We start from the raw sequence: 56,752 nt of genomic DNA on the forward strand, positions 1-56,752 counted from the left end.
TGCCGATAACCCATATTGATACAACTCGCCAATGGCTCGAAAGTACGAGCCACCGAGAAACGCAAGCCAGTCGTTCTGTTGCCACTTCAACGTGGCCTGGGATTTCAGGCGGCTTTCCTGGAAGCGGAAACCGGCAAAGCCGCTGCCTGATGGCAGGGCGCGGGCGGGGCTGTCGTTCGGCATGTCGAAGTAGGAGGTGTCGTAGAGGATTTCCTCGGCCATGGCTTGCTTGACCACATACATTCTGACCGGCACCCGAAAGTACTGTCCCAGGTGGAAAAAGGTCACCGGAAACTGTCCGGGGCCTTGGGCAAACAGTGCCTGGGCCGCATCGAATTTTATTTTTCCGTGGGCGTCGTAGTCTATTTTCGCGAGGATGTCGGCGGGCCCTTCGGTTGGGAAAACATAGGGCTTCAATGCGGTGGCTTCGGCGCGGGCAATGAGTTGATCAAACGAAAAAGGTTCGGGTTCTCCTCGTTTCAACCCATGCCCTTCATCAGCCTCGGTGGAGAAGGGCAGTCCCAGTGCTGAAAATGCGCTGGAGAGTGAAACCGCCGCGAGAAAAGTGCGACGGCTCAACATGTTTGCAGGCCTTTGAAGTGGCCGGAAGTAATGGTTCGTGTCCCTGTGGTTTTTATAATCCGCATCATGCCGATCCCTCGGTTTATATTCGTCGAGCGTGGCGCTCGCGAATAAATGGACGATCAAAGTCCCAGTCACTGGATGTGACTGAAAACTGGATAAACACGATGGGTATGGAGAATGCTGGCTTCGACACTTGTCGCGCAGTCATGATCTTTGAGGAAAATCAAACGGCGGGCTACTGTCAGAAATGACAGGTCTTGCTGTTTTCCGATGAGTGGTTGGCAACGAAAACACGTGTTATCCCATCAGGTTTTCTGCGCCTGGAGGAAAATCGAGAACAGCTCGGACTGGGATTTGATTCCCAACTTGCTGTACATGTGCTTCTTGTGGACCTTCACCGTCTCGATGGAAATCTCCAGCTTGCGGGCGATTTCCTTGCTCGAGCAACCGCTGAGCATCAGCCGTCCGACATCCAGTTCGCGGGCCGTCAACTGCGCGCCCTTGAGTTGTTGCACCGAAGCTTCCAGTTGCGTGCGCCAGTCGCCTTGCCCCGCGCTGTTGGGCTGGGTCACGGCTTCGTCGACTTCATACGGCAGGCGTTGGCGTAGCAGTGCCAGGACCCAGGGCTGGATCAACGAGAGCAGGGCGATCTGTTCGGCGCTGAACGGCGTGGTCGAACCCAGCGACAAACACAGGGTGCGGTCGCCATCGAGCTGGCAGTTGAACTGGATTTCATCGGCCACCACGTTCAGGCGGAAGTAACGCTGGTAGTACTCGGTCAGCTCGAAATGCTCCGGTGCTACCTCCGGCAGGCGGTACAGGCCGGTGCGTTGTTGCTCGCGGCTGGCGATGTAGAAAGGGTCGAGCAGGTACAGGCCGCGCAGGTAATCCTGGAACAAAGTGTCGGGGCCGCCGTCCTCGCCCGGGCATTCGGCGAACACTTGCGGGTGCTGGCCGTTGCTGAACAGCAGGACCACCCAGCTGTCGAAGGTCACGTACTGGTTGAGCAGGCGCACCAGTTGCGTCCAGAAATTCGGCCGGTCGAGGGCCTCGATCATTTGCCCCATCGCCCGGTGCCAGGCGATGTCGTCCAGGATGAGTGTCATTCGTCTACCCCTATCAGGTTACCCCGGCCGCGTAATTCCCACGGCCTGCCCCCGGTGCGCATACTGAACCCACACACAATGGCCGGGCACTCATTCTGCCAGCTCGGCGCCGTCATTGAGCCTGGCCGGCTATCGAAAACAAGGAAAAACCCATGAAGGTCGAATTTGCCCAGCTTGCGGGCCGGGACAACGATACCGCCTACAACCTCGAACGCGCACTGGCGGCGATCGCGGCCTGCGCCGCCGATACGCAGCTGATCGTGTTCCCGGAAACCCACTTGATGGGTTTTCCGTCCGCCGAGACCGTAGCCGCTGTCGCCGAGCCGCTGGATGGCCCGACCGTCCAGGCCGTGCAACGGGCTGCCCGGGAACGCAACCTGGCGGTGGTGATCGGCGTGGCCGAGAACGACGCCGGGCAGTTCTACAACACCACGCTGCTGATCACCGCCGAAGGCATTGCTCTGCGTTATCGCAAGACCCACCTGTGGGCTTCGGATCGTGGTGTGTTCAGCGCTGGCGACCGTTATGTCACCACCGAGTGGAACGGCATCCGCGTCGGCCTGCTGATCTGCTACGACATCGAGTTCCCGGAAACCGCCCGGGCCCTGGCGCAGCTGGGTGCCGAGTTGTTGATCGTCACCAACGGCAACATGGACCCCTATGGACCGACCCATCGCACCGCGATCATGGCCCGCGCCCAGGAAAACCAGGCGTTCGCGCTGATGGTCAACCGGGTGGAAGAGGGTGATGGCGGCTTGCTGTTCGCCGGGGGTAGCGCGCTGGTAGATCCGTTCGGCAGCCTGCTGTTCGAAGCCGGGCGCGAGGAAGGCCAGTTCACGGTGCAGATGGACCTGGGCCAGCTGGCGGCGGCGCGGCGTGACTATCGCTACCTGGATGACCAGCGCCTGCGTCTGCCGGGCGAGGTGATCGAGCATGCCAACGGCGTAAGGGAGTTGTTGATTCCCCAAGGCTGACACACAGATCGCGGCCCTACCTTGTAGGAGCCGGCTTGCTGGCGATGGCATCCACTCGGTTCATCTGAAACACCGCGTCGTCGCCATCGCCAGCAAGCCGGCTCCTACAGGGGCGCGGCCTGTTTTGAACCCATAAGAATGACGCACCACCGCTGTACCTTCGCCGAACTCGGCTCTGCCATAAATCCAATAACATTCGGAGTAGTCGCCTCATGGCTCGTTTGCAACGTACCCTTTCGCTGGGGTCGGTGGTGCTGTTCGGCATCGCCTATATGACGCCGATCATTGTCCTCGGCACTTTCGGCATTCTTGCCCAGTCCACGGCCGGCATGGTTCCAGCCGCTTATCTCGCCGCGCTGGTGGCGATGTTCTTTACCGCCATGAGCTACGGGCGCATGGCCGCGGCCTTCCCGGTGGCCGGCTCGGCCTACAGCTATGTGCGCAAGGCCATCAGCCCCAAACTGGGCTTTATTGCCGGTTGGGCGGTGCTGCTCGATTACCTGTTCCTGCCCATGGCCATCTGGCTGATCGGCGCGGCGTACCTCAATTCGGCGTTTCCTTCAGTGCCGCAGTCGGTCTGGGTGCTGGCCTTTATCGGCATCACCAGCGTGATCAATATCGTCGGCCTGCGCCTGGCCAACGGCATCAACGCCTTGCTGATGCTGGTGCAGTTCCTGGTGCTGGTGGCCTTCGTCGCCCTGGCGATCCACTACATCGGCGGTGACGCCAGCAAGCCACTGTGGACCTTGTCGCCGTTTTTCAGCGGCGATATGCAGATGCCCCTGATCATGAGCGGCGCAGCGATTGCCTGTTATTCGTTCCTGGGCTTCGATGCGGTGAGTACCCTGACCGAAGAAACCCGTGATCCACGTCGGACCATTCCCCGGGCAATCATGCTGATCACCTTGATCGGCGGCCTGATCTTCGTCGGGGTGTCGTACTTCGTGCAGTTGGCCCATCCGTCGTTCGTGTTCGATAACGTCGACTCGGCCGCCTATGAAATTGCCCGCAATATCGGCGGCGACCTGTTTGTGACGATCTTCCTGATCGGCCTGATCGTCGGCCAATTCGCTTCGGGCCTGTCGGCCCAGGCCAGTGGTTCGCGCCTGCTGTATGCGATGGGTCGCGACGGTGTCTTGCCGAAGTCGTTCTTCGGCACCTTGCACGAGCGTTTCGGCACGCCGGTCAACAGTATCCTGCTCTGCGCGGTGGTGGCCTTGCTGGCACTGAAGCTGGACGTGACCACCTCCACCTCGTTCATCAACTTCGGCGCGTTCCTGGCCTTCAGCCTGGTGAACCTGTCGGTGATTTTCCACTACTGGATCGGTGGCGAGAAACGTGGGCCCCGTGAGCTGCTGCTGTTCCTGGTGTGCCCGCTGATCGGCCTGGTGGCGGATCTGTGGCTGATGATCAGCCTCGATCACCTGGCAATTTACCTGGGTCTGAGCTGGCTGGCGGTCGGCCTGGTGTACCTGGGCTTCCTCACGGGCGGTTTCCGCAAGCAACCGCCGGAGATGGATTTCCAGGAGGCGGCCTGAGGTCCTGCGGGAGCCGGCCAGCCGGCTCCCGCGTGGCTCAAGCGGCTTTGTTCTGACGGATCGGCAACTCGATCCTGAACGTGGTCCCCAGTCCCAACTCGCTACGGACCGTGATCTGTCCGGCATGCTTCTGCACGATGCCGTAGGACAGCGACAAGCCCAGGCCCGTGCCCTGGCCGATGGGTTTGGTGGTGAAGAACGGGTCGAAGATCTTCTGCACGGTCTCGGGCGCCATGCCCGAGCCCGTGTCGGCCACTTCCAGCCAGATCCGTTCACCCAGGGTGCCGCCACGCAGGGTGATGGTACCGCGCGCCGGCCCCATGGCCTGGGCGGCGTTGACCACCAGGTTCATGATCACCTGGTTGATCTGCGACGGCAGGCACTCGATCTCCGGCAGTTCGGCGTAATCCTTGACCACATCGGCTTTGTATTTGAGTTCGTTGGCGACAATGTTCAGGGTCGAGTCGATGCCGTGTTGCAGGTTGCTCCATTGCCATTCCAGGGTTGAATCGACCCGGGAGAAGTTCTTCAGGTCCTTGACGATTTTTCCGACCCGGCCGATGCCTTCCTTGGATTCCTTGATCAGCAGCGGAATATCCTCCTCCAGGAAGTCCAGCTCGACCCGTTCGCGCAGGCCCTTCAAACGTGCCAGCAACTCGGCGGAGGCGATGCCTTCCTCGGCGTCCTGATAGGCCTGGAGCATTTCCAGCAGTTTGCTGAAATAGCCTTCCAGGGTCCCCAGGTTCGAGGAAATGAAGCCGATGGGGTTGTTGATCTCATGGGCGACACCGGCGGCCAGTTGGCCGAGGGAGGCGAGCTTTTCCGATTGCACAAGCTGCCCTTCCAGTTGCTTGCGTTCGTCGATCTCATGTTGCAAGGCCAGGCTGGTCTGCTTGAGCGCCAGGGTCCGTTGCTCGACCAATTCCTCCAGCCGATGCATCTGCAGGTTGGCGCGCTCGGTCATGTCCCATTTGTTGGTCAGGGTGTTGGCCAATTGCTGGACTTCGATATTGTCGAAAGGCTTTTTCAGGATCACCAGCCGGTCGTGACCATCCAGGCGCTCCAGCAGCTCGTCCCAGGAATAGTCGGTGTAGGCGGTGCAGACCACCACTTGCAGGTTGGGGTCGACCTGCCACAGGTGCTCGATGGTTTCGGCACCGTCCCAGCCCTGGGGCATGCGCATGTCGACGAAGGCCAGGGCATAGGGCTGTCCGCGGGCCACCGCCTGTTCGATTTTTTGCAGGCCTTCCTGGCCCTGATAGGCGGAGTCGAGTTCGAACGGCAGGATGCTGCTGGTCTTGACCTCCTGGCCGAACAGCGCGGCTTCCATCAGGTCCAGGTCCGGCGAGGTGTCGGCCATGGGGGTGAGAATCTTGCGAAAGTCCTCGTGGATCGACGGCGTGTCATCGACCAGCAGGATACGGCGGTTGGCGAGTGTGCTCATGAAACCCCCACGGCGGTTTTCAGCGGTAATTCGAGGGTAAAGACGGCGCCTTTCCCAGGGCCGTCGCTGTGGGCGGTCAGGTGCCCTTTCATTTCGATCGCGGCCAGCGCGCAGCTGTGCAGGCCGAAGCCATGGCCATCCTTGCGGGTGGTGAAGCCATGGGCAAAGATGCGGGTCATGTTTTCCGGGAGGATACCTTCACCGGCGTCCTTGACGCTGATGCGCAAGGTGCTGTCCTCGATTGTCTGAACTTGCAGGGTGATCGCCCGCGGGCGGTCGGAGAGGCTGGCCATGGCCTGCTTGGCGTTGCTGATCAGATTGATCAGGATCAGCAGCAGGCGGTGCTTGTCGGCCATCACCTGGGGCACCTCGTCGTATTCGCGGATCACCGTGACGTTGTGCCGACTCAGGGCCCCGGAGTTCATGCGCAGGGCGTCTTCGAGCAAGTCCCGGATGTGCAGCGGCTCTTCGATACTCGAGACACCGGCATAGGACTGCTGGGTCGAGACGATGTCCTTGATATGGTCGACGCTCTTGCTCAACTGGGTCAGTTCGTCGCTCATGCTCTGTTGTTCCGCGGCAATGGCCTCGACCAGTTGGTTGAGATACCCGGGCAACAGCTTGCCACGTTCGTCGCCGGTAATGAACTCGCCGAGATCGTGCTTGTGCTCGTTGATCATCGTCACCGCCTTGGCCAGGCCCTGGGCCTTGCTGCTGCGCAATTTGCGCGCCACCAGGTCGGCGGAGATATTCACGCTATTGAGCACATTGCCGACGTTGTGCAGCACGTTGGTGGCGATCTCGGCCATGCCGGCCAGGCGCGCGCTTTCCATCAGTTCGCTCTGCGCCTCGCGCAGGCTTTGGGTCCGTCGCTCGACGCGTTGTTCAAGGTCGCTGTTGGCGGCTTGCAGGGCGTGGTTGACCCGGTTGATTTCGGCATAACTGCGGATCAGGCGGCTGGCGAGATACAGCAGCAGGACGAGCAGCGCGCCGGAGAAAACCAGTAGGTATAAATGGTGGCGCTGGTTGAGCTGGTCGGCTTGTTGCTGCTCCTGGTTCAGTTGGTCGGTGATGGCGTCCAGGCTTTCGGAGACCGGTACGGCGTCGATCTCTTCAATCAATCTGTTGACCTGAGGTTGTTCGCGCAGGATCAGGTTGACGTGGTTGAGCATGAGCTCGACCGGCTCCTTGAACGAGGGCGGCAGGCGTTGCGTGTCGATCATCACCTGATTGAGCCCCAGCTCGATGCTGTGGGCGCGCTCGTCGGTAGTGGTCTGGGCAAATTCCAGGGCGCTGAGCAGCAGGTCGTAGATGTCGTTGGATGTGTCCTGGAGCATCAGTTTGTCCTGGTCCTTAAGCTCGCCGAGCTGGTGTTGGATATCATCTTCGGCGGTCGGCAGGAAGGCCAGGGAGTTGCGCAGTATCGCATTGCGGGATTTGAACTGTTCGACCAGTCGGACTTTTTCGTCGAGCGCCTGGTTCAGGGTTTCCCGGCGGTCCTTCCAGGCAGCGGTGGCCTGTTGGGCCTGGCCGGGATCGATAGGGGTGAACGTCTGCAAGAGCTGGTGCATTTCCTGAGGGGGCTTGACCAACGGGTCGTAATTGCGCGCCACGGCGATCCTGGCCTTGAGGATTTCGGTGTCCCACTGTGCATCCAGCTGTTTGGCCGTGTTGATCAGGTCACGGGCGCGGGCATAGTCCAGGGTCGCGTCGGTGCCGGCCATGAGGTACAGAAACCCTAGCACCGAGGCGAGCAGGATGGCCAAGCGCGGCAGGACGACTCGGTTCAGGACGCTGGTTTTCTCCGTCATAGCGGTTTTCCTCCCAGTTCACCGGTCAGGGTCCTGAGAAACAGCACGATCAGGCGGATGTCCTCGGCGGAAGGGACCCGTCCCAGTTGGTAGGTGAACATGACGTGGACGGCGTCCTCCAGGGTCTTGGCCGAACCATCGTGAAAATACGGGGCGGTGAGCGCGACGTTGCGCAGGCTCGGAACCTTGAACACATTGCGGTCCTCTTCGGCTCCGGTCGCCAGGTAGCGCCCCAGGTCGGCCTCTGTGGGGTTGCCCCGGACCTTGAAGTAGTCGCCCATCACGCCGAACTTCTGGAACATGTTGCCGCCGATATTGACCCCCTGGTGGCAGGCGATACAGCCGTAGTCCTTGAAGCGTTGGTAGCCGTATTTTTCGTCGATGCTGAGGATATCGGTGTTGCCTTTGAGGTACTGGTCGAAGCGCGAGTTGGGTGTCAGCAGGCTGCGTTCGTAGCTGGCCAGGGCATTCTGCACGTTGGCGATGGTCACGCCGTCGGTATAGGCTTCACGGAAGGCCGCCTGGTAGGTCGGGGCCTGGTTGAGGGTGTCGACGACGTGGGGCCAGGTGTTGCCCATTTCGATCGGGCTTTTCACCACGTCGTCGATCTGCTCCTCCAGGGTTTCGACGCGACCGTTCCAGAATTGCCTGAAGTTCAGCGCGGCGTTGAATACGGTCGGGGTGTTGATGCCCAGGGTGCCGCCCTGGAAACCGATGGAGAAGGGCTTGCCGTCCGCCCCGCCTAGCTCCAGGTGATGGCAACTGGCGCAGGACGTGGTGTTATTGATCGACAGTTGTTTTTCATTGAACAACTGGCGACCCAGCTCGACTTTCCGTGGATCCTGCACCGGGACATCCGGCAATGGTTTGAGCGGTTCGTCCAGCGGCGCGGCGTTCAGCTGGGCGCTGAGCAACATCGCGCAACAGGCGAGCGATCTCGCCAGCAACGACAGCGGTGCGCGAGGCATCATGGGCGTGTCCTTGGCAAAAAGAGGCGGGTTCAGGGGTCAGCCCTGTGCCGGGTGTTCGAACCGCTTGTCCTGCAACAAACTCAGGAATGTCTCGGCCTCGACGGCCTTGCTGAAGTAATAACCCTGGCCTTCTTCGCACTCATGGGCCTTGAGAAAGGCCAACTGATCGGGGGTTTCCACACCTTCGGCGATGATGTTCAGGTTCAGGCTCTTGCCCAGGCTGATGATCGCGCTCACCAGCGCGGCGTCGTTGCTGTCGCCATTGAGGTCGCGCACGAATGATTGGTCGATCTTCAGCACATCGATGGGAAACCGTTGCAGGTAGCTGAGGCTCGAATAGCCGGTGCCGAAGTCATCGATGGCCAGGCGGATGCCCAGGGCCTTGATGGCTTTCAGGGTTTCAACGGTGTTCTCGACATTCTGCATCAAGACGCTTTCGGTGATTTCCAACTCCAGCCGGGTCGGGTCCATGCCGGTTTCTTCCAGCACCTGCCGGATGCCGTCGAGGAAATCGCCCTGGCGAAAGTCCATCGCCGAGATATTCAGCGACAGGGTCAGCGCCATGGGCGTCTGATCCTGCCAGGCCCGACCTTGCCGACAGACCTGGCGCAACACCCAACGGCTCAGTGGGATGATCAGGCCGCTGTCCTCGGCCACGGGGATGAAGTCGGCGGGGTAGAGTAGGCCACGTTCGGGATGCCGCCAGCGGATCAGGGCCTCGGCACCGACCACCGTGCCGGTCTTGAGATCGAGCTTGGGTTGGTAATGCAGCACGAACTCGTCACGCTCAAGAGCCAGGCGAATGCCGGATTCGATGGATTGCTGTTCGCGGGCCCGCCGGTTCAAGTCCTCGATGAAAAAACCAAAGCCGTTGGCGCCCTGTTCCTTGACGTTGCGCATGGCGGCTTCGGCTTTCTTGATCAGCACCAGCGGGTCCTCGCCATCCCCGGGGTAGAGGCTGATACCCAGGCTCGCGGTCACCCGCAGGCCATGCCCGGCGACTTCATGGGGGGCATTGATGGCCGCGAGGATTTTCTCGGCGGTGCTGTGGGTGTGTTGCGGGTGGATGAACTCGGGCAGCACCAGGACAAACTCATCGGAGCGGTAGCGAAACACCGAGTCCGATTGGCGCAAGGCCGCCACCAGGGAGTCGGCCACGTGTTTGAGCATTTCATCGCCCGCCGGATACCCCAGGGCATTGTTGATGCGTTTGAAACGGTCCAGCCCGATAAACATCACCGCGACCTGTTCGCCGTGACGTTTGGCCAGGGCGATGGCCTGTCCCAGACGGTCGCCGAGCAGGGTGCTGTTGGGCAGTTCGGTGAGCACATCGAATTGCAGCAGGCGGGAAACCTGCAGCAGTTCCTGGACGCGCTCCTCGATGGTCTGTTCCAGATTGGCCATCTTGGAGGCGATGTCCCGCGCCAGTTGCCACTTCCAGGTCAGGGCGCTGGCCATCTGGCGGATCTCGAGGGCATCGAAGGGCTTTTTCAGGATCAGCATCTGATCACCGAAGGCGATGCGTTCGTCCATGGATTCCCAGGAGTAATCCGAGTAGGCGGTGCACAGGGCGATTTGCAGTTCCGGGTCGACCGCCCACAGTTGCTCGATGGTTTCCAGACCATCCCAGCCTGGCGGCATGCGCATGTCGAGGAAGGCCATGGCATAGGGATTTTCGGCGGCCAGGGCCAGCTTTACCAGCTCCAGCGCCTCTTGCCCCTGGTAGGCAGAGTCGATCTCGAAGCACTGGCGCTCCGGGCGAGTGGTGCCGAACAGCAGGTGCTCGGTGGAGTCCAGGCTCAGTTCCTCGTCCTGTTCGGGGCCGAGGATCTTGCGAAAGTCCTGATGAATCGAGGCGGTGTCGTCGATGACCAAAATACGCTTGTTGGCGGCGCCGGCTGCTCGATTCATGGTCTGATCTCTGGCGTTGGGCTGGGGGCGATATGGCCGGCGTGCAGCAGCTCGCTGGCGCGCTGGCTGTCGACGGCTTTGCTGAAGTAATAACCTTGTGCGGCCATCGGCGAGCCGGTGGAGATCAATGACTGGCGTTGTTCCTGGGTTTCCACGCCTTCGGCGATGATACCGATCCCCACTTCCCGGGCAAAGTTGATGATCGCCCGCAAGGTGGTGGCGCTTTCCGGGTCCTGGGTCGCGTGGTTGATCAACGACTGGGCCAGCTTCAGGTGATTGACGCGGTAGGTCTTGAGGTAGTCGAAGGACGAGTAGTCGGTGCCGAAATCGTCGATGGCGATTTTCACACCGAGTTCGCGCAGTTTGGGCAGTACGTCGTTCTGGGTCCATTTGGTCTGGGCCAGGGTCGCTTCGGTGACGTCGAACTGCAGGTCCGAGGGCGACAGCCCCCATTTGCCGGTGGTCTCGAGCACATCGCGAATCAGTTCGCCGCCACTTTTGAGCTGGGCCAGGGACAGGTTGATGGCAATCACCGGCGGTGCCATATCGTCCTTGCGCCATTGGTGCATCTGCCGGCAGGCCTGTTCCAGCACCCAGCGGCCGAGGGCGACGATGGTCCCGGTCTTTTCCGCGGCGGGGATGAACAGATCGGCGCCGAGTGTGCCGCGCTCGGGGTGGTTCCAGCGCACCAGGGCTTCCATGCCGAGGATCCTGCCGGTGCCGAGGTCGACTTCCGGCAGGTAATGCAACTCCAGTTCGTTCTGTTCGATGGCCTTTTTCAGGTCTTGGGTAATCGAGACCCGGTCGATGACTTCCTGGTTGATCTCTTCGGAATGGAAGTGGTATTGGTTGCGCCCGCTGTCCTTGGAGCGATACAGCGCCATGTCGGCCTGGACCAACATGCTGTCGGCGCTTTCGCTGTCCAGGGCATAGGTGCTGATGCCGACGCTGGCTGAAATCCGTACCTCATTGCCGTCCAGATCGTAGGGCTGCACCAGCACCTCAAGAATCTTGCTCGCCAGGGCGCCGGATTGCGTCGGGTCGAGCATCTCGGTCTGCAACACCGCGAACTCATCGCCGCCCAGGCGCGCCACCACGTCGTTTTCCCGGGTGCAGCTCTTGATGCGCCGGGAGACTTCCTGCAACAGCAGATCGCCCACCGGGTGCCCGAGGGTGTCGTTGATGCGCTTGAAGTGATCCAGGTCCAGGTAGAACACCGCGAAGGGCGAGGCACCGCGTCGGGCGCCGGCAAAGCTCTGATGCAGGCGCTCGATCAGGGTCGAGCGGTTGGCCAGCCCGGTGAGGCCGTCGGTACGGGCGAGCAGGGCGATTTTCTCTTCGGCGAGCTTGTGTTCGGTGATGTCGATGATGATGCCTTCGACTTCCAGCAGGCGGCCTTCCGGGTCGCGGACCGGTACGTAGCGGTTTTCCACCCAGCGCCAGTGGCCGTCACCGGTGCGCAGGCGAAACTCGATCGAGGCGCCCTCGGCATCCTTGTCCAGGACCTTGGCCATGGCCGCGTCGACCTTGTCTTGGTCGTCGGCGTGGACCAGCTCCGCGGCCCAGTCGGCCGACGCCAGCAGGTCCTCGGCGACATGCCCGAACTTGGTGATGTTGTGGGAGATGTACATCAACGGGAACGACGGCTCGCCGCGCAAGCGGTAGAGCAGGGTCGGGCTGTTCTGCACGATGATGTTGGCGTCGGACAGCTCACGGGTGCGCTCTTCGACGGCCTGTTCGAGTTGCTCCATTTTCAGCGCGGCGTCTTCGGTCATCTGCCATTTGACGGTCAGGGCGCTGGCCAGTTGGCGAATCTCGATGGCATCGAAAGGTTTCTTCAGGATCAGCAGGCGGTCGCCCATCTCGACCCGTTCGTTCATCTCTTCCAGGGAATAGTCGGAATAGGCGGTGCACAGCGCGACTTGCAGCTTGGGGTCGGCTTGCCAGAGCCGTTCGAGGGTTTGCAGGCCATCCCAGCCCGGCGGCATGCGCATGTCGATAAAGGCCATGGCGTAGGGTTGCCCTTGCAACAGGGCCTGCTCGACCTTGGCCAGGCCTTCGTGGCCCTGGAACGCCGAATGGAGTTCGAAATGCTCTACCCGGCGGCTGATGACGTCGCCGAACAAGGCCTGTTCGGCCGCTTGCAAGTGGTCTTCGACGTCTTCCGGGCAAAGGGTCTTGCGAAAGTCCTCGTGGATCGAGGGGGTGTCGTCAATGATCAGGACTCGGCGATTGGCGCGGGCTACCGGGCGGCTCATGGCAGGGTTCCGGTCATATTGACAGCGAGGTGGACCAAGCTCATGTGGAGTTCCTTTCCTGATAACCACGCTGCTACGCGCCAGATTGCTTGGAGCATAGATCGGCTTGTACCGATTTGCTGATAAACATGGTGTCAATTGATGGTCGAACATCTACCCTTAGCGCAAAAGAGAGGGACCGTCGGCGATTCAAAGGTCCCTGGATCTGAGCCTGACGCAGACATGAGGTGCTCCATGGATGAATCCACAGTTGATGTCGTGATCAAACCCCGTGTCCTGCTGGTCGACGATGAAGAGTCGATCCTCAACAGCCTGCGCCGTTTGCTGCGTAGCCAGGGTTATGAGCTGTTCCTCGCCGACAGTGGCGCACGGGCCCTGGAAATCATGGCCACGCAACCCATCGACCTGGTGATCAGCGATGCGCGTATGCCGAACATGGACGGTGCCAGCCTGCTGACGCGGATTCATGAACTGTATCCGGCCTGCCTGCGGATCCTGCTGACCGGCTACGCCGACCTCGACATGATCGCCAAGGCGATCAACGAAGGGCGGATCTACCGTTACCTCAGCAAACCCTGGAATGATGAAGAGCTGCTGCTGACCATCACCCAGGGCCTCGCTTTCCAGCATTCGGACCGTGAGCGCCAACGCCTGCAAGCCTTGGTTCACGAGCAGAACCGGCAGTTGCAGTCGCTCAACTCGACCCTGGAAAAGCGCGTGATCGCGCGTACCAGTGAAGTCCAGCAGACCGCCGACATGCTTGACCTGGCCTATGAAGAACTCAAGCGCAGCTATGCCGTCACGGCCGAGGTGTTCTCGCGGATGGTCGAGTGGCGCCTGCCCAAGGACAAGCAGACCAACCGGGCGATCATTGATTTGGTCAAGATCTACTGCAAGGTCCATGTCATGAATGAAGCGGCCAGTCGCGATCTGGCCATGGCCGCCGCCCTGCACAACATCGGCAAGATGAGCTGGACCGACAGCATGATGGGCGCGCCGGCCGATCTGTTGCACCACACCGATCGCGACCGTTATCGCGGTTATCCGAAGCAGAGCGAGTCGCTGTTGATGACCCTGGAGCCGATGCAGGATGCGGCCCGGCTGATTCTGCATCATCAGGAGCGCTGGGACGGCACGGGCTTTCCCGATCACCTCAAGGGCGAGGGGATTCCCCTCGGCTCACGGGTGCTGAAACTGGCGGTGGACTTTATCGAGTTGCAACGTGGGTTGATTCTCGAGCGGCAGATGAACAGCGATGAAGCGCTGATCTTTATTCGCAAGTATGCCGGTAAGCTTTACGATCCGGGCCTGGTCGAGGACTTCATCAAGGTCTGCGCCGAGTACCTGAGCGATGTGACCCTGGGCGATCCGACGGTCAAGGTCCTGAGTACCCGGGAGCTGGCGGCCGGGATGATCCTGGCGCGCAACCTCAACGCCGACAACGGCATGCTACTGCTCAACGCCGGCAAGGTGCTCAGCGCGCCGCTGGTGGACAAGCTGATTGCCTTCGAGTCGATGGAAGGCGCCAAATACAGTGTGTTCGTCAAGGTGCCTGAGGAAGTCCAGGCGTTGCTGGAGCAGGGCGAATAACCCCCATGACCTGCAAAACTATCCGTATCGCCGCTGCCCTGTTGATCGGCCCCGACGGTCGTACCTTGTTGGTACGCAAACGCGGGACCCAGGCTTTCATGCAACCGGGTGGCAAGATCGAAGCCCACGAGCAACCGGTCCATGCCCTGGCCCGTGAGCTTGAAGAGGAACTGGGGTTGGTCATCGACACGGCCGCCGCCGACTACCTCGGCCAGTTCTCGGCCGTGGCAGTCAATGAGCCGGGTTATCAGGTTGTAGCCGAACTGTTCCGGGTGCACACAGCCGAACCGCTGGTGCCCGCCGCCGAGATCGAAGAGGTGGTCTGGATCGATCCCGCCGGCAATGGAGGCCTGGTGCTCGCGCCATTGACACGGGACCTGATCCTGCCGTTCCATCGCGCTTCGCTGGCCGCCATGGCTGATGGCATCCGAGGTGACGCCTGAGGGGCTTCAGCGCACCACGCTGACCCCATCGAGGGTGGAGAACGAAGTGTCCTTGGCCGTCAGCAGGAAGTCGCGCATGTAGGGCGCATCCAGCATGTCGGTGCGGACCGCTGCATACAAGGTGGCGAACAGGCCTTTCTCGCCCAGCCGCTTGGCCTTGACGTAACCCCGCGAGCTGTACTCGTGCAGCGCCCAGTGCGGCATGCCGCAGACGCCACGACCGCTGGCCACCAGTTGCATCATCATCACCGTCAGTTCGGAGGTGCGTACCTGCGCTGGTTCGACGTCCGCCGGTTCCAGGAAGCGGGTGAAAATATCCAGACGATCGCGTTCCACCGGGTAGGTGATCAGGGTTTCCTTGAGCAGGTCCTCGGGCACGATATAGGGCTTGTTGGCCAGTGCATGCTGATTGGCGACTGCCAGCATGGCTTCATAGGTGAACAGCGGCACATAGGTGATGCCGCCCAGCTCGAGCGGGTCGGAGGTGACGACCAGGTCCAGGTCGCCACGGGCCAGTGCCGGCAGCGGGGCGAAGGAAAACCCCGAGGCCAGGTCCAGTTCCACTTCCGGCCAGGCATCGCGGAACTGGTCGATGGTCGGCATCAGCCACTGAAAGCAACTGTGGCATTCGATCGCCATGTGCAGGCGGCCGGCGGTGCCACCGGCCAGGCGCGAGATATCCCGTTCCGCCGCGCGCAGCAGCGGCAAGGTGGCGTCCGCCAGTTGCAGCAGACGCAGCCCGGCGCTGGTGAAGCGTACTGGTTTGGTCTTGCGCACGAACAACGGCATGCCCATGCGCTCTTCCAGTTCCTTGAACTGGTGGGACAGGGCCGACTGGGTCAGGTGCAGGCGTTCGGCGGCTTCTACCAGGCTGTCGGCCTCGCGCAGTGCGTGAAGGGTTTTCAAATGACGAATTTCCAGCACCTGGGGCTCCATGAGTAGATTTTGTGAGTGGCGGGCAGGGCATGAGTTTGTCTCATGTTGCCGTGGCTGTCGACAGGAGCGCCATCGCCGGTAGGGCAGCCCCCATCTGCCACTCGGCAATCTTCATCAAACTGTCACTGAACTGTGGCAGCGCGGTTGAACAAATAACATCAAACTCGCGCCTCAATGGGGTTCTGCGTTTCGGTGTTTTCATGCGTGTAGTAATTTTCCTGGCCGCACTCTTGTTCGGCCTGCCGTCTTTTGCGGCGTCAAGATGTGATGTCAATGTTCCGACCCAGCGGGTCGATCTGGAAAACGTCAGCCTGGCTTACCAGAGCATCGGACGTGCCTCGGATCCGGCGCTGCTGCTGGTCATGGGCCTGGGTGGGCAACTGATCCACTGGCCGGATGAGGTGGTGGTCGCGCTCTGTCAGCAGGGGTTCCGGGTGATTCGCTATGACAATCGCGATGTCGGCCTGTCCACCTGGCGCCAGGCGCCGGCCAGCGCCAACCTGACCTTCGAGGTGCTGCGCTACAAGCTCGGCCTGCCGGTGGCGGCGCCTTATACCCTGACCGATATGGCCGGCGATGCCTTGGGGCTTATGGATGCGTTGCAGGTCCGCCAGTTCCATGTGCTCGGTGCGAGTATGGGCGGGATGATCGCCCAGCACGTGGCGGCGATGGCGCCGGAGCGGGTCGAGAGCCTGACCCTGGTGATGAGCAGTTCCGGTGCCGAGGGCTTGCCGGCCCCGAGTGCGGCTCTGGTGCAGTTGCTGTCGCGCCGCAGTGCGCCGAATCGTGAGGTGGCGATCGAGCAGCAGGCCGATCTGTTGGCGGCCCTGGGGAGCCCCGAGGTGCGCGACGACCGCAACAAGCTGTTGCAACAGGCGGCAGCGTCCTATGACCGTGCTTTCAATCCGGAAGGGGTGAAGCGTCAGATCATGGCGATTCTCGCCGAGCCGAGCCGCGTGCCGTTGCTCAATCAGCTGCGGGTGCCGACCCTGGTGGTCCATGGCACGGCCGATCCGTTGTTGCCGGTGATGCATGGCGTGCACCTGGCCGCGCATATCCAGGGTAGCCAGTTGGTGCTGATCCCGGGACTGGCCCATCGGTTCCAGGAGGCCTTCAAGGCGCCGTTGCTGGCGGCGGTGTTGCCGTACCTGCGCTTGCACCAGGGGGATGTCAGTCGCTGGGCGCAGCTCTGACGCTCAGCGGATGATCTTGTCGACGTGGATCGCCAGCTTCTTCAGGCGATACCAGAAGCTGCGTTCGGAAATCCCGATCAACTGGGCCGCTGCCGCCTGCACGCCATTGCTTTCCTGCAGGGCCGCGAGGATATAGGCCTTCTCCACGTCCGCCAGGGCCGCGTCGAGGTCTTTGGGCAAGCCGGGGGCGATACCGGGCACGGGGGCGAGGCTGCTCTGGGGCGGGGTTGATTCGAACAGGTAAGCCGGAAGGTCGGTCTCTTCAATAGAATGCCCGGCCGCGACGATGGTCGCCCGTTCCACACAGTTCTGCAGTTCGCGGATATTCCCCGGCCACGGGTAGTTGAGCATCGCCTGCAATGCCTCCGGGCTGAAACCGTCGATGCGCTTGCCGGCCGTGGCGCCCAGGGTATGGGCGAAGTGCCGGGCCAGCGGGGCGATGTCCTCGACCCGGTCACGCAAGGCGGGCAGGGGAATCGGGAAGACGTTCAGACGGTAATACAGGTCTTCGCGAAACTCCTTGTCGGCCACCGCTTGCAGCAGGTTCTTGTTGGTCGCGGCAATCACCCGCACGTCGACCTTGCGCTCGCGCGGATCGCCCACCGGCTCGATGATCCGCTCCTGCAGCGCACGCAGGATCTTGGCCTGCAACGCCAGCGGCATGTCGCCGATCTCATCGAGAAACAGCGTGCCCTTGTCGGCCTGCATAAAGCGCCCGACCCGATCCGAGACGGCCCCGGTAAAGGCGCCCTTGCGATGGCCGAACATCTCGCTTTCCAGCAAGCCTTCGGGAATCGCCGCGCAGTTGACCGCGACAAACGGCATGTCGGCGCGGTTGCCGTGTTTGTGGATGGCCCGGGCGACCATTTCCTTGCCGGTACCGCTTTCGCCGGTCAGCAGGATCGTGGCGTTGCTCTCGCGCACCGAGTCCACGGCTTGCAGGACCCGGCGGAAGGTCGGGCTGTCGCCCACCAGGCTGTCGATCTGCTGGTGCTCGTCGAGTTCGGCGCGCAGGCGCGCGTTGTCTCGCAGGATGTCGCGAAATTGCAGGGCCTTGCTGACGGTGATGTCCAGTTCGTCGATGTCGAACGGCTTGGCGATATAGTCGAAGGCGCCGTTGCGCATCGATTGCACGGCATTCTTCACAGTGCTGTAGGCGGTCATCACGATGACCGGCAACTGCGGAAAGCGCAGCTTGACCTCCGAGAGCAACTGCGGCCCGTCCATGCCGGGCATGCGCCAGTCGCTGATGACCAGGTCGATTTCTTCCTGCTCCAGGACCACCAGCGCTTCCAGGCCGTTGCCGGCGGTGAAGACGCGGATATCGTTCTGGCTCAGCGCCGAGCTCAGCAGGTCGCAGAGTTTGGGCTCGTCGTCGACCACCAGGACGTTATGCGTCATCTTCTTCTTCCTCATCCTCGTGGTCCAGGTCACCACCATGGGCCGGAATGTACAGGTTGAAGGTCGCGCCGGCATCTTTTTCGCTGATGCACTCGATACGCCCGTCATGGTTTTCCATGATCGAATAGACCTTCGCCAGACCCAGGCCGGTGCCCGAGGCCTTGGTGGTCACGAACGGTGTGAAAATACGCTCGATCATGTCCGGCTCGATACCCTGGCCCGTGTCGGAAACACTGATGATGGTGAATCGCGGGTCCTTGGCAATGCCAATGGTCAGCCGCCCGCCCTTGGGCATGGCGTCGATGGCATTGAGAATCAGGTTCAAACAGGCCTGCTTCAGTTGTCGGGAATCGGCATACAGGGTGGCGCCCGGCGCCTGATCGTCGATCTGCGCGTCGATATTGTGGATCGCCAATTCCGGTGCGCAGAAACCGAGGATTTCCTCGGCCAGTTCCCGTGCCGGATAGAGCGCGCGAATCGGTGCGCTGGGTTTGGCGAAATCGAGGAATTCGGTGATCAGGTCGTTGATCCGCGAGACCTCGCTGATCACGTATTCCAGGTGACGCTTGTCGGTGTCCGGCAGGTTGGCACGACGGTGCAGCAACTGCGTGGCGGTCTTGATGATGCCCAGCGGGTTGCGGATTTCGTGGGCCAGGCCCATGGCGACTTCGCCCAGGGCGTGCAGGCGGTCGCGACGGCGTAGCTGGGCTTCGAGGTGATGCAGTTCGCCCAGGCGTTCGGTCATGTGGTTGAAGGTGTTGCTCAGTTCCGACAGCTCATCGCTGCCGGTCACCGGGATACGTTTGTTGTAGTCGCCCGAGATCACCGCGCTGACGCCCTCGGCCAGGCCGCGCAAAGGCAGGGTCAGGCGCCGCGAGACCAGCCAGCCGACACTCAGGGACAGCACCGAACCGAGCATGAAAATCAGGATGAACAGGTTGCTCTGGTTGACCAGGCCCACCAGGCTGGTATGGCGCAGCAGGCCGCTGAAAATCACCCCTTGCAGGTCGCCGGTGTCATTGAAGATCGGCCAGTACAGGCCACTGTAGCGGTTGGTGAACACCTCACTGGGCTGGCGGGTTTCACGCAGGTTGTCGGTGATGCTGTCAGGCACGTTGCTCGGGTGATCTTCGAAGCGCTGGGTGGAGAAGATTTCGGAAAAACCCTGGGGGTTGGCCAGGTACAGGCGCAGGTCCAGGGAGTGCACGTCGGCGACGCTGTTGAGGAAACTGCTGTCCAGGTAGGTGGCGATGACCATCTGGTAGTCGACGCCATCCTGGGTGGTGTCGAAGGTCGAGACCACCACGCCGGTGGTCACGCCCGCGACCTGGATGGTCTGCAACACGGCATTGGGTGCGGTGCTGATCTGCGAGACGATGTCATCCGGCTGGGTGGTGAACACCACCTTGTGATCCTGGGTGCGGACCAGTGCTACCAGGTCGATGCCCATGGCGTCGGCGATGTCGGCGGTCAGCTTGTCATGCTTGGCCGCCCGGTGTGAGCTGGGTGGACGGGTATAGAGCAGGAACAATTGCGCGACGCGGGCGTTGGAGCGCTTGATCTCGCTGATTTCATCCTTGACCACCTTGGTCGACTCTTGCAGCCAGATGCGCACGTTGCTGTCGAAAATCTGCGACAGGGTGGTGGCCGCCAGTTCCGCGGCAATCATGGTTGGCACCACGCTGACCAGCCAGAACGCCAGCAGCAGTTTACGCTGCACGCTCCAGCGCGAGATCGAGAAGGGGCGTCGTTTACGGCGGCGTTCTGGCGTGTTGGTCATCAGGTTTCGCTTATCGCAGCAGACATGGCTGGGTCGAATCGATCCGGGCGAACCAACAGTTTGACCCCTCTGAGGACATTGTTGATCAGCCAGTTGCGATGATGGAAAAACATATTGTTGCCCTGGAAGCTGCAGCCCAGGCGAATCTTGCTGGCGTAACCGGCCTGCCCGGATTCGTAGACCGGTATTCCATGGCCAATGCAGTACTCGACATTGGCCAGCCAATTGCGGAAATAGAGATTGGGCTCGCGGCTTTGGTTCACTTCATGACCGAAAAACTTGTCGATCAGGCGCTCGCCGTCGAACAGCACCAGGTTGAACGCCACCAGGCGCTCGCCGGCCCAGTACAGGACACAGGCCGCGCGCTCGTCCATGTGTTCGAGTACGTTGGTGAAGTAACCGGCCGGCAGCCGTTCGAATTGCAGTTCGCTGCGTGCCAGCGTGGCCTGGTAGAGGTCCATGATCCGTGGCAGGACGTCGTCGATGTTGCGCCGCCATTCGATCCGCGGCCCCGGCGCCCGCAGTTTGCGGCGCAGGTCCTTGCGGGTGGTCTTGTCCAGGGTGCCCAGGTAGGCGTCGATGGAACCGAACGGAATCTGCAACAGCGCATTGGGCAGGCTCGGCATTGCCTGGTAGCCGGCGGCCTTGCAGCTGCGGCTCCAGTCGTTATCGTCGCTGGGGGCGTCCTTGACGGCGATCAGGCGGATACCCAATTGCCGGGCGTCATCGCGGGCCAGGGCGAGCAGTTGCTCGAGCAAGGCCTGGCGCCGTTCCGCCGGCACATGGCTGGCCGTCCCGGCGGTACAGCGCTCCGCCACCGGCGAGCCGATGGCGTAGAGCGGAAATTCGAGCAATCCCGGCAGGAATCGATTGATCCAGCCGGTGATGCGTTTAACCAAACCCTGCACCGTGGTGTCGAGTTTGTAGGAAGTCAGGAAGGCGGGGGCGACCGCCAGCAAACGATCGTCTTCGAACAGCGCCAGGTAGCGCCATTCAAAGTCTTCGATGCCAGCTTTTTCCACCGCCAGGTAATACTCCCAATTCTCCAGGACGCCGACAAAGCAATCGTTCCAGGCGTTACGGTCGATAGCCTCGATGGTCGAGAAGGCTTGGGCGCTGATCACGGATCTTTCCTTAGGCCTGTTGCCGCAGTGCTTCAGGCTCGCTCGAGATGCCGCTCAAACGCGCGACGTAGTCGGCGCTCAGCTCGATCACTTCCTTGTATTGCAGATCGACGGTGATCATGTGATAGCAGTTGTCGAGCATGACCTTGGTCACTTCGCCACCCAGGTGACGCTCGACGTAGTCGGCGTTCCACGGGCTGGTGATGTCGTCCTCGATGGAGTGGATCACCAGGGCCGGGGTCTTGATCGACGGCATGCGGCGCATGACCACGGCATTCATCCGGTGCAGTTCGCGCACGGTGATGCCTTCCATGGTCAACAGCCCCGCATCGCTGCTTTGGCCTGCTTTCATCTGGCGCTCGACGATGGCCCGCAGGCGTTCGTTCTTGATGCCATAAGGCGGCTTTTCTTCGAAACGGCAGATGTGTACGCCGAACGGAATCTTCATCAGCAACGGCGTCAGGAACGCCAGCTTGTGAATGCTCCAGCCGTCGTAGCGCAGGGTCGTCGAATACATCAACAGCCCGGCGATCTGGCCCGGGTGCTCGGAGGCCATGTACATGGACATCACCGCACCCATGGACAGGCCGCCGACGAAAACCTGTTCGTGGCGTTCTTTCACTGCCACGAACGTCTTGCGTACGCCTTCATACCAGTCCAGCCAGCCGGTGGCTTGCAGGTCTTCGTTACCGCCGCAGTGCCCGGCCAGGGTCGGCACGTAAACCGTGCAGTTGCCCTTCTTGGCCAGGCCCTGGGCCACCCGACGGAGTTCCGTCGGGGTGCCGGTCAGGCCGTGGATCAGCAAGATCCCGACCGGACCCGAGCCGAGTACGAAGCCAGCATCGCCTTCGCCCAGATCGATAGGTGTCATGTTCACCGCTTCATGGCCCGGTTCAGCAGTTGCTCGAGCAGCTTCAGACCCAGGTCGATTTCCGGGTAGCTGATTTCCAGCGACGGTGCCAGGGTGATCACGTTCTTGTAGTAGCCGCCCACGTCGAGGATCAGGCCGAGTTTCTGACCGTCAACCACCATGTCGCCCTTCATGCCTTCCTCGACCATGTAGTCCAGGGTGGCCTTGTCCGGGGTGAAACCGTCGGTGGTGCAGATTTCGCAGCGCAGGGCCAGGCCCAGGCCATCGACGTCGCCGATGATCGGGAAACGTTTCTGCAGCTCTTGCAGGCCTTCGAGGAAGTACTTGCCCTTGGCCATGACCATTGCGCCGTAGTCGACTTCGCTGGTCATCTTGAACATTTCCAGACCTACCGCGGTACCCAGTGGGTTCGAGGCGAAGGTGGAGTGGGTGGAGCCTGGTGGGAAGATCTTCGGGTTGATCAGCTCTTCACGGGCCCAGATGCCGCCCAGCGGGTTCAGGCCGTTGGTCAGCGCCTTGCCGAAGACGATCACGTCCGGTTTGACGTCGAAGTGTTCGATCGACCACAGCTTGCCGGTACGCCAGAAGCCCATCTGGATTTCGTCGACGACCATCAGGATGCCGTGCTGGTCGAGGACCTGCTTCAGCTCGCTGTAGAAGTTCATCGGCGGGATCACGTAGCCGCCGGTGCCCTGGATCGGCTCGACGTAGAACGCGGCGTATTCGCTGGTACCGACTTTAGGGTCCCAGACACCGTTGTATTCGGTTTCGAACAGACGGGCGAACTGCTGCACGCAGTGGCTGCCGTATTCTTCCTTGGTCATGCCTTTCGGGCCGCGGAAGTGGTACGGGAACGGGATGAACTGCGCGCGCTCGCCGAAGTGGCCGTAGCGGCGACGGTAGCGGTAGCTCGAAGTGATCGAGGACGCGCCCAGGGTACGGCCGTGGTAGCCGCCTTCGAAGGCGAACATCAGGCTTTTGCCGTTGGTGGCGTTACGCACGACTTTCAGCGAGTCTTCGATGGACTGCGAACCGCCGACGTTGAAGTGCACGCGACCGTCGAGGCCGAATTTGTTCTTGGCGTCGACTGCGATCATTTCCGACAGTTCGATCTTGCCTTTGTGCAGGTACTGGCTGGCGATCTGCGGCAGGGTGTCGATCTGTTTTTTCAGAGCATTGTTCAGACGTGGGTTGGCGTAACCGAAGTTGACGGCCGAGTACCACATTTGCAGGTCGAGGTAGGCCTGGTCTTCGGTGTCCCAGACGTAGGAACCTTCGCAACGGCTGAAAATGCGCGGCGGTTCGATGTAGTGGACTGTATCGCCGTAGGAGCAATATTTGGCTTCTTTTTCCAGAAGCACCTGGTCTTCGGCTGTAGCGATACGAATATCAGACATGGTGGAAGAGTTCCTGTTGTTCAAGATCGATAGAGTAGTTGCCGGCGTTCGCCGCGACGTCGTTCGGCAGCAGGGCCAGCATGGCTGGCAGCTCGGCGAAGGAGTCGAAGCGCGCGTAAGGAATATTGTTGCGTTCGCAATGCTCGGCCAGGCGGCCCTTGGCGAAAACGAAGTCGGCGGTGCCGGCTACGCACATGTCCGATTGACCGTCGCCGATCACCAGGATGCGCTTGCCCTTGGGCGCGGACTTGCATTTGCAGTTGCCGGAGGCGGCGCGGCAGGCGTCGCTGGAGTACGGGAAGTCGATGCGCCAGCTATTGTGGTCGACCTGGCGCAGGCGGTTGGCGAGGATCGGCAGCAAGGTCACGTAGTTGCGCGAGAGGATCCGCGCGATGCCTTGTTCGATGCCGTCGCTGACCACTTCGATGGAAGCGCCCAGGCCCATGACATGATCGACGAAGTCCGGGAAGTCCGGGTCGATATCGATGGTGTCGAAGTACGCCAGCAAATCGGCTGGCGACGCCTTGACCAGCGCCAGTTGGCGGCTGAGGCATTCACGCGAACCGATATGACCGTCCAGCCACTCTTGCTCGATGCTTTCCCAGCTCGGGTCGGCGAAACGCTCAAGGATGTTGTCGATCGCGTCGGTGCGGGAGATGGTCCCATCGAAATCACACACGATATGCCAGTGCATCATCTGCTTGTACCTGTTGAATAAGAGCGCACACTGCGCATGCCCTACGCAGAGCACGGAGTGTGCCAAGTGCTCAAATCCGGTATTCTCGTAAGATATATCCCCTATATGTATCCGATTACGTACATGGAGCTACAAAATTTGTAGCTTCCTACAAACAACATCAGTGCTTGCCTACAAAAAAGCGGGTTTGTGATCGCGCAAGGCATGTATCGACAAGGACACTTTTCATGAAACGCCTGACTTCCTCATTGCTGCTGGCCGGCCTTTTTTCCGTGGGTGGCTGGAGCCACGCCGCCCTGGCTGATGAAGGTCTCACCGGGCAGGTGGGGGCAGGGCTGGGCTATCAGCCTTACGATCCATCGGGTAGCCGCTATGAAGTAGCGCCGTTGCCGTATGTGGACCTGGACTGGGGTGATGTCAGCCTCAGCGGTGATGATGGCCTGACCTGGGACGCGTTCAAGTCCCATGGTTTCAGCATCGGACCTTTCGCCAACTACGTGCCTGGTCGGGTGTCCAACGGCTCCTTGCGCGGCCTGCGTGATGTGCCGGACATGGGCGTGGTGGGTGGCTTCGTGGAATATGCGCCGGCCGACTTCTGGCGCCTGTTCGCCGAGCTGGGCAGTGCCGTCGGCGGTGGCGGCGGGCAGGGCGGCCTGCTCGGACGTTTGGGCGGCGAGCTGGGTTATCCGTTGGGCATGGGGATTATCGGCCGGAGCAATTTCACCGCGCACTATGCCGATGAGCGCCAGGCGCAGACCTTCTTCGGTGTGAGTGCCCAGGAGGCACAGGACTCGGGGATCCGTCAGTACCACGCCGGCGGTGGTTTCCAGAACCTGACCCTGACCCAGAGTTTTGCGATTCCCCTGGGCGGCAACTGGTCGCTGATGACCAGCGCCAGCTGGATTCACCTGGTGGGTTCGGCGGCGGACAGCAGCATCGTCAAGCAGAAGGGTGACAGCGACCAGGGCCAGATCCAGACGGCGATCAGCTACAAGTTTTGAGGCGGGGCTTTATCCAGCGGGGCGTCAGTGATGGCGATGTTGCCTTGACCGACGCCATCGCCAGCAAGCCGGCTCCTACACGTTTGTGTTTCACCACAGAAGTTGCGTCGAGCCCAGGCTTCTGTAGGCGCCAGCAAGCCGGCTCCTGCAAGTTTGTGTTTCATCACAGAAGTTGCGTCGAGCCCAGGCTTCTGTAGGAGCCGGCTTGCCGGCGATGGCGGTGTTACATTCACCGCCATCGCCGGCTAGTTCTTCTCACCCTCGGCCAGCAACGCAATGCCGCCGATGATCACCGCCACCCCGATCCAGTGCAGCAGGCTGATCTGTTCGTTCAGGCCCAGCCAGGACGCCAGCAGCACCGCGACAAACACCAGCGAACTCAGCGGAAAGGCCAGCGACAGCGTGCTGCGTCGCAGAATCAGCATCCAGACGAAAAACGCCCCGATATAGCAGGCGACCGCTACCCAGACCCCGGGGTTGAGCAGTACCGCGTGCAGCCATTGCAAACTGAAATCGGTCTGCCCGAGTTGATCACCACCGATTTTGGTCGCGATCTGGCCGCCGCTTTCGCACGCGATCAGCAAGGCCCAGAGCACGATGGTGCCGAAGCGCCCGTGAAGCCAATCGATGTGTTTTGAACCGCTCATCAACAATTTCCTTCGAACATGAATGGAGCCCTCAAGCGCCGGAGAGGGCGACCAGCATCACGCCAGCGGTGATCACCAGTGTGCCGAGCCAGCGACGGCGGCTGACGGTTTCACCCAGTATCACTTTGCCGGCCAGCACCACGCCGCAATACGCCAGGGCCCCGATGGGAAACACCAGGCTCAAAGGGGCCCGGGACAGGGCTTCGATCCAGACAAAGAACTCGATGACATAGGAACCGATCCCGCACCAGAGCAGGGGAGCATTGAAGACCTGGCCCCAGAAGGCCCTCAGTCTGAAGCCACCCTCCAGCTCCGGCAGACGGTCCAGGCCCATCTTGAAGCAGAGCTGGCCGATCACGTCCAGGACAACGGAAAAAAGTACCAGCAAAATAACGCCAAGGGACACGGAAACAGCTCCTAGAACAGCATGGTCAACGCTTGATGGGACGCGAGTCGTGCAGTCGCTCGGTTTCGTTCCAGCGCCCACGAAAGGGCACAGCGTAAGGGCTTTGCCGGAAAATGCAAAGGACGGGCCAGCACAAAGCAAACCGGATGCCCGGGCAATGGCGACGATTCAGCCGTGAAAGCGCAACCAGAGGCTGACCAGTACGCTGGCCGCCAGCAACCAGGCGAGTACCGCCAGCGCCAGCGATGCCTCCAGGCGCAGGCGGTCTACCAGCACATAGAGGGTTGCCAGGTAGATGAAGTAGGGAATGATCGACCACATGCCGAACAGGATCGTGGTCTTCAGGTCATCCAGCGAACGGCCCTTGCCGACGATGTAGTGCGCGATCAGGGCAAAGGTCGGGAACAGCGGCACCAGCCCGGCAATGTAGTAATTGCGGGTTTTCGACAGGGCGGCCAGCAACACCACCACCAACGCGCCGAGTGCGGCCTTTAACAGTAAGTCCATCTCGAATACTCGTGGTCAGTGGCTCAGGCCGTATTTCTTGACCTTGTCGAACAAGGTGGTCTTGGCCATGTTCAGCTCCTGGCTGGCTTGGGTCAGGTTGCCGCCGGTGCGTTGCAGGGCATCGTGGAGCAGGTTGCGTTCGAAGGCTTCCACCGCTTCGGCAAAGCCCAGCGCGCCGCCGCTCTGCACGCCGGTTTTCTTGAAGGCCGGCAGGTTCAGGGCGAAACGTTCGGCGACGTTGCGCAGTTCGCGGACGTTGCCTGGCCAGTCGTGGCTCATGAGGCTGGACACGGTCTGGTTGTCCAGCTCCGGCGCGACCCGGTCGAAACGCAGGGAAGACTGCTGGAGGAAATATTCGAACAATTGCAGGATGTCTTCACGCCGCTCGCGCAGGGGTGGCAGTTCCAGGGTCACCACGTTCAAGCGGTAATACAGGTCGCTGCGAAACTCGCCGGCACGGCCCAGTTCGTCGAGGTCGGACTTGGTCGCGGCGATCACCCGGCAATCGACGGCCACGCTCTGGTTCGACCCGAGGCGCTCGAGGGTGCGCTCCTGCAAGACCCGCAGCAATTTGATCTGCATGGGGATTGGCATGCTTTCCACTTCGTCGAGGAACAGCGTGCCGCCATGGGCGTGTTCGATCTTGCCGATACGGCGTTTGCCGGCGCCGGTAAAGGCGTTGGCCTCATGACCGAAGATCTCGCTCTCGAACAGGTTCTCTGGCAGCCCGCCGCAGTTGAGGGCGACGAACTGTTGCGACTTGCGTCGGCTGAAGTCGTGCAGGCAGCGGGCAACCAGTTCCTTGCCGGTGCCGGTCTCACCTTCGATCAGCACGTTGGCCGAGGTGTCGGCGACATTGGCGATCAGTTCCCGCAGGTTCTGCATGGCCGGCGAACGTCCGATGATCCGGCCTTCCAGGGAGTCGCGTTCGGCCAGTTGCCGACGCAACGACCAGACTTCCCGGGCCAGTCCGCGTTGTTCCAGGGCGCGGCGGGCGACGTCCACCAGGCGCTCCGGGGAAAAGGGTTTTTCCATGAAGTCATAGGCGCCGTCGCGCATGGCGCCGACGGCCATGGAAATATCGCCGTGGCCGGTGATCAGCACCACCGGCAGGCTGCGGTCGCGGGCCTTGAGCCGGGTCAGCAGTTCCAGGCCGTCGATGCCCGGCAGGCGGATGTCGCTGATGACGATGCCGGGGAAGTTGTCGCCGATCCGCGCCAGGGCTTCCTCGGCACTGCCGACACCTTCGCAGGGGATGTCTTCGAGGGACAGCGCCTGCTGGCAACCGAGCAGGACATGGGGGTCGTCTTCGACAATCAGGACAGTGAGGTCGTTGTTCATATCGACTCGGCCTTGGCGGGGATGACCCGCGGTAAAGTGAGGACGAAGGCGGTACCGCCCGTGAGGGGGTGTTCGACCCCGAGGTGGCCGCTGGCCGCCGCCGCGAGGCTGGCGGAGAGGGTCAGGCCGAGGCCCAGGCCCTGTTCTCCCGGCTTGGTGGTGAAGAAAGGTTCGAACAGGTGTTTGCGCGCCTCGGGTTCGATGCCGTGACCGTTATCGCGCACCAGCAGGCGGTATTTGCCTTCGACGAAGTCGCCTTCCAGCCACAACTCCGGCAGCGGTTGGGCCTGCATGGCGTCGAGGGCGTTGCTGATCAGGTTGACCAGGATCTGCTCCAGGCGGGTCTGGTCGATGGCCAGTTGCACGTCGTCGAAGTCGCGATGGACTTCCAGGTGCTGGGTTTCGACCCGACTGCCGAGGAGTTGCAGGGCGGCGTCGATGGCCTTGCTCAGGCTCGACTTGCCCTTGTCGTCACCGCGCCGGGCAAAAGCACGCAGGCTGGCGGTGATCCGGCCCATGCGATCGATCAGGTCGTTGATGGTCCGCAGGTTGGTGCTGGCGGTGTCCAGTTCGCCGCGCTCGAGGAACCGCACGGTGTTGCCGGACAAGGTGCGCAGCGCCGCCAGCGGCTGGTTGAGTTCATGGGCAATGCTGGTGGACATCTGGCCGATGGCCGCCAGTTTACCGGCCTGGACCAGTTCGTCCTGGGCGCGGCGCAGGGTTTCCTCGGCCTGGCGCCGTTCGCGGATCTGGTCCTTGAGCCGGTCATTGCTGGCGCGCAGGTCGGCGGTGCGCTCGGCAATCCGTCGCTCCAACTGGCTGTTGGCTTCCTGCAGGGCTTCGCGGGCGGCCAGGCGGGTGGCGATGACCTTGCGTCGTTCGTTCCAGGCGATCAGCAGGAATGCCACCAGGGCGAAGGCCACGGCCACCAGCATGCCCTGGTTGGCGGCTTCGCGGCGCAGGTCCTGCAAGGGTGTGAGCAAGGTGAGGTGCCAGGGGGTGTCGCTCAGGCGTCGGGTCTGAGCCAGGTAGCTGACGCTGTCGCCGTCCTTGGCCAGTTCGGTGTTGGCCGGGAAGGTCAGGGTTTCCACGCCCTCGGCCAGGCGTTCGCGGGCCAGGGGTTGCAGTTCGTTCAGCGGCCACCAGTAATATTGCAGGCTGCGGGCCAGGCGTTCCTTGATCTCCGGGGTCAGCGGGCGCACGGACTTGAGGCGCCGGGACGGATCGCTGGAGAGGATGATGATGCCGTTCTCGTCGGTGACGAAGGCTTCCAGGCGGGCCCGTTGCCAGCGTTCCTCAAGGGCTTCGAGGCGGACCTTGATCACCGCCACGCCGATGATCTTGCCTTGTTCTTCCAGTCCATGGGCCAAGTAATAGCCGGCTTCGCCGCTGGTGCTGCCGATTCCGTAGAAACGGCCCGGCAGGCCGCGCACGGCGTCCTGGAAGTAGGCGCGGAAGGACAGGTCTTCGCCCAGGTAGCTGTCGGCGTCGCGCCAGTTGCTGGTGGCCAGTACCCGACCGGTGGTGTCCAGCACATAGATGGCCCGACTGCGGCTGCGCCGGTTCAGGCCTTCGAGGTAATCGTTGACCGCCTGGCGGTGTTCGGCGTCCGGCTCCTTGAGCAGGGCCGAGACACTGGACTCCAGTTCCAGCAGGCTGGGCAGGTAGGTGTATTTGCCGATCTCGCTTTCAACCGTGCGGGCGTGCAGCTCCAACTGGCGTTCGCCGTTTTCGCTGAGGGTGCGGATGCCATAGTGTTCGCTGATGCGATAGCCGGCATAACCCAGGCCGATCATCAGCAGGATGATCAGGGGCGGCAGGAACAGTTGGCGGATCAGGCGGGGTTTCACGGCGAGTGATGGCGGCGTCGCGCGATAGAGGTTGGGGTCGCATTTCATCACGTTTGCCTTGGGTCAACCAGAACTACAGGGCAGATGGTGTTCCCCTCTGCAGGAGCGAGCTTGCTCGCGAAAAATGGAACATCCGACGCCAATGTGTCGTCTGGACGATCCCATCGCGAGCAATCGAGCGTCGACCGGCTGCTCCTACAGGGGGGTATCCGTCCTTAGTGCTGCAGGATTTTCTCGAGGAAATGCTGCGCGCGTTCCGAACGGGCACTGATGTCACCGAAGAACTCATCCTTGTTGCAGTCCTCGATGATCTTGCCCTGGTCCATGAAGATCACGCGGCTGGCAACCTTGCGGGCAAAACCCATTTCGTGGGTCACGCACATCATGGTCATGCCTTCGTTGGCCAGTTGCACCATCACGTCGAGCACTTCGTTGACCATTTCCGGGTCGAGGGCCGAGGTCGGTTCGTCGAACAGCATCACCACCGGGTCCATTGCCAGGGCCCGGGCAATCGCTACACGCTGTTGCTGGCCGCCGGAGAGTTGTCCCGGATGCTTGTGAGCATGGGCCGACAGACCGACGCGATCGAGCAGTTGCAGGCCTTTTTTGGTCGCCTCTTCCTTGCTGCGGCCGAGCACCTTGATCTGCGCGATGGTCAGGTTTTCGGTAATGGTCAGGTGCGGGAACAGTTCGAAATGCTGGAACACCATGCCGACCCGCGAGCGCAGCTGCGGCAGGTTGGTCTTCGGATCAGCGATGGAAGTGCCATCGACCACGATGTCGCCTTTCTGGAAGGGTTCCAGGGCGTTCACGCATTTGATCAGGGTGGACTTGCCCGAGCCCGAAGGGCCGCAGACCACGACCACTTCACCCTTGCTGACCTCGGTGCTGCAATCGGTCAGCACCTGGAAGTCGCCATACCACTTGTTGATATTCTTGATAGAGATCATACGGCAAACCTTTTTTGCAGACGCTTGACCAGCAGCGAGGCGGCAAAGCTGATTGTGAAGTAGACGAGACCGGCGACGATCAGGAATTCGTTGGAGCGGCCGATGATGTCGCCGCTGGAACGCGAGGCGTTGAGGAAGTCCACCAGGCCTACGGTGTAGACCAGCGAAGTGTCCTGGAACAGGATGATGCTTTGCTGCAACAGCAAAGGGGTCATCTTGCGAAACGCCTGGGGCAGGATGATCAGGCGCATGGTCTGGCCATAGCTCATGCCCAGGGCCTGGGCGGCGCCCATCTGGCCCTTGGCGATCGACTGCACGCCGGCGCGGACGATTTCGCAGAAATACGCCGCTTCGAACATCATGAAGGCCACGATGCAGGAGGCGAATGCCCCGATCGGCGTGTCTTCACCGGTGATCCAGCGCAGGACGAACGGCACCGCCAGGTAGAACCAGGTGATCACCAGCAGCAGCGGGATCGAGCGGAAGTAGTTGACGTAGGCACCGGCGAGGTTGGCCAGCAGCTTGTTCGAAGACAAGCGCATCAAGGCCAGGAGCGTACCGATGACCAGGCCGCCGACGACGCCCAGCACCATCAGTTGCAGGGTCATCAGCATGCCGTTCCACAGGCCAGGAATGGCCGGGACGATGCCACTGAAATCGAAGTCCATTATTTACCCCCCACGGAGATCAGGCCGGGCACCGCGACTTTCTTCTCGACCAGGCGCATCAGCAACATCAGGCTCATGTTCAGGGTGAAGTAGATCAGCGTCGCCAGGGTGAAGGCTTCGAACAGGTTGGCGGAGAACTCGGCGGTCTGCTTGGTCTGCGCGAGCAGCTCCATCAGGCCGATCAGCGAGGCCACGGAGGAGTTCTTGAAGACGTTGAGGAATTCCGAGGTGAGCGGCGGAATGATGATCCGGTAGGCTTGTGGCAGCAGCACGTTCCAGTAGATCTGTGGCAGCTTGAAACCCATGGCGCGGGCTGCCGACTCCTGGCCGCGAGGCAGCGCCTGGATGCCGGTACGCACCTGTTCGCAGACACGGGCGGCGGTGAACAGGCCCAGGCAGACCACGACGCTCAGGTAGGCCGAGGTGGTCGGGTTGAGGTCCTGTTTGTACCAGTCCTGCAGGTTTTGCGGCAGCAGGTCGGGTATCAGGAAGTACCAGATGAACAGCTGCACCAGCAGCGGCACGTTACGGAAAACTTCCACGTAGACCGTGGCAATGCCCGATACCACGCGGTTCGGTACGGTGCGCATCACGCCCAGTAGCGAACCGAGGGTCAGTGCAACGATCCAGGCCACGACGGCGATGGCGATGGTCCAGCCCAGCCCGGAGATGAACCAGTCGAGATAGGTCTCGCTGCCCACGCCGGTGGACTTGAAGAACACGCCCCAGTCCCAGTTGTAATTCATTCGGGTCTCCCCTCGGATCAATCAGTGGTCACGCACGTGCTTCCCGGGACTCCGCCCCGCCCGACCTCATCGGCCAGGCACACGCGCACCGCTCGCGGTCCGAGTGTCTTTCCCATCTCAATAGAAGAAGCCAGTACAGCAGGTATCAACAAACTCCCGGGGCCGCGTTCGCGCCACCGGGAGCCCGCTCAGGGGTGAATCAGACTTTTTTGTCCGGTGCAGGCTTGTCGTTTGGATTGGCCAGCAGCGCCTTGAGCTCTTCGCTCATCGGGAAGTTCAGGTTCAGGCCTTTTGGTGGGATCGGCTGGGTGAACCACTTGGCGTAGATCTTGTTGATCTCGCCGGACTTGTAGGTGGCGACGATGGCGTCATCCACGGCTTTCTTGAACGCCGGGTCGTCCTTGCGGACCATGCAACCATAGATTTCGTAGGATTGCGGGGTACCGGTCACGGCCCAGTCATCGGGCTTCTTGGCCTTGGCCATTTCACCGGCGAGCAGTGCGTCGTCCATCATGAACGCTACGGCGCGGCCGCTTTCCAGCATGTTGAAGGCTTCGCCATGGTCTTTGGCGGAGATGACGTTCATGCCCATCTGCTTGTCGGCGTTCATCGCCTTGATGATGCGCTCGGACGTGGTGCCGGCGGTGGTCACGACGTTCTTGCCCTTGAGGTCGGCGAAGTCCTTGTAGACGGAATCCTTCTTCGACAGCAGACGGGTGCCGATTTCGAAGATGCCGACCGAGAAGTCCACTTGCTGGCCGCGCTCGGCGTTGTTGGTGGTGGAGCCGCATTCGACGTCGACGGTGCCGTTCTGCACCAGCGGGATCCGGGTCTGCGAGGTCACCAGGTTGTACTTGACCTTGAGGTCCGGCAGGCCGAGGTCTTTCTTGATGCCTTCGACGATGGCCAACTGGATGTCGTGGGCGTAGCCCACTGGCTTGCCGGATGCATCCGCGATGTAGGAGAACGGAATGGAGCTGTCGCGATGCCCGAGGGTGATGGTGCCGGACTCTTTGATCTTCTTCAGGGTGCCGGTCAATTCGTCGGCGAAAACTGGAGCACTGATCAGAGCAACAGCGATAGCTGCGCCCAGAAGCTGGGGAACGATGCGCATCAGATGATTTCCTCGAGATTGTTTTTCTTGTGGAGTCGATTAGTCGACTCTCAGGAGCTTCGAACCGCGTAGATGACCCAGTAGACAGCCTGGGCACTCGGTCCAAAGTGTAGAGCACGACTCATGCCAGGCTCGTCGACGTTGATTTAGTTGTTGATTTTAAAAGGGATTTCGATTGTTTCGAGGGATTTCGAGACGTCTGGCGTCCGGTTCACCGAATGGTGGCCAGTTGCTTGTTCGGAAAACCGAATGGGAAGGGGCTGTAGGAGGGAGGCTGGTTTGTGAGGTTGCGGAATCTGTAGGAGCAGCCGGTCGACGCTCGATTGCTCGCGATGAACGCAAGGGCGCCGCAGGTGTTTCAGAGGCTGCGCGTTATCATTGACGATCATCGCGAGCAAGCTCGCTCCTACAGGGGGCGTGAGCCTGTTCCCCGGGAGCCGGCATGCCGGCCCCGGGATGGGCAGCGCCTGGTATCAGGCCGCTTCGATCTTGCCGCGGTGTTGCTCGACCTTGTCGAGGTAGTGCTGCAACTGCTGCTGCTCGGCCGCCGTGGTGAACAGGCCCAGCTTGCTGCGCCGCCACAGGATGTCGACCGACGCGCAAGCCCACTCTTCGCTGCACAGGTAATCCACTTCGCGGGTGTAGAGGCCGCCGCCGAGGTGTTCGCCCAGGTCGCTCAGGTTCTGCACGCCCTCCAGCAAGCGCCAGGTGCGGCTGCCGTAGGTGCTTGCCCAGCGCCGGGCGATCTCGCTCGGAACCCAGTCGTAGCGGGTACGGATCTCGTGGCTCAGGGCCTGCCGGGTGGTCATGTCTTCGCCACCGGGCAAGGTCGAGTTCGCGGTCCAGCTCGGCTTCATGTGCTTGAAGAACGGTGCCAACTGGGCCAGCGCCGACTCGGCGAGCTTGCGGTAGGTGGTCAGCTTGCCGCCGAACACCGATAGCAATGGGGCTTCTTCGCTGCTGGCAGACAGTGCCAGGGTGTAATCGCGGGTCACTGCCGAAGGGTTGTCGGATTCGTCGTTGCACAGCGGCCGGACGCCGGAATAGCTGTGCAGGATATCGCTGCGGGCGAGTTGTTTCTTGAAGTGGGCATTTACCACTTTGAGCAGGTAGTCGGTTTCGGCTTCGGTGATGCTGACCTTGGCCGGGTCGCCCTGGTATTCGCGATCGGTGGTGCCGATCAGGGTGAAGCGGTCCAGGTACGGAATGGTGAAGACGATGCGCTGGTCCTCGTTCTGCAGGATGTGCGCGTGTTCACCTTCGTACAGCCGGGGCACGATCAGATGGCTGCCCTGGATCAGGCGGATGCCGTAGGGCGATTCCAGCTTCAGGTCGTCCTTGATGAACTTGGCGACCCAAGGGCCGGCCGCGTTGACCAGGGCCTTGGCCTGGATCGAGAAGCGCGTGCCGTTGCCGCGCTCCATGTCCAGGTGCCACAGGCCGTCACCACGGCGGGCGCTGACGCAACGGGTGCGGGTGTGCACATGGGCGCCGTTTTCCCGCGCCGCCATGGCATTGAGTACCACCAGGCGAGCATCGTCGACCCAGCAGTCGGAGTATTCGAAACCTTTGGTGATTTCGGCCTTGAGCGCGCTGTCGGCACCGAATTTCAGGCTTTTTGAACCGGCGAGCTTCTCGCGCTTGCCCAGGTGGTCGTAAAGGAACAGGCCGGCACGAATCATCCAGGCCGGACGCAGGTGCGGGCGGTGCGGCAGGACGAAACGCATTGGCTTGACGATATGCGGGGCCTTGGCGAGCAGGACTTCACGTTCGGCCAGGGCTTCGCGCACCAGGCGGAATTCGTAGTGTTCCAGGTAGCGCAGGCCACCGTGGATCAGCTTGCTGCTGGCCGAAGAGGTGTGGCTGGCCAGGTCGTCCTTTTCGCAAAGGAACACCGAGAGACCGCGACCGGCTGCGTCCGCGGCAATCCCGACACCATTGATACCACCGCCAATCACAGCGATGTCATACAGCTCGGCAAGGGGTGGGGCAGGCAAGGTGCTGGGGTTCATCGGTGAGCCTCGCAGGGTCTTTTCTATATTTGAATTCGAACATTAATGTTCATTTTCGAAAATAGTAGCGGATAAATGTGCCCACGACCAGCGAGCCCTGATTGAAAAAATTGATCAAGGTCGGCTGAAAGGAAAATTATCGAACATTGTAGGGCGATCAGGGTGCACGCAGAGGGGGTGTGGCGAGGGAGCTTGCTCCCGCTGGGGCGCGAAGCGGCCCCAAAACCGGCAATCGCGTTCCGTCGGTTGAATCCGGCCGGCTGATTTTATGGCTGCTGCGCAGCCAGGCGGGGGCAAGCCCCCTCGCCACCCGGGAGGTGGCGGCTGAACGTCAGACCACTTCCAGGCGGATCTTGTGCTGGTGCAGCAGTTGGGCCAGGGAGGGCACGGGCGCCTGGTCGGTCACCAGGCAGTCGATCAGGGTGATCGGCCCGAGGCGGACCATGGCGTTGCGTCCGTACTTGCTGGAGTCGGCGGCGAGAATGACCTGACGGGCATTGGCGATGATGGCCTGGGAAACCCGGACTTCCTGGTAGTCGAAATCCAGCAGGCTGCCGTCTTCGTCGATACCGCTGATGCCCACCAGGGCGAAGTCGACCTTGAACTGGTTGATGAAGTCGACGCTGGCCTGGCCCACCACACCGCCGTCGCGGCGCACGTTGCCGCCGGCCAACTGGACTTCGAAGTCGTCCTTGGCGCTGAGGATCGAGGCGACGTGCAGGTTGTTGGTGATGATCTTCAGGTGGTTGTGATTGAGCAGTGCCCGGGCGATGGATTCGGTGGTGGTGCCGATATTGATGAAGAGCGAGGCATGGTCGGGAATATGGGCGGCAATCGCCTCGGCGATGCGTTGCTTTTCATCGCGCATTTGGTCGGCGCGCATGGCGTAGGCGGTGTTTTCGACGCTGGAGTCGTAGGCCGCGCCACCGTGGTAGCGGCGTAGCAGATTGGAGTCCGCCAGTTGGTTGATATCGCGGCGGATGGTTTGCGGGGTGACGACAAAAAGCTGGGCCATTTCCTCGATGCTGACATAACCGCGTTCGCGGACCAGTTCGAGGATTTGCTGCTGGCGGGGAGGCAGATTCATTGGGCGTCCTTTGGGCTGCCGTACAAATTCCTCCATCATGCCGCAGGAAGGACCTGTCTGCCACTTGCAGGGGGTATTGCGTCGTAAAGCGGGTGGGTGCCAGTCGGTTAGATGGGGTATGGAAATTGATGCAAAACCTGTAGGAGCCGGCTTGCCGGCGATGGCGTCGGAAGGACGCTGCAAGGCCTGAGGGCCTTATCGCCGGCAAGCCGGCTCCTACAGGTATGCGTTGGGCTTAGTTGCTCTCTTCGTGCGGTTCCCAATCGCGGGTGCGGCTAACGGCTTTCTGCCAGCCGGCGTAGAGTTTTTCCTTCTCGGCTTCAGGACGCTGCGGCTCGAACTCGCGCTCGATCACCGCCTTGCCCCGCAGCTCTTCCAGGCTGCCCCAGAAACCGCACGCCAGGCCCGCCAGGTAGGCCGCGCCGAGGGCGGTGGTTTCGCGCATTTGCGGGCGCTCGACCTGGGTCCCGAGAATGTCGGCCTGAAACTGCATCAGGAAGTTGTTGGCCACCGCGCCGCCGTCCACGCGCAGGGCCTTGAGGCGTTCGCCCGAGTCCTGTTGCATGGCGTCCAGCACATCGCGGGTCTGGTAGGCGATCGACTCCAGAGCGGCACGAATGATGTGATCCACCTTCACCCCGCGTGTCAGGCCGAACAGTGCGCCACGGGCATAGGGGTCCCAGTACGGGGCGCCCAGACCGGTGAAGGCCGGGACCAGGTACACGCCGTTGCTGTCCTTGACCTTGCTGGCGAAGTATTCGGTATCGAAGGCGTCGTTGATCAGCTTCAGTTCGTCACGCAGCCACTGGATGGTCGAGCCACCGTTGAAGACCGCGCCTTCCAGGGCATAGGCCACTTCGCCACGCGGACCGCAGGCGATGGTGGTGAGCATGCCGTGCTTGGAGCGGACAGCCTTGGTACCGGTGTTCATCAGCAGGAAGCAGCCGGTGCCGTAGGTGTTTTTCGCCTGGCCTGGCTCCACGCACATCTGGCCGAACAGGGCCGCCTGCTGGTCGCCGGCGATACCGCCGATGGCGATGCCGCTCTTGGTGTGGCCGTAGATTTCCGAGGACGACTTCACTTCCGGGAGCATTTCCCGCGGAATGTCGAGGATCTCCAGCATCTTCGAATCCCACTCCAGGGAGTGGATGTTGAAGAGCATGGTGCGCGAGGCGTTGGTGTAGTCGGTGACGTGGGTCTTGCCGCCGGTGAATTTCCAGATCAGCCAGCTGTCGATGGTGCCGAACAGCAGTTCGCCGTTGCGGGCGCGGTCGCGGCTGCCTTCGACGTTGTCGAGGATCCACTTCAGCTTGGTGCCGGAGAAGTACGGGTCGGTGACCAGGCCGGTGGTTTCGCGGATGTACTCTTCGTGGCCGTCGCGCTTGAGCTGCTGGCAGATCTCGGTGCTGCGGCGGCACTGCCAGACGATGGCGTTGTAGATCGGACGGCCGCTGACCTTGTCCCAGACCACGGTGGTTTCACGCTGGTTGGTGATGCCGATGGCGGCGACCTGGTCGTGGTGCAGGCCGGCTTGTGCCAGGGCTTCGACCATCACCGCGCTCTGGGTGGCGAAGATTTCCATCGGGTCGTGTTCGACCCAGCCGGCTTGAGGGTAGTGTTGCTGGAATTCGCGCTGGGCGGTGCCGACCACATTGGCGTCGCGATCGAAAATGATCGCCCGCGAGCTGGTCGTACCCTGATCGAGGGCAATGATGTAGTTCTTATTCTGAGTGTCGGTCATTTTCGATTGCCTTGCTGGAATAGGGAAAAAGTGCCGGGATGAGTGCCCTCAGGGAGAAGGGCGCTCACTAGGGTTGGCGCATTACAGGTGTTTCAGGAAGCCTGGACCTTTTTGGCAGCGGTCGCGGGTTCTTCCTGTGTCGCAGGTTGGGCACTGGGCAGGTGGCGGGCAATCATCCCGCGGTACGCTACGGCGCCGAGGCAGGCACCGACAATCGGTGCAAAGATCGGAATCAGGAAGTACGGAATGTCACGGCCACCGGTGAAGGCGATATCACCCCAACCGAACAGGAAGGTCATCAGCTTGGGGCCGAAATCCCGTGCCGGGTTCATCGCAAAGCCGGTCAACGGACCCATCGCGCTGCCGATCACGGCGATCAGCAGGCCGATCAGCAGTGGGGCCAGCGGGCCATTGGGCAGGCCGTTGTTGTCGTCGGTCAGGGACATGATCACGCCCATCAGGATCGCGGTGATCACCACTTCCACCAGGAACGCCTGGGCAGTGCTCAGGGCAGGGTTGGGGTAGGTGGAAAACACCGACGCCAGTTCCAGGCTGGCCTGGGAGCCGCGGATCATATGATGGGTTTGTTCGAAATCGAAGAACAGGTTGCTGTAAAGCGTGTAAACCAACGCGGCGGCACAGAAGGCGCCGGCGACCTGGGCGAAGATGTAGAACGGCAGTTTGCGCTTGTCGAAGTCGGCGAACAGGCACAGCGCAATGCTGACAGCCGGGTTCAGGTGAGCGCCGGAAACGCCGGCGGTCAGGTAGATCGCCATGCTCACGCCCATGCCCCAGATGATGCTGATTTCCCACAGACCAAAGGTGGCGCCCGCGACCTTGAGCGCGGCAACACAACCGGTGCCGAAAAAGATCAGTAGCGCGGTGCCGAGGAATTCGGCGATGCATTGGCCCGAGAGCGATGGTTGTTTCAAAGCGGTACTCATTGGACACCTCGATTTTTGTTGTTGTTAGACGTCCATCCCAATGACGGACGTGGACTTTCACCGATGCTCAGGAATCCCCATCTCTGATTTCGGCTTACCGCTTGCTGCTGAGTGTAGGACTGTAATCTTCAGTTTCGAAAAAATATAGACAAGAAACGCTGATGTCAAAGGTCGAAAATGAACGATAGTCCACTTTTTGGGGAATGACTGCGTGAATGAGGATGATTTGTATGTAGGACGCAGGTGTTTTTTACGCATTTATTGGCTCTGGCGAGCTTAGGAAAAGTGCGAGGCTTGGCCTGTCATAGAGCCTTTTCGTTGCGAATAGCCTAAAATCCACAGCTGTCTTTCGAGCCGCCTGGACCTGCCATGACCCCCGCATTGGACCTGCTGAAAAAAGTTCGTGCCGAACATCGCGTGCACAGTTATGAACACGATCCGAAAGCCGCGTCCTATGGCCTGGAGGCTGCGGAAAAACTCGGATTGGCGCCGGCGCAGGTGTTCAAGACGCTGCTTGCCAGCACGGAAAAGGCCGAATTGCTGGTGGCGGTGGTGCCGGTCGTCGGAAGTCTGGACCTGAAGGCGCTGGCCCAGGCGGCGGGGGTCAAGAAAGTCGAGATGGCGGACCCGGCGGCGGCACAGCGGGCAACCGGGTATCTGCTTGGAGGCATCAGCCCGCTCGGGCAGAAGAAGCGCCTGCGCACCTTTATCGATCAGAGCGCGCAGCCCTTCACGAGTATTTTTGTCAGCGCCGGTCGTCGGGGTCTGGAGGTGGAGTTGGCGCCGGCGGTGCTGGCCGAGCATACCCAGGCGAAGTTCGCCGATATCGGCCGCGCCTGATCCCGCCCACGATCTAGGCGGCGGGTTGGAACAGCACCAGGTGTTCGGCCGCCACCCGAATACCGACCTCTGCTCCCGGCAGGTGATCGACGTGGCTGGGGAAAATCGACTCCAACTGGCTGCCCGTCGGCAGTTGCAGGCGATACAGGGTCGAGGCGCCGAGGAAGGTCTTGCCGACAACGGTCGCCTTCAGCGTGCTGTCCGGAGCATGGACGATATCGTCCGGCCGTAGCAGTACATCCACCGCGCCGCCCAGGGGCCAGCCGTAGGTCCGGTTGCCGCGCAACACACCCAGTTCGGTTTGCACCGACTCGGGACTGCTCAGTTGCCCACGAATGAAGTAGCCCTGGCCGACAAAGCTTGCGACGAAAGGCGTTTGCGGCTGGTGATAAAGGTTGTAGGGCGTATCCCATTGCTCCAGGCGGCCTTCCTTGAATACGCCGACCTGGTCGCTGACGGCAAAGGCTTCTTCCTGGTCGTGGGTCACCAGGATCGCGCTGGTGCCGCGCTGCTTGAGGATATCCCGGACTTCCTGGCTGAGCTTGCGCCGCAACTCGACGTCGAGGTTGGAAAACGGCTCGTCCAGCAACAGCAATTGCGGCTCGGGGGCCAGGGCGCGAGCCAGGGCCACCCGTTGTTGCTGGCCGCCGGAGAGTTCATGGGGATAACGCTTGCCCATGCCCTTGAGATTGACCAGCTCCAGCATCTCTTCGGTGATCCGGGCCTTGCTCGGGTGCAGGCGAATGCCGAAGGCGATGTTGTCGGCGACGCTCAGGTGTGGAAACAGCGCGTAGTCCTGGAACACCATGCCAATCCGGCGCTTCTCCGGCGCGAGGGTGAAACCGGCGCGGGAGATGACTTCGCCGGCCAAGCGGATTTCACCCTCGTGTACCGGTTCGAAACCGGCAATGGCCCGCAGGGTGGTGGTCTTGCCGCACCCGGAGGCGCCGAGCAGGCAGCCAATATCGCCACTATTGAGGTGCAGGTTGAGGTTCTGCACCACCCGTTGCGACTGGTAGCCGCAGGCCAGGTCGTGCAGATTCAACAGCCGCGAATCACTCATGCAGGGCGATACGCCGGCGCGACCAGGAGTTCGAGCAGGGCTTTTTGCGCATGCAGGCGGTTTTCGGCCTGGTCCCAGGCAACTGAACGCGGATCGTCCAGCAGGTCGAGGCTGATTTCCTCACCCCGGTGGGCCGGCAGGCAGTGCAGGAACAGCACGTCGGGAGCGGCCAGGTCGAGCAGTTCGCGGGTGACCTGCAGGGGCGCGAACAGGGCCAGGCGCTTGGCGGTTTCTTCTTCCTGGCCCATGGAGGTCCAGACATCGGTGCTTACCAGGTGCGCGCCGCGTACCGCTTCACGCGGGTCGCGGACCAGCTGGACGCGCTCGCCGGCCTGGGCCAGCAACGCCGGGCTGGGGTCATAACCTTCGGGGCAAGCGACCCGCAACTGGAAGTCGAACTGGATGGCCGCTTCGATATAGCTGTTGCACATGTTGTTGCCGTCGCCGATCCAGGTCACGGTCTTGCCCTGGATCGAGCCGCGATGTTCGAGGAACGTCTGCATGTCCGCGAGCAATTGACACGGATGCAGGTCATCGGACAGGCCGTTGATCACCGGCACGCGGGAGTTGGCGGCGAACTCGGTCAAGGTGCTGTGCTTGAAGGTACGGAGCATGACCGCGTCGAGCATGCTCGACAGGACGATGGCGCTGTCGCCGATCGGCTCGCCGCGGCCCAATTGGGTGTCGCGCGGCGAGAGGAAAATTGCCTGGCCGCCCAGCTGGATCATGCCGGCCTCGAAGGACACGCGGGTGCGCGTCGAGGACTTCTCGAAAATCATGCCGAGAATCCGACCCTTGAGTGGCTCGAAGAGTACGCCGCGGTCACGCAGGTCCTTCAGCTCGATGCCTCGACGAATCACGCTGACCAGCTCTTCGGGCGTGCAATCCATCAGGGAGAGAAAGTGCCTTGCGCTCATCATTAACTACCTTTTTGCAACAGACCGCAGATACTCAAAGCCAAGTTTTACGGAAAAACGGGCGAGACCTGCGGCGTAAGCCGCACGGGGCGACGAAATAAGGGAAGACGCGATCGTATAAGAAAATGTCGCGTGTTACCAATAGGAGGCTTAGTTTCAGGGTTATTGAAGGCTGGAGCCTCGTTGGCCATCAGCTTTTTTTCAACCTGACACGGGCCTGTCTCCAGGCAACAGCCGGTCTTTGTACACTGTGGCCCAAACCCTTGGCAATCAGGCGCGGCGGGCTCAGGTGGGGCTTGGTCGCTTTCTGACTGCCGGGCCGGGGCAATAGGGGGCAAGATGCGGTGTTCGGAAACATTTCCTAAACTAATCTGCTAGGTTGTAAAATGTGTCACCGAGGACACATGGAGGGTTTGGAATGGAATCGAAAGAGCAACAGCTGATGGAACTGCTAAAGCTGACAGCGCAGGCCTTGACTCATATGACCGCTTCCGTGACCTCGATGTCGTTCGAGTTGTTGCGCAGCGAGGATGACGTCACCCGGGCGGCCGGCCGTCGGATGATCGACCGCATGGCGACCATCAGTTCCGGTCTCGATGAGCATTGGCGCCTGATCGGCGAGCTGACCGGGGTCCATATGGGCCAGGAGCAGCTCGAGACGATTCAGGAGATCCAGTTGCAACCCGCCCCCAGGCTGCCCCTGGCCTGACTTCCGGGCCGCCATCGGCAGGCCTGATGCTCCCCGATTCACACGATGAACGTCGCTGGCATGCTGCCCGGCGTGGGGCCATAGTTTTGTTCTCGCAACCGACCCGGGTTGCCCTGAACAAGACAGAGACTGGCCATGACCAAGACTCTTCATCACCGTGCCTGCCACCTGTGTGAGGCCATTTGCGGTCTGACCATCGAAACCACCACCCACGACGACACGGTGCAGATCACCTCGATCAAAGGCGATTCGCTGGACACCTTCAGTCGCGGGCATATCTGTCCCAAGGCGGTGGCGCTGCAGGATATCCAGAACGACCCGGATCGCCTGCGCCAGCCGATGCGGCGCGTGGGCAGCGAATGGCTGCCGATCGAGTGGGATGAGGCCTTTGCCCTGGTGGCCGAGCGTCTGACGACGATCCAGGCCCGCCATGGCCAGAATGCCGTGGCGATCTATCAGGGTAATCCCAGCGTGCACAACTATGGGTTGATGACCCACAGCAATTACTTTCTCGGCCTGTTGAAAACCCGCAACCGTTTCTCCGCGACCTCCGTCGATCAATTGCCCCATCACCTGAGCAGCCACCTGATGTACGGCCACGGCCTGTTGCTGCCGATTCCGGATATCGACCACACCGACTTCATGTTGATCCTGGGGGGCAATCCACTGGCCTCCAATGGCAGCATCATGACCGTGCCGGATGTGGAAAAGCGCCTGAAGGCGATCCAGGCCCGTGGCGGCAAAGTGGTGGTGGTCGATCCGCGGCGCAGCGAGACGGCGGCCATGGCCGACCAGCACCTGTTCGTGCGCCCGGGCGGTGACGCGGCCTTGTTGTTCGGCCTGCTCAACACCTTGTTCAGCGAAGGGCTCACCCGCGACAGTCATCTGCCGGTGGACGGACTCGATGAGGTGCGCCAGGCGGTGGCCGGTTTCAGTGCTGAAGCCATGAGCCCGCTGTGTGCGGTGCCAGCGCTGCAGATTCGCCAACTGGCGCGGGACTTCGCCGCGGCGGACAAGGCGGTCTGTTATGGGCGGATGGGCGTCTCGACCCAGTCATTCGGCACTTTGTGCCATTGGCTGGTGCAATTGATCAACCTGGTGACCGGCAATCTCGATCGGGTTGGCGGGGCCTTGTGCACGGAGCCGGCGGTGGATCTGGTGGCGTCGACCTCCGGCGGCCATTTCAATCGCTGGCAGAGCCGGGTGTCGGGGCTGCCGGAGTATGGCGGTGAGCTGCCGGTGTCGGCCCTGGCCGAGGAAATGCTCAGCGAAGGCGAAGGGCAGGTGCGGGCCCTGGTGACCATCGCCGGCAACCCGGTGCTGTCCACGCCCAATGGCCGGCAACTCGAGCAGGCGCTGGATGGCCTGGAGTTCATGGTCAGTATCGACCTGTATATCAACGAGACCACCCGTTATGCGGACTTGATCCTGCCGTCGACCTCGGCGTTGGAAAACGATCACTACGACACCACGTTCAATATGTTCGCGGTGCGCAATGTCAGTCGTTTCAACAAGGCGATCCTGGCCAAGCCGGTGGGTGCGTTGCACGACTGGGAGATTTTTGTCGGCCTGGCCAAGGCGTTTTCCAGCCTGACCGGCCAGGTGCTCAAGCCGACCATGCCGCCGGCGCAGATGATCGACATGGGCTTGCGCATGGGGCTGTATGGCGATGCTTCGGCGCACCGGTTGTCGCTCAAGACCCTGGAAGACCATCCCCATGGCGTCGATCTCGGCGCGCTCAAGCCCAACCTGGCGCCACGCCTGAAGACGCCGGGGCAACGGGTCCAGGCGGCGCCTGCGGTGATCCTGGCCGATCTCGCACGCTTCGCCGCGCAACAGGCGCCGCCAGAGGGGGAGTTGCTGATGATTGGTCGCCGGCATGTGCGCAGCAATAATTCCTGGATGCACAACTATCATCGTCTGGTGAAGGGCAAGCCGCGCCATCAGTTGCTGATGCATCCCGATGACCTGGCCAGCCGCAGCCTCGAGGATGGCCAGCGGGTCCAGGTCAGTTCGCGGGTCGGGATGATCGAGGTGGAGGTGCTCGCCAGCCTGGAGATGATGCCGGGCGTGGTCAGCCTGCCCCATGGCTGGGGGCATGCACGGCCCGGGGTGAAGATGGGCATTGCCAGCGGCCAGCCGGGTTCCAGCGCCAACGACCTGACCGATGAGCGCTACCTGGACGTGCTCTCGGGCAACGCTGCGTTGAACGGTGTGCCAGTCACGGTCGCGGCCGCCTGACACTACTTTTTGTGGGAGCCGGCAAGCCGGCTCCCACAGGATCTGTTCTGTCAGTGGTGGCCATGATGTCGGGGAGACCGAGCACCACGCTCGGCTTTCCGATACAATGCCTCACCGTGCCGACAACTAGCGTCGGAAAGTTCAGAAGAGGTGCCTTGTGGATATCATCGAAACGATTAAAGAGCAGATTGCCAACAACACCATTCTGCTTTACATGAAAGGCTCGCCGAACGCTCCACAGTGCGGCTTTTCCTCCAAGGCCGCACAGGCCGTGATGGGCTGTGGCGAGAAATTCGCTTACGTGGACATCCTGCAGAACCCGGAAATCCGCGCCAACCTGCCGAAATACGCCAACTGGCCAACGTTCCCACAACTGTGGGTCGGCGGCGAACTGGTCGGCGGTAGCGACATCATGGCGGAAATGTTCGCCAACGGTGAGTTGCAGACCCTGGTCAAGGAAGCAACGGCCAAAGCGGCATCGGCCAAGACCGAAGCCTGAGTCGATTAAAAAAGCCCCGCACGCTGAACAAGCGTGCGGGGCTTTTTAATGGGCGCTGTTTATTCGCCCATTTGCGACTGCAGGTAATTTTCGAGACCCACTTTGTCGATCAGGCCCAGTTGGGTTTCCAGCCAGTCGATATGTTCTTCCTCGGACTCGAGGATATCTTCCAGCAACTCGCGGCTGCCGAAGTCACCGGTAGCTTCACAGTGGGCAATGGCCGCTTTCAGGTCAGCATGGCCGGTGCGTTCGATACGCAGGTCACACTCGAGCATTTCCTTGGTGTGTTCGCCGATGTGCAGCTTGCCCAGGTCCTGCACGTTCGGCAGGCCCTCGAGGAACAGGATGCGCTTGATCAGCTTGTCCGCGTGTTTCATCTCGTCGATGGACTCGTGGTACTCGTGCTTGCCCAGCTTGTTCAGGCCCCAGTCTTCATACATGCGTGCGTGCAGGAAGTATTGGTTGATCGCGACCAGCTCATTGGCAAGGATCTTGTTGAGATGCTGGATGACCGTGATATCGCCTTTCATGGTGGGGACCTGTCCTGTAATAGCTGGTTATAGGGCAGAGTTTGATCCCGGTAACTTCGAGTGTCAAACCTAAGTTATTGAAACTTATATGAAAATTAATCGGAATAAGAATGTTTTTGTTCCGCGTCTAAGTCCTAAGCAATTGAATTACAGGCATAAAAAAACCGGACACAAGGTCCGGTTCTTTGAAAACGGGTTATTTACGCCGCAGAAAATTCTACCGGGTAGGGGATCGCCGCCTGCTGGCTTTGCAGCTCGGTCAGGGTCTCACGGACCACTTGCTTGGCCAGGCATGCACATTTGCCGCATTGACTGGCCACGCCGGTGGCTTGCCGCACTTCGCGGTAGCTGCAGCAGCCATCATAAATCGCTTCGCGGATTTGCCCATCGGTGACGCCGGTGCAGAGGCAGACATACATAAGGTGAGAACCATCGCTGATTAAGGCTCGATTGCGCTGGATCTTAATGTTAACGAGAATGATTGTCAAAGTGCTTTCGGTAAAGCTTTTGTCAGCCTGCGACTTGTCTGACGAATGGTGTCACCGTCGCGGCGTGCGCATTTGTAAAAAGCGTTGGGGACAGTCGAAAAACGCGGTGTATGATGGTCGGTCCTTAGGAAGGTAGGTCACGTCACAGTCCTGTCGTCTGTTTATGGCAGGCTGGGCTGGACCTTGTTCTTCACCGCATCACACCAGGAGATATCCAATGAGCGTACTCGTAGGCAAACAAGCCCCCGACTTCACCGTCCCTGCCGTACTGGGCAATGGCGAAATCGTTGACAGCTTCACCCTGTCCTCGGCCATCAAAGGCAAATACGGCCTGGTGTTCTTCTACCCGCTGGACTTCACCTTCGTCTGCCCGTCCGAGCTGATCGCCCTGGATCACCGCATGGACGATTTCAAGGCACGCAACGTTGAAGTCGTGGCCGTCTCCATCGATTCGCATTTCACCCACAACGCCTGGCGCAACACGGCCATCAATGATGGCGGCATCGGCAAAGTCAAATACACCATGGCTGCCGACATGAAGCACGACATCGCCAAGGCCTACGACGTTGAGTCGGCAGACGGCGTGGCGTTCCGTGGCGCGTTCCTGATCGACGACAAGGGTGTTGTCCGCTCGCAGATCATCAACGACCTGCCGCTGGGCCGTAACATGGAAGAACTGATCCGTCTGGTCGACGCCCTGCAATTCCACGAAGAGCACGGCGAAGTCTGCCCTGCCAACTGGAAAAAAGGCGACAAGGGTATGGACGCTTCGCCAGAAGGCGTTGCCAAGTACCTGACCGAGAACGCCGGCAAGCTGTAAGCGCCAGGCTTCACGCGTCACCCATAAAAAAACCGGTCGTCATGACCGGTTTTTTTATGGGCGGGGATTGCTTCGACGAAGGGATCAGTCGTTGTAGTCTTCCCAGCCGCCCATCTGCTTCCAGCGGTTGACGATGCCGCAGAACAGGTCGGCGGTTTTCTCGGTGTCGTAGCGGGCCGAGTGGGCTTCGCGTCCGTCAAAGTCGATACCGGCAGCCTGGCAGGCCTTGGCCAGCACGGTCTGGCCGTAGGCGAGGCCGGCGAGACTGGCGGTGTCGAAGCTGGAGAACGGATGAAACGGGTTGCGCTTCATGTCCAGCCGCGCCACGGCGGCATTGAGGAAGCCCAGGTCGAAGCTGCTGTTGTGGCCGACCAGGATCGCGCGTTTGCAGCCATTGGCCTTCAGGGCCTTGCGCACGCCGCGGAAAATGTCGGTCAGCGCGGTTTCTTCGCTGACGGCCATGCGCAGCGGGTGATCGAGCTTGATCCCGGTGAACTCCAGGGCCGCGGCTTCGATATTGGCGCCTTCGAACGGCTCGACGCGGAAGAAGTAGGTGTGTTCCGGGAACACAAAGCCTTTTTCGTCCATGCCGATGGTGGTGGCGGCGATTTCCAGCAGGGCGTCGGTGGCGGCGTTGAAACCACCGGTTTCGACATCGATGACAACCGGCAGGTAGCCACGAAAGCGCGCGGCCATCGGGTGCCGGGAGCCGGTACCGCCGCCATTGCCTTCTTGTTCGTCGTCGAAATGCTCTTCACTCACAGGGTTTTCTCCAGCAGGCGCCAGCGCAGTTTTTCACCGGCGCGCAGCGGGATGACTGACAGCTCGCCGAATGGCAGGCTGGTCGGGGCGGTCCATTCTTCACGGACCAGGGTGATCTGTTCGGTGTTCGCCGGCAGGCCGTAGAAACGCGGGCCATGCAGGCTGGCGAAACCTTCGAGTTTGTCCAGCGCGTTGCGCTGTTCGAAGGCTTCGGCATACAACTCGATAGCGGCATAGGCGGTGTAGCAGCCGGCGCAACCGCAGGCCGCTTCCTTGGCGTGCTGGGCGTGGGGCGCCGAGTCGGTGCCGAGGAAAAACTTCGGATTGCCGCTGGTCGCCGCCGTCAGCAGGGCTTCCTGGTGCGTGCCGCGCTTGAGGATCGGCAGGCAATAGAAGTGCGGACGGATACCGCCCACCAGCATGTGGTTGCGGTTATACAGCAGGTGATGGGCGGTGATGGTCGCGCCAACATTGGCCGAGGCCTCGCTGACGAACTGCACCGCATCGGCCGTGGTGATGTGTTCGAACACCACCTTCAGGCTTGGGAAACGTTCGACGACACGGCGCATATGCTCGTCGATGAAGAGTTTCTCGCGGTCGAACACATCGACGTCGCCACGGGTGACTTCACCGTGGATCAACAGCGGCATGCCGACTTCGGCCATGACTTCCAGGACCGGGAAAATCGTGTCGACGCTGGTCACGCCGGAGTCCGAGTTGGTGGTCGCGCCGGCCGGATAGAGCTTGGCGGCGTGCACGAAACCGCTGGCCTTGGCCGCGCGGATGTCCTCGGGCTGGGTCCGGTCGGTGAGGTAGAGCACCATCAACGGTTCGAAGTGGCTACCGGCCGGACGCGCAGCGAGAATGCGCTGGCGATAGGCGTCGGCTTCCACGGCGTTGCGCACCGGTGGCAGCAGATTCGGCATGATGATGGCGCGACCGAAGGTGCGCGCAACATCCGCTACAGTGTGGGGTAACGCAGCACCATCGCGAAGATGAATATGCCAGTCGTCGGGACGCAGCAGGGTCAGGCGGTCGGACATTGGGGATTCCAGGCGGGTCGAACTGAAGGGAATGCTACCGGAAAAGACGGCCTCAGGCACTCGCTATCAAGTTTTGCCACGGTCAACCGATACCACAGAGGTAGGGTGTGGAATCAGCATGCCTGTCTTGACGATGTAGACATTCAGTGGAGCCTCCCGTGCGCCAGCGTTATTTAGCCTTGCTCAGTATGTTCGCCAGCCTGCCCGCCATGGCCATGACTTTCCAGACCCGTCTGGAGAGCATCGAGTGGAAGGTGGAAGGGGACAAGTTCGAGTGCCGGCTGAGCCAGCCGATCACCGACTTTGGTTCTGGTGAGTTCGTGCGTCGGGCCGGCGAGCAGGTGACCTTTCGCCTGAAATCCTACAACCATGTACTCGGTGGCGGTTCGGCGACGCTGCTGGCGGCCGCAGCGCCCTGGCAGCCGGGGCGTGGCGACATCAACCTCGGCTCGGTGCAGATCGGCAACGGCGATGTGCTGTTCAACAGCTCCCAGGGTCAGGCCGGACGCTTGGTCAGCGGCTTGCTGGAAGGTCGCAGCCCGCTGCTGCGCCACTACTCGCGAGACGGTGGCGTGTCGGAAGTCCGCCTGCTGCCGGTGAAGTTCAGCAAGGCCTACAGCGACTACCAGGCCTGCACCGCGAAACTGCTGCCGAAGAATTTCGAGCAAGTGAAACAGGCGCAGATCGGCTTCCCGGGTACTGGCGTCGATCTCGATGCCGAGGGCAAGGCCGAGCTGCAGGTAATGCTCGACTTCATCAAGGCCGATCCGACCGTCAACCATATCGAACTCGACGGGCACTCCGACAACGCCGGCAATCGCCTGGCCAACCGCGACCTGTCGCGCCGTCGGGCCCTGGCGGTGATGGAATTCTTCAAGGCCAACGGCATCCCCGAATCGGAAATCGTCATGCGTTTCCACGGTGAACGTTATCCGCTGGTGCCGAACAACAGTGCGGCCAACCGAGCGAAGAATCGTCGGGTCAATATCCATCTGGAGCGTGTCCCGGTCGCCGAGAAGGCCGCGCCCGCGCCGGTTCCTGCTCCTGCTCCTGCGCCTACCGCCAGTGCGGGGAGCGCCGCGAAGACCTCCTGAAGCGGCTGTTTTCGTCGCCGCCTCGACATTATCTGTCGCTTTGCCGTCCTAAGCTGTCGCGCCTCTGTAAATCCACCGGTTTGAGCGGTAGAATCGGCACCTTTCCGTAAAACCCCGTGGAGTGATGGCATGGCCGACGTAAACAAGGTCGTTCTGGCGTATTCCGGCGGCCTGGACACTTCGGTGATCCTCAAGTGGCTGCAGGATACTTATAACTGTGAAGTGGTGACGTTCACCGCTGACCTGGGTCAGGGCGAAGAGGTCGAACCTGCACGTGCCAAGGCGCAAGCCATGGGCGTGAAAGAGATCTATATCGATGACCTGCGCGAAGAGTTCGTGCGCGATTTCGTGTTCCCGATGTTCCGCGCCAATACCGTCTACGAAGGCGAGTACCTGCTGGGTACTTCCATCGCTCGTCCGCTGATCGCCAAGCGCCTGATCGAAATCGCCAACGAAACCGGCGCCGACGCCATTTCCCACGGCGCCACCGGCAAAGGTAACGACCAGGTTCGTTTCGAACTGGGTGCCTATGCCCTCAAGCCAGGCGTCAAAGTGATTGCCCCTTGGCGTGAATGGGACCTGCTGTCCCGTGAAAAGCTGATGGACTACGCTGAAAAGCACAACATTCCAATCGAACGCCACGGCAAGAAGAAGTCCCCGTACTCGATGGACGCCAACCTGCTGCACATCTCCTATGAAGGCGGCGTGCTGGAAGACACCTGGACCGAGCACGAAGAAGACATGTGGCGTTGGACCGTCTCCCCGGAGAACGCGCCTGACAAGCCGCAATACCTGGAGCTGACCTACCGCAACGGCGATATCGTCGCGCTGGACGGTGTCGAAATGACCCCGGCCACCGTGCTGGCGACCCTGAACCGTATTGGTGGCGAACACGGTATCGGCCGTCTGGACATCGTCGAGAACCGTTACGTGGGCATGAAGTCCCGCGGCTGCTACGAAACCCCAGGCGGCACCATCATGCTGCGCGCGCACCGGGCCATCGAGTCGATCACCCTGGACCGCGAAGTGGCTCACCTGAAAGACGAGCTGATGCCCAAGTACGCCAGCCTGATCTACACCGGCTACTGGTGGAGCCCTGAGCGTCTGATGTTGCAGCAGATGATCGATGCTTCCCAGGCTCACGTGAACGGTGTGGTTCGCCTGAAGCTGTACAAGGGCAACGTGATCGTCACCGGTCGCAAGTCCGACGAGTCGCTGTTCGATGCCAACATTGCCACCTTCGAAGAAGACGGCGGTGCTTACAACCAGGCCGACGCGGCCGGCTTTATCAAGCTCAATGCACTGCGCATGCGCATTGCTGCGAACAAAGGCCGCCGCTTGTTCTGATCGGCTGTTGTTCTGAAAAGCCCTGGCCTGTTGGCCGGGGCTTTTTTTTGCCGCCGGGACGGCGTTATTCGTCCCGGTTATCGGTGCGGTGATTGAGTTCGAAGCGGTAGTTTTTACCGAGTTCGCAGACCTGGCGCACGGTCAGGTCGAGCTTTTGCGCAATTTCGATGGCGGTATAACCAAGCGCGCAATAGTGCATGGCATGTCCGGCAATGGCGTCTTGCGCGAATTCCGCGGTTGCCGAGTGCGACGTCCGGTATTTTCGCGTGAGGTGCAGCGAGCGGCTTTGGGTGATCTTCAGACCATTTTCCCGCGCCATGCGCTTGATCTCGTTCTTGTTCATCTTGAGCGAGTACTGCAGTGCGCAGATGCCCGCGCCTTTGGTAATCAACTCGCGCAGCAGTTCGGTCTTGCGTGTTCTTTCCTGTTCCTCTTCCTCCGGCAGCGGGGAGTGATCGCCAGTCTCCGCCGGGGCTTGCTCGCAGACTGGGCCTTGCACCCGATCAATGGTGCCGCCGCGTCTGAGGAAGTCATCAATGGCCAGATCCAGGTCAAGATCCAGGGGTTTGTTTGGGCTGAGATACTTTTTGCATGTGTGGTCGTTCATTATATATGGCCTGCTCGTCCGAGTCGTGGGATAGACCTTTGCTAATGTCATTCGATGTTAGGAGTTGAATAAACGATTGGGTGGTGTTCGAAGGTCTTGCAGTGAGTCAGCAAATATCGAGTTTGCAGCCCGCCAGGAAAGGATCAAGTCAGAAGGGTTTACTTTTGGGCTGTGTTTGTCGCATTGAAGGTAAGCGTTCTTGGCGGGGCGTAGTCCGTTTCCTGTTCTTTTTATCGGGCATGGATGGGGCGTTATAAATGTGCGGCGATGCTGCGATTGATATTGACGGTCAGTGTGTCTGGAAGTTGAGCGACTCAAGGCGGAATGTGTATTTTTCGGTGGCTGATGCGTGCAAGTTGTCCGGTATTTCCGGCGGCCCGGCATGAGGATAAACATGTTTTTTATAATGCGGTCTTTACTTATGTGTATGGCGGGCGGCTTCATGGCTGTTTTTTTCGAACGCTTCCCGTGAAGCCATCGGCCGTGAGCTGCGACGGTTGGGCGCAGGCGGCCAGGGGGAGGATTGCCGGGAAGGGGGCTCATTATTTCTTGTTGCAGAAATCCATTAGACAGGCCATCACCTGGCGTTCTAATGTTTGAACCCGGCAAAGCGAAATACCACGCTGTCGTTCTGCTGGAGGCCCGCATGAAACTCCCCGGGAACGGGGTGTTTATCATGGGTTGTATGGCCTTCGGGCGGTCGATTGTCCTTTAAAGAGTTGCACTTTTTATAAGGGTGCTTTTTTTGTAGGGCAAATCTCTGTTGTTTGTAAGGAATGTCTTTGGCTGGTACTGCCCGGTGGAGGCGCTATGCCCAGGAGGGTATGACTAGGCTATTGTGCTGACTCTGAAAATTCGAACAGCGAAAATTGGACTTGCCCATGAATAAAGTGCTGATCGTGGATGATCATCCCGTCATTCGTCTTGCTGTACGTATGCTGATGGAGCGTCATGGCTACGAAGTCATTGCGGAGACGGATAACGGTGTAGATGCTTTACAGTTGGCGCGGGAACATGCGCCGGACATTGTTATACTCGATATCGGGATCCCCAAGCTGGACGGGCTGGAAGTCATTGCCCGTTTAACGTCTATGGGACTTTCTTTCAAAGTTCTGGTGTTGACCTCGCAGGCCCCCGGGCATTTCTCCATGCGCTGCATGCAGGCGGGTGCTGCCGGTTATGTGTGCAAGCAGCAGGACCTGACTGAAATGCTCAGTGCCATCAAGGCGGTGTTGTCCGGCTACAGCTATTTCCCCAACCAGGCGTTGCACACGGTGCGCTCCAGCTTGGGGAATGCCAGCGAGGCCGATATGGTCAATCGACTCTCTGGCCGGGAAATGATGGTGTTGCAGCAATTGGCGAGAGGGAAGAGCAACAAGGAAATTGCCGACGGCATGTTTTTGAGCAACAAGACCGTCAGTACCTACAAGACGCGTTTGCTGCTCAAGCTCAATGCTCGCTCGCTGGTTGACCTGATCGAGCTGGCGCAGCGCAACGGCCTGGTCTGATCACTGCGTTTGGCAGCAGGCGCCTGGCAACGGACGGAAGGGGGAGGCAGCAGGGAGGACGAGGATAACCCCTGGTATTCAGCCGGCAGGAGAGGCCCGCCGGTGTTGCATCGATGATGCTTCGCGTGACAACGACACCTCTACAAACCGAAAAGCCTCCGCAAAGGAGGCTTTTGAGTGGGCGCGTGTTAATTACAGGTCAAAATCATAATCCGCCAATTGCTTTTGCAGGCGACGCTCTTCCAGCAGGTTATCGATGGTACGGCGCTTGCTGAGGTTGGTTTTTGCGACCTCCACTACGGGTTCGCTGTCCTCTGTGTCGGCAGCGATGAAGTCGTCTTCTACGTCCAATTGCTCTTTGTCGGTGCTCATAAACATAACTCCGGGCTAAGACTGCCGTTGGCGCCCCTTATATCGATAAATGCCGGCCCGGTAAAAAAGATTTTTTCAATCGCCTTATCAATAAAAGCAATAGCGGCTCAATCGTCCGAGGTCTTGTCCTTGTAATCGCACAGATCTTCGATCCGGCAGCTGCCACAGCGGGGTTTGCGCGCCTGGCAAACGTAGCGTCCGTGGAGGATCAGCCAGTGGTGGGCGTCGAGCAGGTAAGGCTTGGGCACGAACTTCATCAATTGCTTCTCGACCGCCACCACATCCTTGCCTGGCGCCAGGCCGGTGCGGTTGCTGACCCGGAAAATATGCGTGTCGACGGCCATGGTCAGTTGTCGAAACGCGGTGTTCAGCACCACATTGGCGGTCTTGCGGCCGACACCGGGCAGGGCTTCCAGGGCTTCGCGGGTTTGCGGCACCTCGCCGCCGTGGTTTTCCACCAGCAGGCGGCAGGTTTCGATCACATTCTTGGCCTTGCTGTTGAACAGGCCGATGGTCTTGATATACGCCGACAACCCTTCGACCCCCAGGGCGTGGATGGCTTGCGGGGTATTGGCCACGGGATAGAGTTTGGCGGTCGCCTTGTTCACGCTGACGTCGGTGGCCTGGGCGGAGAGAATCACCGCGATCAACAGCTCAAAGGGCGTCGAATAGGCCAGCTCGGTCTTGGGGTCCGGATTGTCTTCGTGGAATCTGCGAAAGATCTCCAGGCGTTTGGCGGCATTCATGGGGCGGTGGATTCCTTTGAAATTGAGGTTGAGCCCGGTTTGGCTGACCGGCGCTGGCTCCAGGCCTGTCTGGTGGCCCGCTTGTGCGTTCGTCCGGCGTTTCAAGGGGCCGCAGGGGGCGTATCCAGACTGCGCAGGGTCTGTTCCGCCGCTTCGTATTGCTGTTGCAGCAGTACCAGTTGCGCCGCCTGTTCGGCGATCGGCGGATGGCCGAAGGCTTTCAGCGATTTATTCAACTGCGCCCGGCTCATGGCCAGGTCGATCTTGGCTTTTTTCAGCGCCGCGTCGGCGGCTGCGGCTTTCTGCGCCTTGACCCGCGCGATGGCGTCCTGCATCGGGTTGCTCGCGACAGGCTCGAGCTCGGGCTTGGGCTGCGCGGCACGTTGCGTGCGGGCCAGGCGTTCGGCCTGCCTGCGCTGTTCTTCGGCGTGCAGTCGGGCATTACGGTTTTCGAAGCGCCGGCGTGCATGATTGCGTTTCTCCGTGCGTGCCCGTCGCTCTTCGGCACTGCTGGCCAGGCCGCCAACGACGGGCACTATCTGGGCGATGGGCAGCGGGTGCATCTCGATGCAATCCACCGGGCACGGCGCGACGCACAGGTCACAACCGGTGCACTCGTCGACGATCACGCTGTGCATCCACTTGGCCGCACCGACAATCGCATCCACCGGGCAGGCCTGGATGCACTTGGTGCAGCCGATGCACTCGGCTTCGCGGATAAACGCGACTTGGGCGGGTGCGCTGCCGCGTTCGGGGTCCAGCAGCAAAACTGGCACGTGCAGCAGTTCGGCCAGGGCGGCAATGGTTTCGCCACCACCCGGCGGGCACTTGTTGATCGCTTCGCCCTGGGCGATGCCTTCGGCGTAGGGTTTGCAACCCGGGTGCCCGCATTTGCCGCATTGGGTTTGCGGCAGCAGGGCATCGATACGTTGAATCAGGCTCATGGTTTGACCAATGCAGTGAAGCCGAGGAAGGCCACGCCCATCAGGCTGGCCCCGATCAGCTCGATCGGCAGGCCGCGAAAGCGACGCTCTGCGAGTGTTCGTATGCGCCATAGCGAATGACGCTGATTATCCGGCAAGGAGGGACTGCGTACCCGTTTTGCAACATCGCGGGCCATGATTACCCATGGCCCGCGAGCAGGGGCGGGGGCTTACTTGATCCGCTGGCCGGGCTTGGCGCCGGTGTCCGGGCTCAGCAGGTAGATGTCCTCACCGCCGGGGCCCGCCGCCATCACCATGCCCTCGGAGATGCCGAAGCGCATTTTCCGTGGCTTGAGGTTGGCGATCATCATGGTCAGGCGACCTTCCAGTTCTGCCGGGTTCGGGTAGGCGCTCTTGATCCCGGAGAACACGTTGCGTTGCTCGTCACCGATATCCAGGGTCAGGCGCAGCAGCTTGTCCGCGCCCTCGACGGCTTCGGCCTTGAGAATCAAGGCGACGCGCAGGTCGACGGCGGCAAAGGCGTCGAAGTCGATCTCCGCCGACAGCGGGTCCTTGGTCAGTTCGCCGTTGCCTTGTGGGGCAGCGCTGTCGGTGTCGGTCTGGCTGGCGGCGAGGTCTTCCTTCGATGCGTCGGTCATGGCTTGTACTTTTACCGGGTCGATGCGGGTCATCAGCGGCTTGAACTCGTTCAACTGATGGTTGGCGAGCAAGGTGGCGTGATCGTTCCAGGTCAGCGGCGCGACATTGAGGAACGCCTCGGCATCGGCGGCCAGCAGCGGCAGCACCGGCTTGAGGAAGATGATCAACTGGCGGAACAGGTTGATGCCCACGGCGCAGACGGCCTGGACTTCATCCTGCTTGCCTTCCTGCTTGGCCAGGGACCACGGCGCCTTGTCGGCGATCCAGGCGTTGGCGCGGTCGGCCAGCCCCATGATTTCGCGCATGGCCCGGGCAAAATCCCGTGCCTCATAGGCCTCGGCGATGCTTGGGGTGGCGGCCAGGAAGGCGTCGGTCAGTTCCGGTGCGGCATTGCCGGCCACCAGCACGCCCGCGTTGCCCTTGTGGATAAACCCGGCGCAACGGCTGGCGATGTTGACCACCTTGCCCACCAGGTCCGAGTTGACCTTCTGCACGAAGTCTTCCAGGTTCAGGTCGAGGTCGTCGACGCCTTTGCCCAG

At 61.0% G+C, this 56,752-nt stretch carries 52 protein-coding genes and 1 pseudogene (2 of these 53 only partly in view); 14 read left to right on the top strand and 39 right to left on the bottom strand.

Features of this window, described 5'->3' with window-relative positions; translation table 11 throughout:
* Both HX866_RS19215 and HX866_RS19220 read right to left on the bottom strand, forming a co-directional pair.
* A protein-coding gene (locus tag HX866_RS19215) for a glucan biosynthesis protein (RefSeq protein WP_256344957.1) crosses the window boundary here: on the bottom strand, positions 1–483 show its 5' portion. The gene continues 1,077 nt to the left of window position 1, outside the view; 483 of the gene's 1,560 nt are visible here — the first part of the coding sequence; the start codon lies at positions 481–483; its stop codon lies beyond the left edge, outside the window.
* A 407-nt stretch (positions 484–890) separates the two neighbouring features.
* A complete protein-coding gene (locus HX866_RS19220; protein WP_177096576.1) occupies positions 891–1,691 on the bottom strand; it encodes a helix-turn-helix transcriptional regulator in 801 nt (266 codons plus the stop codon).
* 152 nt (positions 1,692–1,843) lie between these two features.
* On the opposite strand from HX866_RS19220, the gene HX866_RS19225 reads away from it, so the two are divergent.
* Together HX866_RS19225 and HX866_RS19230 are read left to right on the top strand one after the other, a co-directional pair.
* Complete coding sequence (locus tag HX866_RS19225; protein ID WP_177140252.1) at positions 1,844–2,665, top strand: carbon-nitrogen hydrolase family protein; 822 nt, start codon at positions 1,844–1,846, stop codon at positions 2,663–2,665.
* 212 nt (positions 2,666–2,877) lie between these two features.
* Positions 2,878–4,203, top strand: coding sequence for an APC family permease (locus HX866_RS19230; RefSeq protein ID WP_177096578.1), 1,326 nt, complete (start codon positions 2,878–2,880; stop codon positions 4,201–4,203).
* 37 nt (positions 4,204–4,240) lie between these two features.
* On the opposite strand, the gene HX866_RS19235 is transcribed toward HX866_RS19230, so the two are convergent.
* The 5 genes from HX866_RS19235 to HX866_RS19255 all read right to left on the bottom strand — a co-directional run bounded on the left by HX866_RS19235 (position 4,241) and on the right by HX866_RS19255 (position 12,598).
* Positions 4,241–5,647 (bottom strand): ATP-binding protein, encoded by a 1,407-nt coding sequence (locus HX866_RS19235; RefSeq protein WP_177103735.1) that lies wholly within the window; start codon positions 5,645–5,647, stop codon positions 4,241–4,243.
* On the bottom strand, positions 5,644–7,458 hold the full coding sequence (locus tag HX866_RS19240; protein WP_177096580.1) for a DAHL domain-containing protein: 1,815 nt from the start codon (positions 7,456–7,458) through the stop codon (positions 5,644–5,646). Before HX866_RS19240 ends, HX866_RS19235 begins: the two co-directional genes overlap by 4 nt.
* Positions 7,455–8,375, bottom strand: a complete 921-nt coding sequence (locus tag HX866_RS19245; RefSeq protein WP_177140311.1) for a cytochrome-c peroxidase — start codon at positions 8,373–8,375, stop codon at positions 7,455–7,457. Before HX866_RS19245 ends, HX866_RS19240 begins: the two co-directional genes overlap by 4 nt.
* Before the next feature lie 90 nt (positions 8,376–8,465).
* Entirely contained in the window at positions 8,466–10,340 is a 1,875-nt protein-coding gene (locus HX866_RS19250; RefSeq protein ID WP_177140253.1) for a putative bifunctional diguanylate cyclase/phosphodiesterase, read from the bottom strand.
* Entirely contained in the window at positions 10,337–12,598 is a 2,262-nt protein-coding gene (locus HX866_RS19255) for a putative bifunctional diguanylate cyclase/phosphodiesterase (RefSeq protein WP_177096584.1), read from the bottom strand. Before HX866_RS19255 ends, HX866_RS19250 begins: the two co-directional genes overlap by 4 nt.
* 234 nt (positions 12,599–12,832) lie before the next feature.
* Between HX866_RS19255 and HX866_RS19260 the strand changes: the two genes are divergently transcribed.
* Positions 12,833–14,188 carry an HD domain-containing phosphohydrolase gene (locus HX866_RS19260; RefSeq protein ID WP_177096586.1) on the top strand — a complete coding sequence of 452 codons (1,356 nt, stop codon included), beginning with the start codon at positions 12,833–12,835 and terminating at the stop codon, positions 14,186–14,188.
* 5 nt (positions 14,189–14,193) lie between these two features.
* Positions 14,194–14,631 (top strand): NUDIX hydrolase, encoded by a 438-nt coding sequence (locus HX866_RS19265; RefSeq protein WP_177096588.1) that lies wholly within the window; start codon positions 14,194–14,196, stop codon positions 14,629–14,631.
* A gap of 6 nt (positions 14,632–14,637) precedes the next feature.
* Here the strand turns inward: HX866_RS19265 and metR are convergent, their stop codons facing one another.
* Positions 14,638–15,555 carry a transcriptional regulator MetR gene (metR, locus tag HX866_RS19270; RefSeq protein ID WP_177103741.1) on the bottom strand — a complete coding sequence of 306 codons (918 nt, stop codon included), beginning with the start codon at positions 15,553–15,555 and terminating at the stop codon, positions 14,638–14,640.
* A 212-nt stretch (positions 15,556–15,767) separates the two neighbouring features.
* Here metR and HX866_RS19275 point away from each other — a divergent pair, with 212 nt between their 5' ends.
* On the top strand, positions 15,768–16,760 hold the full coding sequence (locus HX866_RS19275; RefSeq protein WP_177096592.1) for an alpha/beta fold hydrolase: 993 nt from the start codon (positions 15,768–15,770) through the stop codon (positions 16,758–16,760).
* 3 nt (positions 16,761–16,763) lie between these two features.
* On the opposite strand, the gene HX866_RS19280 is transcribed toward HX866_RS19275, so the two are convergent.
* Genes HX866_RS19280 through HX866_RS19305 form a run of 6 tightly spaced genes read right to left on the bottom strand, consistent with a single transcriptional unit; the run spans position 16,764 to position 24,030 of the window.
* Positions 16,764–18,161, bottom strand: a complete 1,398-nt coding sequence (locus HX866_RS19280) for a sigma-54-dependent transcriptional regulator (RefSeq protein ID WP_177096594.1) — start codon at positions 18,159–18,161, stop codon at positions 16,764–16,766.
* A complete protein-coding gene (locus tag HX866_RS19285; RefSeq protein ID WP_177096596.1) occupies positions 18,151–19,941 on the bottom strand; it encodes a sensor histidine kinase in 1,791 nt (596 codons plus the stop codon). Before HX866_RS19285 ends, HX866_RS19280 begins: the two co-directional genes overlap by 11 nt.
* Complete coding sequence (locus HX866_RS19290; RefSeq protein WP_177096599.1) at positions 19,941–21,065, bottom strand: GNAT family N-acetyltransferase; 1,125 nt, start codon at positions 21,063–21,065, stop codon at positions 19,941–19,943. The genes HX866_RS19285 and HX866_RS19290 overlap by 1 nt, the downstream gene beginning before the upstream one ends.
* 10 nt (positions 21,066–21,075) lie before the next feature.
* The gene (locus HX866_RS19295; protein ID WP_177096600.1) at positions 21,076–21,942 is read right to left on the bottom strand and encodes an alpha/beta hydrolase; all 867 of its coding nucleotides are present in this window, start codon (positions 21,940–21,942) and stop codon (positions 21,076–21,078) included.
* The gene (locus tag HX866_RS19300; protein ID WP_152740913.1) at positions 21,939–23,333 is read right to left on the bottom strand and encodes an aspartate aminotransferase family protein; all 1,395 of its coding nucleotides are present in this window, start codon (positions 23,331–23,333) and stop codon (positions 21,939–21,941) included. The genes HX866_RS19295 and HX866_RS19300 overlap by 4 nt, the downstream gene beginning before the upstream one ends.
* Positions 23,326–24,030 carry an HAD-IB family phosphatase gene (locus tag HX866_RS19305; protein WP_177096602.1) on the bottom strand — a complete coding sequence of 235 codons (705 nt, stop codon included), beginning with the start codon at positions 24,028–24,030 and terminating at the stop codon, positions 23,326–23,328. The genes HX866_RS19300 and HX866_RS19305 overlap by 8 nt, the downstream gene beginning before the upstream one ends.
* Positions 24,031–24,257: 227 nt before the next feature.
* Between HX866_RS19305 and HX866_RS19310 the strand changes: the two genes are divergently transcribed.
* A complete protein-coding gene (locus HX866_RS19310) occupies positions 24,258–25,031 on the top strand; it encodes a MipA/OmpV family protein (protein WP_177096604.1) in 774 nt (257 codons plus the stop codon).
* 245 nt (positions 25,032–25,276) lie between these two features.
* Here the strand turns inward: HX866_RS19310 and HX866_RS19315 are convergent, their stop codons facing one another.
* From HX866_RS19315 to HX866_RS19375, 13 genes are all read right to left on the bottom strand, one after another.
* The gene (locus HX866_RS19315) at positions 25,277–25,678 is read right to left on the bottom strand and encodes an EamA family transporter (protein ID WP_100944504.1); all 402 of its coding nucleotides are present in this window, start codon (positions 25,676–25,678) and stop codon (positions 25,277–25,279) included.
* 31 nt (positions 25,679–25,709) lie between these two features.
* Positions 25,710–26,084: an EamA family transporter gene (locus HX866_RS19320; protein WP_177096606.1), complete on the bottom strand. Its 375-nt coding sequence runs from the start codon at positions 26,082–26,084 to the stop codon at positions 25,710–25,712.
* A 168-nt stretch (positions 26,085–26,252) separates the two neighbouring features.
* Positions 26,253–26,582 carry a GlpM family protein gene (locus tag HX866_RS19325; protein ID WP_177096971.1) on the bottom strand — a complete coding sequence of 110 codons (330 nt, stop codon included), beginning with the start codon at positions 26,580–26,582 and terminating at the stop codon, positions 26,253–26,255.
* A 24-nt stretch (positions 26,583–26,606) separates the two neighbouring features.
* On the bottom strand, positions 26,607–27,884 hold the full coding sequence (locus HX866_RS19330) for a sigma-54-dependent transcriptional regulator (RefSeq protein ID WP_371316750.1): 1,278 nt from the start codon (positions 27,882–27,884) through the stop codon (positions 26,607–26,609).
* 44 nt (positions 27,885–27,928) lie between these two features.
* Positions 27,929–29,830 carry a sensor histidine kinase gene (locus HX866_RS19335; RefSeq protein WP_177096609.1) on the bottom strand — a complete coding sequence of 634 codons (1,902 nt, stop codon included), beginning with the start codon at positions 29,828–29,830 and terminating at the stop codon, positions 27,929–27,931.
* A 167-nt stretch (positions 29,831–29,997) separates the two neighbouring features.
* On the bottom strand, positions 29,998–30,732 hold the full coding sequence (locus HX866_RS19340) for an amino acid ABC transporter ATP-binding protein (protein ID WP_177096611.1): 735 nt from the start codon (positions 30,730–30,732) through the stop codon (positions 29,998–30,000).
* Complete coding sequence (locus HX866_RS19345) at positions 30,729–31,400, bottom strand: amino acid ABC transporter permease (protein ID WP_121134292.1); 672 nt, start codon at positions 31,398–31,400, stop codon at positions 30,729–30,731. Before HX866_RS19345 ends, HX866_RS19340 begins: the two co-directional genes overlap by 4 nt.
* Complete coding sequence (locus tag HX866_RS19350) at positions 31,400–32,146, bottom strand: amino acid ABC transporter permease (RefSeq protein WP_177096613.1); 747 nt, start codon at positions 32,144–32,146, stop codon at positions 31,400–31,402. Before HX866_RS19350 ends, HX866_RS19345 begins: the two co-directional genes overlap by 1 nt.
* Positions 32,147–32,345: 199 nt before the next feature.
* Entirely contained in the window at positions 32,346–33,260 is a 915-nt protein-coding gene (locus tag HX866_RS19355) for a glutamate/aspartate ABC transporter substrate-binding protein (RefSeq protein ID WP_177096615.1), read from the bottom strand.
* 473 nt (positions 33,261–33,733) lie between these two features.
* Positions 33,734–35,272 (bottom strand): glycerol-3-phosphate dehydrogenase, encoded by a 1,539-nt coding sequence (gene glpD, locus HX866_RS19360; RefSeq protein WP_177096617.1) that lies wholly within the window; start codon positions 35,270–35,272, stop codon positions 33,734–33,736.
* A 331-nt stretch (positions 35,273–35,603) separates the two neighbouring features.
* Positions 35,604–36,359, bottom strand: coding sequence for a DeoR/GlpR family transcriptional regulator (locus tag HX866_RS19365; RefSeq protein WP_177103753.1), 756 nt, complete (start codon positions 36,357–36,359; stop codon positions 35,604–35,606).
* A gap of 235 nt (positions 36,360–36,594) precedes the next feature.
* Positions 36,595–38,100, bottom strand: coding sequence for a glycerol kinase GlpK (glpK, locus tag HX866_RS19370; protein WP_177096620.1), 1,506 nt, complete (start codon positions 38,098–38,100; stop codon positions 36,595–36,597).
* Between the two features lie 92 nt (positions 38,101–38,192).
* Entirely contained in the window at positions 38,193–39,044 is an 852-nt protein-coding gene (locus tag HX866_RS19375) for an MIP/aquaporin family protein (protein ID WP_177096622.1), read from the bottom strand.
* A gap of 369 nt (positions 39,045–39,413) precedes the next feature.
* Here HX866_RS19375 and ybaK point away from each other — a divergent pair, with 369 nt between their 5' ends.
* A complete protein-coding gene (gene ybaK / locus HX866_RS19380) occupies positions 39,414–39,884 on the top strand; it encodes a Cys-tRNA(Pro) deacylase (protein WP_177140254.1) in 471 nt (156 codons plus the stop codon).
* 13 nt (positions 39,885–39,897) lie between these two features.
* On the opposite strand, the gene HX866_RS19385 is transcribed toward ybaK, so the two are convergent.
* Entirely contained in the window at positions 39,898–40,947 is a 1,050-nt protein-coding gene (locus tag HX866_RS19385; RefSeq protein WP_177140255.1) for an ABC transporter ATP-binding protein, read from the bottom strand.
* Entirely contained in the window at positions 40,944–41,864 is a 921-nt protein-coding gene (gene argF / locus HX866_RS19390; RefSeq protein ID WP_177096625.1) for an ornithine carbamoyltransferase, read from the bottom strand. The genes HX866_RS19385 and argF overlap by 4 nt, the downstream gene beginning before the upstream one ends.
* Before the next feature lie 418 nt (positions 41,865–42,282).
* On the opposite strand from argF, the gene HX866_RS19395 reads away from it, so the two are divergent.
* The 3 genes from HX866_RS19395 to grxD all read left to right on the top strand — a co-directional run bounded on the left by HX866_RS19395 (position 42,283) and on the right by grxD (position 45,313).
* Complete coding sequence (locus tag HX866_RS19395) at positions 42,283–42,573, top strand: hypothetical protein (protein WP_177096626.1); 291 nt, start codon at positions 42,283–42,285, stop codon at positions 42,571–42,573.
* 135 nt (positions 42,574–42,708) lie between these two features.
* Complete coding sequence (locus HX866_RS19400; RefSeq protein WP_177140256.1) at positions 42,709–44,814, top strand: molybdopterin oxidoreductase family protein; 2,106 nt, start codon at positions 42,709–42,711, stop codon at positions 44,812–44,814.
* A gap of 157 nt (positions 44,815–44,971) precedes the next feature.
* Positions 44,972–45,313 carry a Grx4 family monothiol glutaredoxin gene (grxD, locus tag HX866_RS19405; RefSeq protein WP_177096628.1) on the top strand — a complete coding sequence of 114 codons (342 nt, stop codon included), beginning with the start codon at positions 44,972–44,974 and terminating at the stop codon, positions 45,311–45,313.
* 59 nt (positions 45,314–45,372) lie between these two features.
* Here grxD and bfr read toward each other — a convergent pair whose 3' ends face one another.
* Both bfr and HX866_RS19415 read right to left on the bottom strand, forming a co-directional pair.
* A complete protein-coding gene (gene bfr / locus HX866_RS19410; RefSeq protein WP_100944487.1) occupies positions 45,373–45,843 on the bottom strand; it encodes a bacterioferritin in 471 nt (156 codons plus the stop codon).
* 200 nt (positions 45,844–46,043) lie between these two features.
* The gene (locus tag HX866_RS19415) at positions 46,044–46,262 is read right to left on the bottom strand and encodes a bacterioferritin-associated ferredoxin (RefSeq protein WP_100944486.1); all 219 of its coding nucleotides are present in this window, start codon (positions 46,260–46,262) and stop codon (positions 46,044–46,046) included.
* 286 nt (positions 46,263–46,548) lie between these two features.
* On the opposite strand from HX866_RS19415, the gene HX866_RS19420 reads away from it, so the two are divergent.
* Positions 46,549–47,151, top strand: a complete 603-nt coding sequence (locus HX866_RS19420) for a peroxiredoxin (protein WP_177057761.1) — start codon at positions 46,549–46,551, stop codon at positions 47,149–47,151.
* Positions 47,152–47,235: 84 nt separating this feature from the next.
* Here HX866_RS19420 and rnt read toward each other — a convergent pair whose 3' ends face one another.
* Together rnt and pyrC are read right to left on the bottom strand one after the other, a co-directional pair.
* Entirely contained in the window at positions 47,236–47,913 is a 678-nt protein-coding gene (gene rnt, locus HX866_RS19425) for a ribonuclease T (protein WP_177096629.1), read from the bottom strand.
* A complete protein-coding gene (gene pyrC / locus HX866_RS19430; protein WP_177096630.1) occupies positions 47,910–48,956 on the bottom strand; it encodes a dihydroorotase in 1,047 nt (348 codons plus the stop codon). The genes rnt and pyrC overlap by 4 nt, the downstream gene beginning before the upstream one ends.
* 158 nt (positions 48,957–49,114) lie before the next feature.
* Here pyrC and HX866_RS19435 point away from each other — a divergent pair, with 158 nt between their 5' ends.
* Complete coding sequence (locus HX866_RS19435) at positions 49,115–50,050, top strand: flagellar protein MotY (RefSeq protein ID WP_177140257.1); 936 nt, start codon at positions 49,115–49,117, stop codon at positions 50,048–50,050.
* A gap of 129 nt (positions 50,051–50,179) precedes the next feature.
* Positions 50,180–51,397 carry an argininosuccinate synthase gene (locus HX866_RS19440; protein WP_100944481.1) on the top strand — a complete coding sequence of 406 codons (1,218 nt, stop codon included), beginning with the start codon at positions 50,180–50,182 and terminating at the stop codon, positions 51,395–51,397.
* A 64-nt stretch (positions 51,398–51,461) separates the two neighbouring features.
* Here HX866_RS19440 and HX866_RS19445 read toward each other — a convergent pair whose 3' ends face one another.
* The gene (locus tag HX866_RS19445; protein ID WP_177096633.1) at positions 51,462–52,004 is read right to left on the bottom strand and encodes a hypothetical protein; all 543 of its coding nucleotides are present in this window, start codon (positions 52,002–52,004) and stop codon (positions 51,462–51,464) included.
* A gap of 881 nt (positions 52,005–52,885) precedes the next feature.
* Between HX866_RS19445 and HX866_RS19450 the strand changes: the two genes are divergently transcribed.
* Positions 52,886–53,512: a response regulator transcription factor gene (locus HX866_RS19450; RefSeq protein WP_040070340.1), complete on the top strand. Its 627-nt coding sequence runs from the start codon at positions 52,886–52,888 to the stop codon at positions 53,510–53,512.
* A 192-nt stretch (positions 53,513–53,704) separates the two neighbouring features.
* On the opposite strand, the gene HX866_RS19455 is transcribed toward HX866_RS19450, so the two are convergent.
* The 5 genes and pseudogenes from HX866_RS19455 to metG form a co-directional block, all read right to left on the bottom strand.
* Positions 53,705–53,884, bottom strand: a complete 180-nt coding sequence (locus tag HX866_RS19455) for a PA3496 family putative envelope integrity protein (RefSeq protein WP_177096635.1) — start codon at positions 53,882–53,884, stop codon at positions 53,705–53,707.
* A 107-nt stretch (positions 53,885–53,991) separates the two neighbouring features.
* A complete protein-coding gene (nth, locus tag HX866_RS19460; protein WP_177096637.1) occupies positions 53,992–54,630 on the bottom strand; it encodes an endonuclease III in 639 nt (212 codons plus the stop codon).
* 113 nt (positions 54,631–54,743) lie between these two features.
* Positions 54,744–55,574 (bottom strand): annotated as a pseudogene (rsxB, locus tag HX866_RS19465) (electron transport complex subunit RsxB); the annotation flags it as partial.
* Positions 55,571–55,750, bottom strand: coding sequence for a hypothetical protein (locus HX866_RS34400; protein WP_256261420.1), 180 nt, complete (start codon positions 55,748–55,750; stop codon positions 55,571–55,573). The pseudogene rsxB and the gene HX866_RS34400, both read right to left, overlap by 4 nt.
* Before the next feature lie 33 nt (positions 55,751–55,783).
* Positions 55,784–56,752 carry the 3' portion of a methionine--tRNA ligase gene (metG, locus tag HX866_RS19475; RefSeq protein ID WP_177140258.1) on the bottom strand. 1,083 nt of this gene lie beyond the right edge of the window, so the window shows 969 of its 2,052 coding nt (coding positions 1,084–2,052); its start codon lies off the right edge, out of view — the gene reads right to left on this strand; it ends in the stop codon at positions 55,784–55,786.

The organism is Pseudomonas gingeri (assembly GCF_013386165.1).
In the GTDB taxonomy this organism is placed as follows: Bacteria; Pseudomonadota; Gammaproteobacteria; order Pseudomonadales; family Pseudomonadaceae; genus Aquipseudomonas; species Aquipseudomonas gingeri_C.

What these genes read in the sequence shown, in the direction of transcription:
- HX866_RS19455 (WP_177096635.1), bottom strand. Translation starts at nt 53,884, where the DNA reads ATGAGCACCGACAAAGAGCAATTGGACGTAGAAGACGACTTCATCGCT.
- HX866_RS19395 (WP_177096626.1), top strand. Translation starts at nt 42,283, where the DNA reads ATGGAATCGAAAGAGCAACAGCTGATGGAACTGCTAAAGCTGACAGCG.
- HX866_RS19450 (WP_040070340.1), top strand. Translation starts at nt 52,886, where the DNA reads ATGAATAAAGTGCTGATCGTGGATGATCATCCCGTCATTCGTCTTGCT.
- nth (WP_177096637.1), bottom strand. Translation starts at nt 54,630, where the DNA reads ATGAATGCCGCCAAACGCCTGGAGATCTTTCGCAGATTCCACGAAGAC.
- HX866_RS19300 (WP_152740913.1), bottom strand. Translation starts at nt 23,333, where the DNA reads ATGTCTGATATTCGTATCGCTACAGCCGAAGACCAGGTGCTTCTGGAA.
- glpD (WP_177096617.1), bottom strand. Translation starts at nt 35,272, where the DNA reads ATGAACCCCAGCACCTTGCCTGCCCCACCCCTTGCCGAGCTGTATGAC.
- HX866_RS19350 (WP_177096613.1), bottom strand. Translation starts at nt 32,146, where the DNA reads ATGAATTACAACTGGGACTGGGGCGTGTTCTTCAAGTCCACCGGCGTG.
- HX866_RS19375 (WP_177096622.1), bottom strand. Translation starts at nt 39,044, where the DNA reads ATGAGTACCGCTTTGAAACAACCATCGCTCTCGGGCCAATGCATCGCC.
- HX866_RS19220 (WP_177096576.1), bottom strand. Translation starts at nt 1,691, where the DNA reads ATGACACTCATCCTGGACGACATCGCCTGGCACCGGGCGATGGGGCAA.
- glpK (WP_177096620.1), bottom strand. Translation starts at nt 38,100, where the DNA reads ATGACCGACACTCAGAATAAGAACTACATCATTGCCCTCGATCAGGGT.
- HX866_RS19340 (WP_177096611.1), bottom strand. Translation starts at nt 30,732, where the DNA reads ATGATCTCTATCAAGAATATCAACAAGTGGTATGGCGACTTCCAGGTG.
- HX866_RS19235 (WP_177103735.1), bottom strand. Translation starts at nt 5,647, where the DNA reads ATGAGCACACTCGCCAACCGCCGTATCCTGCTGGTCGATGACACGCCG.
- HX866_RS19285 (WP_177096596.1), bottom strand. Translation starts at nt 19,941, where the DNA reads ATGACCAACACGCCAGAACGCCGCCGTAAACGACGCCCCTTCTCGATC.
- HX866_RS19385 (WP_177140255.1), bottom strand. Translation starts at nt 40,947, where the DNA reads ATGAGTGATTCGCGGCTGTTGAATCTGCACGACCTGGCCTGCGGCTAC.
- HX866_RS19255 (WP_177096584.1), bottom strand. Translation starts at nt 12,598, where the DNA reads ATGAGCCGCCCGGTAGCCCGCGCCAATCGCCGAGTCCTGATCATTGAC.
- HX866_RS19365 (WP_177103753.1), bottom strand. Translation starts at nt 36,359, where the DNA reads ATGAATCTGCCTCCCCGCCAGCAGCAAATCCTCGAACTGGTCCGCGAA.
- HX866_RS19310 (WP_177096604.1), top strand. Translation starts at nt 24,258, where the DNA reads ATGAAACGCCTGACTTCCTCATTGCTGCTGGCCGGCCTTTTTTCCGTG.
- bfr (WP_100944487.1), bottom strand. Translation starts at nt 45,843, where the DNA reads ATGAAAGGCGATATCACGGTCATCCAGCATCTCAACAAGATCCTTGCC.
- ybaK (WP_177140254.1), top strand. Translation starts at nt 39,414, where the DNA reads ATGACCCCCGCATTGGACCTGCTGAAAAAAGTTCGTGCCGAACATCGC.
- HX866_RS19305 (WP_177096602.1), bottom strand. Translation starts at nt 24,030, where the DNA reads ATGATGCACTGGCATATCGTGTGTGATTTCGATGGGACCATCTCCCGC.
- HX866_RS19420 (WP_177057761.1), top strand. Translation starts at nt 46,549, where the DNA reads ATGAGCGTACTCGTAGGCAAACAAGCCCCCGACTTCACCGTCCCTGCC.
- HX866_RS19280 (WP_177096594.1), bottom strand. Translation starts at nt 18,161, where the DNA reads ATGACGCATAACGTCCTGGTGGTCGACGACGAGCCCAAACTCTGCGAC.
- HX866_RS19275 (WP_177096592.1), top strand. Translation starts at nt 15,768, where the DNA reads ATGCGTGTAGTAATTTTCCTGGCCGCACTCTTGTTCGGCCTGCCGTCT.
- HX866_RS19260 (WP_177096586.1), top strand. Translation starts at nt 12,833, where the DNA reads ATGGATGAATCCACAGTTGATGTCGTGATCAAACCCCGTGTCCTGCTG.
- HX866_RS19225 (WP_177140252.1), top strand. Translation starts at nt 1,844, where the DNA reads ATGAAGGTCGAATTTGCCCAGCTTGCGGGCCGGGACAACGATACCGCC.
- HX866_RS19250 (WP_177140253.1), bottom strand. Translation starts at nt 10,340, where the DNA reads ATGAATCGAGCAGCCGGCGCCGCCAACAAGCGTATTTTGGTCATCGAC.
- HX866_RS19245 (WP_177140311.1), bottom strand. Translation starts at nt 8,375, where the DNA reads ATGTTGCTCAGCGCCCAGCTGAACGCCGCGCCGCTGGACGAACCGCTC.
- HX866_RS19440 (WP_100944481.1), top strand. Translation starts at nt 50,180, where the DNA reads ATGGCCGACGTAAACAAGGTCGTTCTGGCGTATTCCGGCGGCCTGGAC.
- HX866_RS19240 (WP_177096580.1), bottom strand. Translation starts at nt 7,458, where the DNA reads ATGACGGAGAAAACCAGCGTCCTGAACCGAGTCGTCCTGCCGCGCTTG.
- pyrC (WP_177096630.1), bottom strand. Translation starts at nt 48,956, where the DNA reads ATGTCCGACCGCCTGACCCTGCTGCGTCCCGACGACTGGCATATTCAT.
- HX866_RS34400 (WP_256261420.1), bottom strand. Translation starts at nt 55,750, where the DNA reads ATGGCCCGCGATGTTGCAAAACGGGTACGCAGTCCCTCCTTGCCGGAT.
- HX866_RS19265 (WP_177096588.1), top strand. Translation starts at nt 14,194, where the DNA reads ATGACCTGCAAAACTATCCGTATCGCCGCTGCCCTGTTGATCGGCCCC.
- HX866_RS19415 (WP_100944486.1), bottom strand. Translation starts at nt 46,262, where the DNA reads ATGTATGTCTGCCTCTGCACCGGCGTCACCGATGGGCAAATCCGCGAA.
- HX866_RS19335 (WP_177096609.1), bottom strand. Translation starts at nt 29,830, where the DNA reads ATGAAATGCGACCCCAACCTCTATCGCGCGACGCCGCCATCACTCGCC.
- HX866_RS19315 (WP_100944504.1), bottom strand. Translation starts at nt 25,678, where the DNA reads ATGAGCGGTTCAAAACACATCGATTGGCTTCACGGGCGCTTCGGCACC.
- HX866_RS19230 (WP_177096578.1), top strand. Translation starts at nt 2,878, where the DNA reads ATGGCTCGTTTGCAACGTACCCTTTCGCTGGGGTCGGTGGTGCTGTTC.
- HX866_RS19345 (WP_121134292.1), bottom strand. Translation starts at nt 31,400, where the DNA reads ATGGACTTCGATTTCAGTGGCATCGTCCCGGCCATTCCTGGCCTGTGG.
- HX866_RS19400 (WP_177140256.1), top strand. Translation starts at nt 42,709, where the DNA reads ATGACCAAGACTCTTCATCACCGTGCCTGCCACCTGTGTGAGGCCATT.
- HX866_RS19445 (WP_177096633.1), bottom strand. Translation starts at nt 52,004, where the DNA reads ATGAACGACCACACATGCAAAAAGTATCTCAGCCCAAACAAACCCCTG.
- argF (WP_177096625.1), bottom strand. Translation starts at nt 41,864, where the DNA reads ATGAGCGCAAGGCACTTTCTCTCCCTGATGGATTGCACGCCCGAAGAG.
- HX866_RS19355 (WP_177096615.1), bottom strand. Translation starts at nt 33,260, where the DNA reads ATGCGCATCGTTCCCCAGCTTCTGGGCGCAGCTATCGCTGTTGCTCTG.